The sequence below is a fragment of the Enterobacter cloacae complex sp. GYL001 genome, assembly GCF_049237125.1.
GTDB classification, from domain to species: Bacteria; Pseudomonadota; Gammaproteobacteria; order Enterobacterales; family Enterobacteriaceae; genus Enterobacter; species Enterobacter hormaechei_C.
This window is the reverse complement of the sequence record NZ_JBMKGW010000009.1, coordinates 1-55,667: the sequence shown is the minus strand read 5'-3', so window position 1 is coordinate 55,667 and position 55,667 is coordinate 1. Positions and strand designations below refer to the sequence as shown.

At 56.4% G+C, this 55,667-nt stretch carries 58 protein-coding genes (1 of these 58 running past the window's edge); 39 read left to right on the top strand and 19 right to left on the bottom strand.

Translation table 11 applies throughout. The annotated features are described in order from the left end of the window. The 5 genes from pckA to ACOTWU_RS16120 all read right to left on the bottom strand — a co-directional run. Positions 1–1,033, bottom strand: the 5' portion of a protein-coding gene (gene pckA / locus ACOTWU_RS16140; RefSeq protein WP_017693860.1) for a phosphoenolpyruvate carboxykinase (ATP). It extends 584 nt beyond the left edge of the window; the window shows 1,033 of its 1,617 coding nt (coding positions 1–1,033); its start codon is at positions 1,031–1,033; its stop codon lies beyond the left edge, outside the window. 379 nt (positions 1,034–1,412) lie between these two features. Next, the gene (gene hslO, locus ACOTWU_RS16135) at positions 1,413–2,291 is read right to left on the bottom strand and encodes an Hsp33 family molecular chaperone HslO (protein WP_023304550.1); all 879 of its coding nucleotides are present in this window, start codon (positions 2,289–2,291) and stop codon (positions 1,413–1,415) included. Positions 2,292–2,315: 24 nt separating this feature from the next. Next, a complete protein-coding gene (gene hslR / locus ACOTWU_RS16130; protein WP_003861618.1) occupies positions 2,316–2,717 on the bottom strand; it encodes a ribosome-associated heat shock protein Hsp15 in 402 nt (133 codons plus the stop codon). Beyond that, positions 2,714–3,397, bottom strand: a complete 684-nt coding sequence (yrfG, locus tag ACOTWU_RS16125) for a GMP/IMP nucleotidase (protein WP_000550486.1) — start codon at positions 3,395–3,397, stop codon at positions 2,714–2,716. The genes hslR and yrfG overlap by 4 nt, the downstream gene beginning before the upstream one ends. Positions 3,398–3,461: 64 nt before the next feature. Then, positions 3,462–5,600 (bottom strand): intracellular growth attenuator family protein, encoded by a 2,139-nt coding sequence (locus ACOTWU_RS16120; RefSeq protein WP_126499077.1) that lies wholly within the window; start codon positions 5,598–5,600, stop codon positions 3,462–3,464. 327 nt (positions 5,601–5,927) lie between these two features. On the opposite strand from ACOTWU_RS16120, the gene nudE reads away from it, so the two are divergent. Continuing rightward, positions 5,928–6,488, top strand: a complete 561-nt coding sequence (gene nudE / locus ACOTWU_RS16115) for an ADP compounds hydrolase NudE (RefSeq protein ID WP_126499078.1) — start codon at positions 5,928–5,930, stop codon at positions 6,486–6,488. A gap of 94 nt (positions 6,489–6,582) precedes the next feature. Here the strand turns inward: nudE and mrcA are convergent, their stop codons facing one another. After that, complete coding sequence (gene mrcA / locus ACOTWU_RS16110) at positions 6,583–9,135, bottom strand: peptidoglycan glycosyltransferase/peptidoglycan DD-transpeptidase MrcA (protein WP_126499079.1); 2,553 nt, start codon at positions 9,133–9,135, stop codon at positions 6,583–6,585. A 120-nt stretch (positions 9,136–9,255) separates the two neighbouring features. Between mrcA and pilM the strand changes: the two genes are divergently transcribed. From pilM to trpS, 12 genes are all read left to right on the top strand, one after another. Continuing rightward, on the top strand, positions 9,256–10,029 hold the full coding sequence (gene pilM / locus ACOTWU_RS16105) for a pilus assembly protein PilM (RefSeq protein WP_252049364.1): 774 nt from the start codon (positions 9,256–9,258) through the stop codon (positions 10,027–10,029). Beyond that, positions 10,029–10,520, top strand: a complete 492-nt coding sequence (locus tag ACOTWU_RS16100; RefSeq protein ID WP_252049363.1) for a PilN domain-containing protein — start codon at positions 10,029–10,031, stop codon at positions 10,518–10,520. The genes pilM and ACOTWU_RS16100 overlap by 1 nt, the downstream gene beginning before the upstream one ends. Before the next feature lie 3 nt (positions 10,521–10,523). Beyond that, positions 10,524–10,976, top strand: a complete 453-nt coding sequence (locus ACOTWU_RS16095) for a hypothetical protein (RefSeq protein WP_023295534.1) — start codon at positions 10,524–10,526, stop codon at positions 10,974–10,976. After that, positions 10,966–11,370, top strand: a complete 405-nt coding sequence (locus ACOTWU_RS16090) for a HofP DNA utilization family protein (RefSeq protein ID WP_032669044.1) — start codon at positions 10,966–10,968, stop codon at positions 11,368–11,370. Before ACOTWU_RS16095 ends, ACOTWU_RS16090 begins: the two co-directional genes overlap by 11 nt. After that, positions 11,282–12,520, top strand: a complete 1,239-nt coding sequence (hofQ, locus tag ACOTWU_RS16085) for a DNA uptake porin HofQ (RefSeq protein WP_126499080.1) — start codon at positions 11,282–11,284, stop codon at positions 12,518–12,520. The genes ACOTWU_RS16090 and hofQ overlap by 89 nt, the downstream gene beginning before the upstream one ends. A gap of 286 nt (positions 12,521–12,806) precedes the next feature. Then, positions 12,807–13,328: a shikimate kinase AroK gene (gene aroK / locus ACOTWU_RS16080; protein ID WP_003861630.1), complete on the top strand. Its 522-nt coding sequence runs from the start codon at positions 12,807–12,809 to the stop codon at positions 13,326–13,328. Positions 13,329–13,385: 57 nt separating this feature from the next. After that, the gene (gene aroB / locus ACOTWU_RS16075; RefSeq protein WP_047740760.1) at positions 13,386–14,474 is read left to right on the top strand and encodes a 3-dehydroquinate synthase; all 1,089 of its coding nucleotides are present in this window, start codon (positions 13,386–13,388) and stop codon (positions 14,472–14,474) included. A 92-nt stretch (positions 14,475–14,566) separates the two neighbouring features. After that, positions 14,567–15,871, top strand: coding sequence for a cell division protein DamX (gene damX / locus ACOTWU_RS16070; protein ID WP_150317623.1), 1,305 nt, complete (start codon positions 14,567–14,569; stop codon positions 15,869–15,871). Positions 15,872–15,938: 67 nt separating this feature from the next. Beyond that, the gene (gene dam, locus ACOTWU_RS16065) at positions 15,939–16,751 is read left to right on the top strand and encodes an adenine-specific DNA-methyltransferase (RefSeq protein WP_015571432.1); all 813 of its coding nucleotides are present in this window, start codon (positions 15,939–15,941) and stop codon (positions 16,749–16,751) included. A gap of 39 nt (positions 16,752–16,790) precedes the next feature. Continuing rightward, positions 16,791–17,468: a ribulose-phosphate 3-epimerase gene (rpe, locus tag ACOTWU_RS16060; protein ID WP_003861634.1), complete on the top strand. Its 678-nt coding sequence runs from the start codon at positions 16,791–16,793 to the stop codon at positions 17,466–17,468. Beyond that, positions 17,461–18,222, top strand: coding sequence for a phosphoglycolate phosphatase (gene gph / locus ACOTWU_RS16055; RefSeq protein ID WP_015571431.1), 762 nt, complete (start codon positions 17,461–17,463; stop codon positions 18,220–18,222). The genes rpe and gph overlap by 8 nt, the downstream gene beginning before the upstream one ends. After that, the gene (gene trpS, locus ACOTWU_RS16050; protein ID WP_015571430.1) at positions 18,215–19,219 is read left to right on the top strand and encodes a tryptophan--tRNA ligase; all 1,005 of its coding nucleotides are present in this window, start codon (positions 18,215–18,217) and stop codon (positions 19,217–19,219) included. Before gph ends, trpS begins: the two co-directional genes overlap by 8 nt. A gap of 137 nt (positions 19,220–19,356) precedes the next feature. On the opposite strand, the gene ACOTWU_RS16045 is transcribed toward trpS, so the two are convergent. The 5 genes from ACOTWU_RS16045 to tsgA form a co-directional block, all read right to left on the bottom strand. After that, on the bottom strand, positions 19,357–19,527 hold the full coding sequence (locus ACOTWU_RS16045) for a YhfL family protein (RefSeq protein ID WP_008503029.1): 171 nt from the start codon (positions 19,525–19,527) through the stop codon (positions 19,357–19,359). Between the two features lie 142 nt (positions 19,528–19,669). Next, positions 19,670–21,043, bottom strand: coding sequence for a siroheme synthase CysG (gene cysG / locus ACOTWU_RS16040; RefSeq protein WP_126499081.1), 1,374 nt, complete (start codon positions 21,041–21,043; stop codon positions 19,670–19,672). Positions 21,044–21,177: 134 nt separating this feature from the next. After that, positions 21,178–21,504: a nitrite reductase small subunit NirD gene (nirD, locus tag ACOTWU_RS16035; RefSeq protein WP_015571429.1), complete on the bottom strand. Its 327-nt coding sequence runs from the start codon at positions 21,502–21,504 to the stop codon at positions 21,178–21,180. After that, a complete protein-coding gene (gene nirB, locus ACOTWU_RS16030; RefSeq protein ID WP_017384160.1) occupies positions 21,501–24,044 on the bottom strand; it encodes a nitrite reductase large subunit NirB in 2,544 nt (847 codons plus the stop codon). Before nirB ends, nirD begins: the two co-directional genes overlap by 4 nt. Before the next feature lie 259 nt (positions 24,045–24,303). Beyond that, positions 24,304–25,488, bottom strand: a complete 1,185-nt coding sequence (gene tsgA / locus ACOTWU_RS16025) for an MFS transporter TsgA (RefSeq protein ID WP_015571426.1) — start codon at positions 25,486–25,488, stop codon at positions 24,304–24,306. Between the two features lie 278 nt (positions 25,489–25,766). Here tsgA and ppiA point away from each other — a divergent pair, with 278 nt between their 5' ends. From ppiA to argD, 4 genes are all read left to right on the top strand, one after another. Continuing rightward, positions 25,767–26,339: a peptidylprolyl isomerase A gene (gene ppiA / locus ACOTWU_RS16020; RefSeq protein WP_000920483.1), complete on the top strand. Its 573-nt coding sequence runs from the start codon at positions 25,767–25,769 to the stop codon at positions 26,337–26,339. 105 nt (positions 26,340–26,444) lie between these two features. Beyond that, complete coding sequence (locus ACOTWU_RS16015) at positions 26,445–27,029, top strand: putative adenosine monophosphate-protein transferase Fic (RefSeq protein WP_023295530.1); 585 nt, start codon at positions 26,445–26,447, stop codon at positions 27,027–27,029. 30 nt (positions 27,030–27,059) lie between these two features. Further along, positions 27,060–27,623 carry an aminodeoxychorismate synthase component 2 gene (gene pabA, locus ACOTWU_RS16010; RefSeq protein ID WP_048246775.1) on the top strand — a complete coding sequence of 188 codons (564 nt, stop codon included), beginning with the start codon at positions 27,060–27,062 and terminating at the stop codon, positions 27,621–27,623. A gap of 87 nt (positions 27,624–27,710) precedes the next feature. Next, positions 27,711–28,931, top strand: coding sequence for a bifunctional acetylornithine/succinyldiaminopimelate transaminase (gene argD, locus ACOTWU_RS16005; protein WP_023295528.1), 1,221 nt, complete (start codon positions 27,711–27,713; stop codon positions 28,929–28,931). Here the strand turns inward: argD and ACOTWU_RS16000 are convergent. Together ACOTWU_RS16000 and crp are read right to left on the bottom strand one after the other, a co-directional pair. Further along, a complete protein-coding gene (locus ACOTWU_RS16000; RefSeq protein ID WP_126499087.1) occupies positions 28,928–31,015 on the bottom strand; it encodes a YccS/YhfK family putative transporter in 2,088 nt (695 codons plus the stop codon). The genes argD and ACOTWU_RS16000 overlap by 4 nt on opposite strands. A gap of 57 nt (positions 31,016–31,072) precedes the next feature. Further along, complete coding sequence (crp, locus tag ACOTWU_RS15995; RefSeq protein WP_000242758.1) at positions 31,073–31,705, bottom strand: cAMP-activated global transcriptional regulator CRP; 633 nt, start codon at positions 31,703–31,705, stop codon at positions 31,073–31,075. A gap of 310 nt (positions 31,706–32,015) precedes the next feature. On the opposite strand from crp, the gene ACOTWU_RS15990 reads away from it, so the two are divergent. Then, positions 32,016–32,420 carry an OsmC family protein gene (locus ACOTWU_RS15990; RefSeq protein ID WP_015571423.1) on the top strand — a complete coding sequence of 135 codons (405 nt, stop codon included), beginning with the start codon at positions 32,016–32,018 and terminating at the stop codon, positions 32,418–32,420. Positions 32,421–32,514: 94 nt separating this feature from the next. On the opposite strand, the gene ACOTWU_RS15985 is transcribed toward ACOTWU_RS15990, so the two are convergent. The 3 genes from ACOTWU_RS15985 to ACOTWU_RS15975 are packed head-to-tail and all read right to left on the bottom strand — an operon-like array spanning position 32,515 to position 34,652. Continuing rightward, on the bottom strand, positions 32,515–33,384 hold the full coding sequence (locus ACOTWU_RS15985) for a phosphoribulokinase (protein ID WP_003861663.1): 870 nt from the start codon (positions 33,382–33,384) through the stop codon (positions 32,515–32,517). Between the two features lie 30 nt (positions 33,385–33,414). Beyond that, the gene (locus ACOTWU_RS15980; RefSeq protein ID WP_014171926.1) at positions 33,415–33,633 is read right to left on the bottom strand and encodes a YheU family protein; all 219 of its coding nucleotides are present in this window, start codon (positions 33,631–33,633) and stop codon (positions 33,415–33,417) included. Then, the gene (locus ACOTWU_RS15975; protein ID WP_045328523.1) at positions 33,633–34,652 is read right to left on the bottom strand and encodes a hydrolase; all 1,020 of its coding nucleotides are present in this window, start codon (positions 34,650–34,652) and stop codon (positions 33,633–33,635) included. Before ACOTWU_RS15975 ends, ACOTWU_RS15980 begins: the two co-directional genes overlap by 1 nt. A gap of 228 nt (positions 34,653–34,880) precedes the next feature. On the opposite strand from ACOTWU_RS15975, the gene mdcA reads away from it, so the two are divergent. The 8 genes from mdcA (at position 34,881) to mdcH (ending at position 41,927) form a co-directional block, all read left to right on the top strand. Continuing rightward, positions 34,881–36,536 (top strand): malonate decarboxylase subunit alpha, encoded by a 1,656-nt coding sequence (mdcA, locus tag ACOTWU_RS15970; RefSeq protein WP_015571421.1) that lies wholly within the window; start codon positions 34,881–34,883, stop codon positions 36,534–36,536. Next, entirely contained in the window at positions 36,536–37,393 is an 858-nt protein-coding gene (locus tag ACOTWU_RS15965) for a triphosphoribosyl-dephospho-CoA synthase (protein WP_032103998.1), read from the top strand. The genes mdcA and ACOTWU_RS15965 overlap by 1 nt, the downstream gene beginning before the upstream one ends. 9 nt (positions 37,394–37,402) lie before the next feature. Then, positions 37,403–37,702, top strand: coding sequence for a malonate decarboxylase acyl carrier protein (gene mdcC / locus ACOTWU_RS15960; RefSeq protein WP_000411786.1), 300 nt, complete (start codon positions 37,403–37,405; stop codon positions 37,700–37,702). Continuing rightward, positions 37,695–38,528, top strand: coding sequence for a biotin-independent malonate decarboxylase subunit beta (locus tag ACOTWU_RS15955; protein ID WP_017384167.1), 834 nt, complete (start codon positions 37,695–37,697; stop codon positions 38,526–38,528). Before mdcC ends, ACOTWU_RS15955 begins: the two co-directional genes overlap by 8 nt. After that, on the top strand, positions 38,528–39,328 hold the full coding sequence (mdcE, locus tag ACOTWU_RS15950) for a biotin-independent malonate decarboxylase subunit gamma (protein ID WP_032620995.1): 801 nt from the start codon (positions 38,528–38,530) through the stop codon (positions 39,326–39,328). Before ACOTWU_RS15955 ends, mdcE begins: the two co-directional genes overlap by 1 nt. 123 nt (positions 39,329–39,451) lie before the next feature. Further along, positions 39,452–40,411 carry an AEC family transporter gene (locus ACOTWU_RS15945; RefSeq protein ID WP_126499083.1) on the top strand — a complete coding sequence of 320 codons (960 nt, stop codon included), beginning with the start codon at positions 39,452–39,454 and terminating at the stop codon, positions 40,409–40,411. A 2-nt stretch (positions 40,412–40,413) separates the two neighbouring features. Continuing rightward, on the top strand, positions 40,414–41,031 hold the full coding sequence (locus tag ACOTWU_RS15940; protein WP_017384169.1) for a malonate decarboxylase holo-ACP synthase: 618 nt from the start codon (positions 40,414–40,416) through the stop codon (positions 41,029–41,031). After that, positions 41,031–41,927 (top strand): malonate decarboxylase subunit epsilon, encoded by an 897-nt coding sequence (gene mdcH / locus ACOTWU_RS15935; RefSeq protein ID WP_126499084.1) that lies wholly within the window; start codon positions 41,031–41,033, stop codon positions 41,925–41,927. Before ACOTWU_RS15940 ends, mdcH begins: the two co-directional genes overlap by 1 nt. Before the next feature lie 84 nt (positions 41,928–42,011). On the opposite strand, the gene ACOTWU_RS15930 is transcribed toward mdcH, so the two are convergent. Together ACOTWU_RS15930 and ACOTWU_RS15925 are read right to left on the bottom strand one after the other, a co-directional pair. Next, entirely contained in the window at positions 42,012–42,944 is a 933-nt protein-coding gene (locus ACOTWU_RS15930) for a LysR substrate-binding domain-containing protein (RefSeq protein WP_017384171.1), read from the bottom strand. A 15-nt stretch (positions 42,945–42,959) separates the two neighbouring features. Then, a complete protein-coding gene (locus tag ACOTWU_RS15925; RefSeq protein WP_126499085.1) occupies positions 42,960–44,864 on the bottom strand; it encodes an ABC transporter ATP-binding protein in 1,905 nt (634 codons plus the stop codon). Between the two features lie 132 nt (positions 44,865–44,996). Between ACOTWU_RS15925 and kefG the strand changes: the two genes are divergently transcribed. From kefG to slyD, 4 genes are all read left to right on the top strand, one after another. Further along, the gene (gene kefG, locus ACOTWU_RS15920; RefSeq protein ID WP_015571413.1) at positions 44,997–45,548 is read left to right on the top strand and encodes a glutathione-regulated potassium-efflux system ancillary protein KefG; all 552 of its coding nucleotides are present in this window, start codon (positions 44,997–44,999) and stop codon (positions 45,546–45,548) included. Beyond that, positions 45,548–47,353 (top strand): glutathione-regulated potassium-efflux system protein KefB, encoded by a 1,806-nt coding sequence (gene kefB / locus ACOTWU_RS15915; protein ID WP_017384173.1) that lies wholly within the window; start codon positions 45,548–45,550, stop codon positions 47,351–47,353. Before kefG ends, kefB begins: the two co-directional genes overlap by 1 nt. A 13-nt stretch (positions 47,354–47,366) precedes the next feature. After that, entirely contained in the window at positions 47,367–47,567 is a 201-nt protein-coding gene (locus ACOTWU_RS15910; RefSeq protein WP_003861689.1) for a YheV family putative zinc ribbon protein, read from the top strand. Between the two features lie 94 nt (positions 47,568–47,661). Further along, positions 47,662–48,252, top strand: a complete 591-nt coding sequence (gene slyD, locus ACOTWU_RS15905) for a peptidylprolyl isomerase (RefSeq protein WP_003861691.1) — start codon at positions 47,662–47,664, stop codon at positions 48,250–48,252. 51 nt (positions 48,253–48,303) lie between these two features. Here slyD and ACOTWU_RS15900 read toward each other — a convergent pair whose 3' ends face one another. Next, entirely contained in the window at positions 48,304–48,522 is a 219-nt protein-coding gene (locus ACOTWU_RS15900; RefSeq protein ID WP_003861693.1) for a protein SlyX, read from the bottom strand. A gap of 238 nt (positions 48,523–48,760) precedes the next feature. Between ACOTWU_RS15900 and fkpA the strand changes: the two genes are divergently transcribed. The 9 genes from fkpA to tuf form a co-directional block, all read left to right on the top strand. After that, positions 48,761–49,579 (top strand): FKBP-type peptidyl-prolyl cis-trans isomerase, encoded by an 819-nt coding sequence (gene fkpA, locus ACOTWU_RS15895; protein WP_003861695.1) that lies wholly within the window; start codon positions 48,761–48,763, stop codon positions 49,577–49,579. 167 nt (positions 49,580–49,746) lie between these two features. After that, complete coding sequence (locus tag ACOTWU_RS15890; RefSeq protein ID WP_003861697.1) at positions 49,747–50,469, top strand: helix-turn-helix transcriptional regulator; 723 nt, start codon at positions 49,747–49,749, stop codon at positions 50,467–50,469. Continuing rightward, complete coding sequence (tusD, locus tag ACOTWU_RS15885; RefSeq protein ID WP_003861699.1) at positions 50,469–50,855, top strand: sulfurtransferase complex subunit TusD; 387 nt, start codon at positions 50,469–50,471, stop codon at positions 50,853–50,855. Before ACOTWU_RS15890 ends, tusD begins: the two co-directional genes overlap by 1 nt. Beyond that, positions 50,855–51,214 carry a sulfurtransferase complex subunit TusC gene (gene tusC, locus ACOTWU_RS15880; protein WP_023295521.1) on the top strand — a complete coding sequence of 120 codons (360 nt, stop codon included), beginning with the start codon at positions 50,855–50,857 and terminating at the stop codon, positions 51,212–51,214. Before tusD ends, tusC begins: the two co-directional genes overlap by 1 nt. Positions 51,215–51,221: 7 nt before the next feature. Then, entirely contained in the window at positions 51,222–51,509 is a 288-nt protein-coding gene (gene tusB / locus ACOTWU_RS15875; RefSeq protein WP_015571409.1) for a sulfurtransferase complex subunit TusB, read from the top strand. Between the two features lie 124 nt (positions 51,510–51,633). Beyond that, positions 51,634–52,008 (top strand): 30S ribosomal protein S12, encoded by a 375-nt coding sequence (rpsL, locus tag ACOTWU_RS15870; protein ID WP_000246815.1) that lies wholly within the window; start codon positions 51,634–51,636, stop codon positions 52,006–52,008. Positions 52,009–52,104: 96 nt separating this feature from the next. Next, positions 52,105–52,575, top strand: a complete 471-nt coding sequence (gene rpsG, locus ACOTWU_RS15865; RefSeq protein ID WP_003861706.1) for a 30S ribosomal protein S7 — start codon at positions 52,105–52,107, stop codon at positions 52,573–52,575. 96 nt (positions 52,576–52,671) lie between these two features. Further along, the gene (gene fusA / locus ACOTWU_RS15860) at positions 52,672–54,786 is read left to right on the top strand and encodes an elongation factor G (protein ID WP_006812195.1); all 2,115 of its coding nucleotides are present in this window, start codon (positions 52,672–52,674) and stop codon (positions 54,784–54,786) included. 69 nt (positions 54,787–54,855) lie between these two features. Next, positions 54,856–55,667: elongation factor Tu (gene tuf, locus ACOTWU_RS15855; protein WP_232937376.1), on the top strand; the 812-nt coding region annotated here is incomplete at its 3' end.

Below are 55,667 nucleotides of genomic sequence, written 5' to 3'. Positions count from 1 at the left end.
TGACGATGTTCTCGATGTGGTAGATCGGGTAAGAGACGCGGGTGTTTTCCGTTTTCGAGGCATCGTCGAAGTCGATAGAACCATCGGCACGCACGGTGACGTTTTCCAGCAGCGCATCGCGGCGAATCGCGTGGTAGATATCCGGCTCTGCCTCTTCCGACAGGCGAATGGTCTTCGCGTAGCAGCCGCCTTCAAAGTTAAACACGCCGTCATCATCCCAGCCGTGTTCATCGTCGCCAATCAGACGACGTTTTGGATCGGTGGACAGCGTTGTTTTACCGGTGCCGGAAAGGCCGAAGAACACTGCTACATCGCCTTTTTCCCCGACGTTCGCCGAGCAGTGCATGGAGGCGATACCGCGCAGCGGCAGCAGGTAGTTCATGACTGAGAACATCCCTTTCTTCATTTCGCCGCCGTACCAGGTACCGCCGATCAGCTGGATACGCTCGGTCAGGTTGAAGGCGATAAAGTTTTCGGAATTAAGACCCTGCTCTTTCCACTGCGGGTTGGTGCATTTCGCGCCGTTCATCACGATAAAGTCAGGGGTGAAGTCTTGCAGTTCTTCATCGGTCGGACGAATGAACATGTTCTTCACGAAATGCGCCTGCCAGGCCACTTCAGTAATGAACCGTACGGAGAGACGGGTGTCGGCGTTAGCGCCGCAGAACGCATCAATAATAAACAGACGCTTGCCGGAAAGCTGATGGGTGACAAGTCCTTTCAGATGCTGCCAGGTTTCCGGGGAGAGCGGTTTGTTATCGTTCTTCCCTTTGCCCTTATCAGCCCACCACAGCGTATCGCGGGTGGTGTCGTCTCGGACGATATACTTATCTTTAGGCGAACGACCGGTAAAAATACCCGTATCGACGGCGATAGCACCCAGGTTCGTCAACACACCGCGCTCGTATCCTTCCAGTGCCGGATTGAGCTCTTCCTGATACAGCGTATCGTAATCGGGGTTGTAGACCACTTCCTGGACGTCGTGAATACCATAAGCCTTGAGATCTTGCGGGGTTAAACCATTAACACGCATATCACTGCTCCTTAGCCAATATGTACTGCCTGAAATTGTAGGGTTTTTCTGGGGATGTTAACCGCGACGGGGCTCATAGATTTACGTATCTGGTCAAAACCCTTACTAACGGAAAACGCTGCGACTCCAGTCACAGGGCGGGCAGATTATCGCAGGAATCGCTTTTTGGATGGGGAAAATGTTCTTAAAAGGTTAATCTCTGGTGAATTTATCCAGAAGAATGTGAATGTAATCGCATACATGTAAGAAAATTACGTAAGGGTTACATTGGGAAAACGATTCAGCTTGGGTGGCGTTTTTTACCCCTCACCCAAAGGGGTGAGGGTGTTCAAGCTCCCTCTCCCCGTTGGGGAGAGGGTTAGGGTGAGGGGAAAGAGGTTTAGTGAACCTGCGGGTCCGCTGGAGAGGCGTTATTGCGGATCTCCGCGATATCCATGGAATTGAACACGTAGTGCGTACCGCAGTAATCACAGTGCATATCGATCTCACCGTCTTCCGCCATGATGCTGTCGATCTCTTCATCCGGCAGCGTTTTCAGGGCGCCAGCACAACGCTCGCGAGAGCAGGTGCACTTAAATTCCACATCCTGCGGATCGTAAACCGTCACTTCTTCTTCGTGGTACAGACGCCACAGCACGTCGGTCGCTGACAGAGTGAACAGCTCTTCCGCTTTGATGGTTTCCGTCAGCGTTGCCAGATGCTCGAAATCATTGGTCTGCGCATCCTGCGCAGGCAGAACCTGAAGCAGCATACCACCGGCAGCAGGCTGACCATCCACTTCACCGGTGCGGATGAACAGGCGGGTTGGCAGCTGTTCGGAACGCATGAAGTAATCTTCCAGGCAGGCGGCAAGCGTGTCGCCTTCCAGACCGACAACGCCCTGATAGCGCTCACCCTCTTCAGGCGAGATCGTGATAACCAGATAGCCATTTCCGACCAGCGTTTTCAGATCCGCATTTTCAGGGATATCGCCCTGAACGCGCGCCACGCCGCGCATCTGCTGCTGGTTATTGCCGTTGATCACCGCCAGCGACATCGGGCCATCACCCTGCAACTGAACGGTAATATCGCCAGCGAACTTCAGCGTGGCGGTCAGCAGGCTGGTGGCAACCAGCAGTTCGCCCAACAGGGTTTTCACCGGCAGCGGGTAGTTGTGGTTTTCCAGAATCTGTTTCCAGGTTTCGGATACGGTGACCAGCTCGCCGCGCACGGCGAATTGTTCAAACAGATAGCGGTGTAATTGGTCGTGTTGGGCCATTTTCATCTCTCGTGCAGGTGAGGGTTACTCGCTCTCACCGTGTTTAAATTTCATCAGATCGCGGCGCTCTTTTTTATCCGGTCGCCGGTCCGGGTGAGGCATGGTCAGCGCATTCATCTTGCGCGCCAGCGCGGTTTTCTCGCGCTTCTCTATGCTTTCGGCCGTCTCTTCATACAGCAAAACGGCTTCGGTTGCGGGCCGCCGCTGCTCGGTAATGGCTTTCACCACCACCGTTTTCTCATCGTTGCCCTGGCGAAGCGTTAGCGTGGCATTCAGTTCAACCAGCTTGCTCGGTTTGCTGCGCTGACCGTTGTAATGCACCTTTCCGCCATCAACCATTTCACGGGCAAGGGCGCGCGTTTTGTAAAAACGGGCGGCCCACAGCCATTTATCCAGTCTTACCCCATCAGAGGGTTTTTCTTTCATGGCGTCTCCTTCACGGTGAGTGAGGGGATCATCCGGCGATAGTCGTTCAGCCCCGGATGTCGCAGATAGCTTTTTTCAGCCAGGCCGGAATCCGGATTAGTCACGCCCAGACAATAGCGAATGCCAAAAGCGGCCGCAGAATCCAGAATCGGCTCGCTGTCGTCAATAAACAGCGTGCGTTCAGGCTGTAAACCGGTCTCTTCCACCACGGCATGCCACAACCGCTGATCCTCTTTCGGATAACCAAATGTGTGGGTGGAAAGCAATAAATCAAGGTGTGAAGCAAGACCGGTATGTTCCAGCTTCACGGCCAGGTTATGGGGATGCGCATTCGTCAGCAAAATGCGGCGCTTACCGCAGGCTTTCAGCGCATCCAGGAACGGGACCGTATCGTCGCGCAGTACAGCGCGTGCGCCCTGGGCGGTGGTCATGGCACAAATATCCAAACCGAGTCGCTCGCTCCAGTAGTCAAGACAGTACCAGTTTAGCGTATGCTGCACCGCGCTATATTGCGAACGAATGAATTCCTGCGCTTCCGCCGGGGAGATCCCCTGCTGTTCACCGTATGTTTCCGGGACCAGCTTTTGCCAGAAATAGTTATCAAAGGCGAGATCAAGCAGCGTGCCGTCCATATCAAGCAGGACGGTATCGACCGCCTGCCAGTCGATATTAAGATGCATAAGGGGGAACTCCAGCCAGAAGAAACGTGCGCGACAGGGTAGCACAACTTGTCGCGCAGGGACGTTATCCGATCAGGCTCTCGGAAGAGGAGATCAGTTTCGGGTTCAGGCAATTTTCGTAGTAGGCCTGGATTTCTGCCAGCCGCGTGCGGGAACGCTGATAGCGGCGTACGGCCTGATAACCGTTCCAGACAATGCACGCCAGCATTGCAATCAGCAGCAGGGATGTCCCTATATAGCGCCACAGGCCAGCGCTATCCGGCATACGGTGCAGGCCAATATGACGCGTGCCGTTGGCGTCGGTAAAGAGGGTGGTGACGATCCCTTCCGCGCTGAATGGCGTCTGCATCAGCATCTGCGCCAGACGCTGGAATTCGCTCCACTGCTCCTGGGCAGGATAGTCATAGAGCGAAACCTGCGGATAAGGTTGATCCACCAGGTCGCTGCCTTCATCGCTGGCAATCACAAAACCGCCGGGCGCCGGGCTGTTAAGCGCCTGGGCGGCACGGGTGGTTTCACGCATCACGAAGGGGGCGGTAGAGGTCGCCACCAGGTTATCCAGCGACTCGGCGCTGACCGGACGCAGAAGCACGTTCACACCGTCCAGGCGTCCCGCTTCGGCGCGTTTCACCAGCGCGTCCCAGTCTTTGCTGTTGCCGAGGTTGACCAGCGCGTTCTTGAGCCGGATACAGTCATCCTGGGCGGAACAGAGATCCTCTGTTTTCAGGACGATTTCGCCAAAGTCATCCAGCAGTACCATGCCCGACTTCTGAATAGCCGAACGCAGGGCAGGGCTGACGCGAGAATCATCATCCGGTTTTGGATGGAGCTGGCGATTAATCGTCTGGGTGAGCGCAGTGGCCTTGTTGACCACATCCGATTCCGGCAGCGGCAGCGGAGAGGCGTCATTCCAGATGATCTGAGAGCAGTCGAACGGCGCGAACGGCGAGTTCTGGCGCGTGTTCCAGGCGCCCGGCGTGTGGATATTACACATCCCGGTGCCTTTGAGGCGCAACGTATCTCCCACGCGTACACCCGCTTCTTCGAGCTGCTGTACGCTGATGGCTTCCACAGTTTGCGCCCCTTTGATCCACGACAGGGTAAATTTAATCGGCATATCCAGCGGCACGAAGAGCAGCAGCATGACGAAGATTAACGCGGCACCACCGGCAATCACCGCGCTGCGGAGCCAGTGCTGAAGCGGGAAGTTTTTCACTTCGTCGTGCAGGGATAAGTAGCGCCCCTGGCGTACAACGTGGCGGTCGAGATAGATATCAATATCCGTTTTGTGGCCAAGGTCCTGCGCAATCCACGGCTGCCAGTGGCGCGGATAGATAAGATCGATGATCCCGAGCGAGATATTGTTGATATGTTCCTGATCGTTCTCACCGAACAGTCCCCAGCGTTTTGGGGTTCCGCGCAGGCAGTGAATTTCGCGTAATGACGTTTTTGCCGGCGGAGCAAATATGCCCCACAGCCCGGCGGCCAGAAGAAGTACTGCGCCACCCGCGAGCCACGGAACAAACACGTCCGGCGTCAGCAGGCAGATGAAAAAGAGCAGGAACGAGGCGACAATCAACACCGCTTCGCGAATGCCATCCGGGCGGCTCAGGACGTACTCTTCATGCGTCTCCTGGCGGATGTTCAGCAGTTCGATCTGCTCAGTCTCTTCACCGCGAATAGAGGCCTGCGTTCCGCTTGCGCGTTCCAGCGCAAAGCGTGGCGCTTCCTGAACATATTCGCTCAGAGTATGACCATTGAGGGAGATAACCAGCGGCAGCGTATCGGTATGGATGAGCTCGACGCTGTTTTCGTCGTTAATATACTGCTCCCAGAAGGGAGGCAGGTGCACTTCAACAGAGTCGAGATAGTAACGCCACTTGTTGGGATCGTCGGTTGTAATGCCGTAGCGGGTAATGGAGCGCGTTACGCACAGAACGGTGTCACTTTGGGCGTTCAGGTTGAGCGATACGGGGGCGGCGCTGGCGCCGGTAGGGCCAGGCGAAAGCCGGGATCGGTTCAGCGTGTCGAGATACTGCTCAACGGTGCTGCGTTCCTCTGGCGAAAGCTTGCGCGTGTTTGCCCCGGCAAACGCGTTCAAAAAGGGCAGCCGATAACGGCGATGTACGCGGCGCCTGAATACCCACACCGCAATCGACGCGCAGGCCAGCACAGCAGCGAGAAAAATCAAAATGGTGCTCATGCTTTCCCCATCTTACTTATCTTCTTACAGGTGTTGTCAGTCGCACCTTTTGTACAATGAATGAGATTCTGTGGTCGGCTATCGGCAAGTATGGAGTCTAACTTGAGCATGTTGACGCGCATCCCAGTGACCGGTAATGATAACAAAGCCTGTTCCGGCGCGATATCAGCAAATTCCTGGAAACATTTCAACCTCTTGACATTTGTTTTGAAATGAGAATCGCCTACAGTTACGTTGCATAAATGTAAATAAAGAGCAATTGACATTGCCGAAACCGTGCGGCGTATCGCACAATAAAGCCAGTTCACCCAGCAAAGACCCGTCAAGATGACCAAACCCTTACAAAAGCCCACCATTCTGAATGTTGAAACCGTCGCGAAATCGCGTCTGTTTAATGTCGAAAGCGTGGATCTGGAGTTCAGCAACGGTGTGCGTCGTGTTTATGAGCGTATGCGCCCCTCCTCGCGTGAAGCGGTGATGATTGTGCCCATCGTCGACGAGCACCTGATCCTCATTCGTGAATACGCCGTGGGCACAGAATCCTACGAGCTGGGCTTCTCCAAAGGACTGATCGACCCGGGTGAAACGGTGTTTGAAGCGGCAAACCGGGAGCTGAAAGAAGAGGTCGGTTTTGGCGCGAAAGAGCTGACGTTCCTGAGAAAGCTGAGCATGGCACCGTCCTATTTCTCCAGCAAAATGAACATCGTTGTCGCGGAAGATCTCTATCCTGAATCGCTGGAAGGAGACGAGCCGGAACCGCTACCGCAGGTTCGCTGGCCGCTGGCTCATCTGATGGATTTGCTGGAAGATCCTGACTTTAACGAGGCGCGCAACGTGAGCGCACTGTTCCTGGTGCGGGAGTGGCTGAAGGGACAGGGGCGTTTGTAGCGCCACCATTAAAAACGGCAACCGAAGGTTGCCGTTTTGCATTGACGTTGTAGGCCGGGTCAGGCGTAGTCGCCACCCGGCTTTTTTGTTGGCGTCAGAACAGCTCGTGCGTTTCGCCGTTATCAATCAATTCCGTACCCACCTCATGCACTGCCTGCGTGGTTGGCTGAGTGCCCTCGATGAAATACTCGGCACGGCTGTTACCGCCATTCGCGAGCTGTCCGGTACTGCGGTCGATATTCACCGTCACCACGCCCGGTGGAGGCGTTAGCGGCTGCTCTGGTACGCCCTCGAGAACGGCCTTCATGTATGCATCCCAGGCAGGTTGCGCACTCTTCGCGCCGCCTTCGTAACCGGAAATCTGATCTTTAATCGCGCCAGAGGCGGTCGTGCGCCCCAGATCGCGGCGGTGATCGTCAAAACCAATCCAGACGGAGGTGACAACCCCCGGGCCATAACCTGAGAACCAGGCATCTTTTGAACTGTTGGTTGTCCCGGTTTTTCCGCCGATGTCGTGGCGCTGCAAATCGCGGCCCGCTCGCCAGCCGGTGCCTTGCCAGCCCGGTTCACCAAAGATGTTGGTGTTCAGTGCGCTCTTAATCAGGAACGACAGCGGCGTGCTGATCACGTGCGGGGCATACTCCTGCGCGCCACTCTGGGCGACCAGCGCCTGATTGGCCTGTTCCAGCTGCGGCTGCGGCACCGCCAGATTCTGACGTTCCTGAGAGATCGCCACATCTTCCATATCCTTGTTTTCCAGGACATTGGATTTTGGCGTGTCGCCGTAAATCACCGGAATATCGCATTCAGGGCAGGCAATTTTCGGTTTCGCTTCAAACAGTACGCCGCCCTGATCGTTCTCTATTTTGCTGATGAAATACGGATCGACCAGGAAGCCGCCGTTCGCCATCACCGAGTAGCCTCGCGCAACCTGGAGCGGCGTAAAGGACGCGGAGCCGAGCGCCAGAGATTCAGTATGAACGATGTTTTGCGCCGGGAAGCCAAAGCGTTGCAGATACTCTGCCGCATAATCCACGCCCATCGCACGCATCGCGCGAACCATGACCACGTTCTTCGACTGGCCAAGGCCCTGGCGCAGACGGATAGGGCCAGCGTATTGCGCCGGAGAGTTCTTCGGCTGCCAGTCAGAGCCCGCACCGGCATCCCAGCGGGAAATTGGCACGTCGTTGAGAATGCTGGCGAGAGTCAGCCCCTTATCCATCGCCGCGGTATACAGGAACGGTTTGATGTTCGAACCAACCTGACGCAGCGCCTGGGTCGCGCGGTTAAATTTGCTCTGGTTGAAATCGAACCCGCCAACCAGCGCCATCACGGCGCCGTTCTGCGGATTGATGGAGACCAGCGCAGAGTTTACGTCCGGCACCTGCGCCAGCCACCAGGCATCACCGACCTGACGCACCCAGATTTGTTGTCCGGTTTGTACGACATCGGTCACTTTACGTGGCGTAGGCCCCTGAAGGGTGTCAGAACGGTATGGACGCGCCCAGCGGACACCCTCCATGCGCAGCGAAACGGATGTGCCATCGGCCATCATCGCCACTGCTTCCTGTGGATCGGCCTGGGTGACGACCGCCGGACGCAGCGGGCCATAGGTCGGCAGCGCTTTCAGGGAATCCGTGATTTTTTTACTGTCCCATGCGCCTTCCCCCACTTTCCACAGCACGTTGGACGGGCCGCGATAGCCATGACGCATATCGTAATCCATCACGTTATTACGCACCGCCTGCTGGGCAGCCTGCTGCACCTTGCGGGTCACGGTGGTATAGACGCGATAACCATCTTCATACGCTTTATCACCGTAGCGACTCACCATCTCCTGGCGAACCATTTCAGTGAGATACGGTGCAGAGAAAGCAATTTCCGGCGCATGGTAATTGGCGTCAATAACGTCGCTGCGCGCCTTATCGTACTCAGACTGGCTGATATAGCCTTCGCTCAACATACGCGACAGCACCACGTTACGGCGCGCGGTGGCGCGGTCCAGCGAGTAGAGCGGGTTAAACGTGGATGGCGCTTTTGGCAGGCCGGCAATAGTCGCCATTTCGCTCAGCGTGAGCTTATCGATCGGCTTACCAAAATAGACCTGAGCCGCAGCCCCTACGCCATAGGCGCGGTAGCCCAGATAGATCTTGTTGAGGTAAAGCTCAAGGATCTCGTCTTTGCTCAGCAGTTGCTCAATGCGGATCGCGAGGAACACCTCTTTGATCTTACGCATCAGCGTCTTTTCCGGGCTGAGGAAGAAGTTACGCGCCAGCTGCTGGGTAATGGTACTTGCGCCCTGAGAGGCATGACCGGAGAACAGCGCCACGCTTGCCGCACGGAAAATACCGACCGGATCGACACCGTGGTGCTCGTAAAAACGGCTGTCCTCGGTGGCGATAAAAGCCTTCACCATCACGGGTGGAATTTGATTTAAGGTCAGAGGGATACGACGTTTCTCGCCGTATTGCGCCATCAGTTCACCATCAGCGCTATAGACCTGCATAGGGATCTGAAGCCGCACATCACGAAGCGTGGCGACATCAGGGAGTTGCGGCTCGACATATTTGTACAAACCAATAATCGAGCCTGCTCCCAGCAGAATGCAACAGACTGCAAGGATCAATAAATACTTTACGAACTTCACCGGAGATTTCCCATTTGGTTTAGCCTGGGCAGTTTCTAAACAATCGCGCGGTAGTATAAAGGCAAGCCTGATTCATTGATATAGCCGTCACTCCGACGGGCGATAAGGAGATCGTGAAGCATGGCTTTTAAAACGTGGCAAATAGGCGTTCATATTCAACAGGATAAGGTGGTTGCGGTAGCGCTGACCAGAGAGCGGGCCGGATGGCGTTTACGGCGCTGGTGGGCGGTGCCGCTGTCGGACGGCGTTATCGGGGAAGGCAAAATACTTAAGCCAGAACAGCTGGTTAACGCATTACGTGGCTGGCGGAAAACATTGCCGCACTCGCATCGGGTATTTCTCTCATTTCCGGCGACGCGCGTTCTGCAACGCGCGTTGCCCCGTCCATCCGTTACCTTGCGTGACAGCGAACAGCTCACCTGGGTAGGCGCCGCATTAGCGCGTGAGCTGGAGATGCCCGCCGATACGCTCTGTTTTGACTACGCGCAGGATACGTTCAGCAACACTTTTCAGGTTACCGCAGCGCAAAACAGAGAGGTCGATACCCTGTTGACGCTGGCGAACGCGCTGCGTTTGCGTCTGGCAGCAATCGCCCCGGATGCCGGCGCGCTGGCTAATCTTCTCTCTGCTGTTGCCCCTGCCCGGTGCGTCGCCTGGAGAGATCAACACCAGTGGCTATGGGCGATGCGTCACCAGTGGGGGCGGCGCTATACCACAGAAGCGGCGACGGTGAATGAACTGGCGGCGCTGCTTGCGCTTTCTCCTTCTGATATCGCCGTGTTTGATGCTGCCCGCGATCCCTGGGAAGCGGTGACGCTGTGCCAGCCGCCGTTGCCGGAATGCGGTGCTGATTACACCGTCGCCCTGGCGCTGGCCATGAGCGAGGCGCCGTAATGAGCATGCCCAATCTTTTACCCTGGCGTCGGCAGCAACGTAATCAGCGCCTGCGTTTCTGGGGGCTGCTGTTTGCTGGCTCATGGCTGGTGATGCTGGCGGGGAGTATCAGCCTGCGGGCGACGCAGACTCTCGCGTTACAGGCGTTGCAGAGCGAACTGGCCGGGACACGTGCGGTACAGAAAGTATTGAGAGCCCGTCAGCCGCAGTCAGCGGGGCAGAAAACCCCTTCGCTGCCGTCTGATCCGGCCTGGCAACCTGCGCTGGAGTCCCTTGCCAGCGCAATGCCCCGGCAGGCGTGGCTGACGGCGCTGCGTTATCAGCCACCCTCGCTGACCCTGACCGGCTATACCACCTCACTGCCAGCGCTCTCCGCCATGACCGATGCCCTGAAAGGGGTGACGGGATTTAACCCCGGACCGGCAGGCGAAATGCAACAGGATAGCCAGGGGCGATGGATGTTCTCTTTTCAACTACTTAGCCGGAGGTAGCAGGTGGGTATCTGGTATCAACGCTGGACTGATGCACGTCCTTCCCGGCGCGTCCTTTGCTGGTTGATCGCGTCGGGGCTTGTTGCGTGGGCAATTTGGGGACTGCTGCTCAGGCCCGCTGCTCTGCGTTACGCCGATATTCAGGCGCAGGCCATCAGTGCGAAGCGAATCAACGCCTCGCTGTGGCCAGAGGCCGGACGGAGAGCAGTGGTTACGCAAGTGATGCCCTCGCGGCTCTTTTCTCCCCTGGCTTTTCAGCGTGAGGGCGCAAGGCTGGTGTACTGGAAGCCGCAGCAGAGTGGGGGAGAGCTGGCGCTGGATGCCTCCTGGGGCGCGGTCCCGGCGCTCTTTTCCCGGCTGGCGCTTGAGAACGCGCGGGTGAGTGCGTTTTCCATCACCCCACAGGGCAAACAGTTACGCCTCAGCCTGCAACTGGAGATCGGTCATGCGCAGTAAAGCCCGTTTGCTGATCCTGCTTTCTCCGCTTTTCCTGACCGGGATGCGGGATCCCTTCTCTGTGCCGGAAGAGCGTTGCGCAGCCGGGCAGCTCAGCCAGTGGCGGTATCAGGGGGTAGTTAGCGGCAGCAGGGATATCGGCCTTATGCAGGACGGGCAGAAACTCTGGCACCGGGTAAAAACGCAGATGCTGTTACCGACAGGCTGGCAGGTGAGCGCGATAGATAAACAACAACTGACCGTTGATGTCGGCGACATGTGCGAGCCGAAGCGATGGACATGGCAACGAGAAGGAACGAAAAAAAGTGAAGATAAGGATAGGGCTGTTACTGGCGGCACTCAGCCAGCCCCTGTGGGCCGCGACGCCAAAACCGGTCACCCTGCTGGTGGATGATGTCCCGGTGGTGCAGATATTACAGGCGCTGGTGGCGCAGGAGGATCGCAATCTGGTGGTGTCGCCGGATGTCAGCGGTTCGCTTTCGCTGAATTTAACGCGGGTGCCCTGGAGGCAGGCGCTTCAGACGGTAGTGAACAGCGCCGGGCTGGTATTGCGGGAAGAGGGCGGCATTTTTTATGTGCATACGGCGGCCTGGCAACGGGAGCAACAGACGCGTAAAGAGCAGGAGCGGGCCCAGCGTCTGCTTGACGCCCCGCTGCACTCTCACAGCATTCCGTTTGCTTATGCGGATGCGGCCGAATTGCAAAAAGCGGCAGAAAAGCTCTTAAGCCCGAAAGGCAGTCTCTCCGTCGACAAGCGCACCAACCGTTTTCTGGTCAGGGATAACCAGACGGTGGTGGATATGCTCCAGCGCTGGGCTGTGCAGATGGATCTGCCCGTCGAGCAGGTGGAACTGGCGGCGCAGATTGTGACCATCAGTGAAAAAAGCCTGCGTGAACTGGGGGTGAAATGGAACCTCGCTGACGCAACGGAGGCCGGTAAGGTGGGTCAGGTCACGACGCTGGGGGCGGACCTGTCGGTGGCCAGTGCAACCACCCACGCGGGGTTTAACATCGGGCGCATCAACGGCAGGATGCTGGATCTTGAGTTGTCGGCGCTTGAGCAAAAGCAGCAGGTGGATATCATCGCCAGCCCGCGGCTGCTGGCGTCGCACATGCAGCCGGCCAGCATCAAGCAGGGCAGCGAAATTCCGTATCAGGTTTCCAGCGGCGAGAGCGGGGCGACATCCGTTGAATTTAAAGAAGCGGTATTAGGCATGGAGGTCACGCCGGTGGTCCTGCCGGGCGGTCGCGTGCGCCTGAAACTGCATATCAGTGAAAATATGCCCGGCCAGGTGCTGCAACAGGCAGACGGCGAAACGCTGGCGATCGATAAGCAGGAGATCGAAACGCAGGTAGAGGTAAAAAGTGGGGAAACGCTCGCGCTGGGCGGGATCTTTTCGCAAAAGAATAAAACCGGACGCGACAGCGTGCCCGTGCTGGGCAACATTCCGTGGCTGGGTCAGCTGTACCGCCATGACGGAAAAGATAATGAACGGCGCGAGTTAGTGGTGTTTATCACGCCACGTCTGGTCAGTATTCATTAATGGGTAACGATCCCCGCAATGATTTTGCATTCAGTTTGTTGCAGATGTTTGACGTGGGGCATGAATTAGCATACAAGGAGTACCGATTTGAGTTGGACTTACGTCTTATTTCCTTATGCGCCGGGAACGGTGATTTAATCAGTTGCCAAACAAGCCGGAGTATTGAGATAATTTTTCGTCTGACTCTCGCTCTATTGCAAATGAGGTTTCAGTTCATGTCCTGCTACGCCGGGTGTCTGCGCAGCGGGGATTACCATTAACGAATAGTCTTAGTAGTACCGAAAAAATGGCAGAGAAACGCAATATCTTTCTGGTTGGGCCTATGGGTGCCGGCAAAAGCACTATTGGGCGTCAGTTAGCTCAACAACTCAATATGGAATTTTACGATTCTGATCAAGAGATTGAGAAACGAACCGGAGCGGATGTGGGCTGGGTCTTCGACGTAGAAGGCGAAGAAGGTTTCCGTGACCGAGAAGAAAAAGTGATCAACGAACTCACGGAAAAACAGGGCATTGTGCTGGCAACTGGCGGCGGCTCTGTAAAATCTCGCGAAACCCGCAACCGTCTCTCCGCCCGTGGCGTAGTGGTCTATCTTGAGACGACCATCGAAAAACAGCTGGCACGCACGCAGCGTGATAAAAAGCGCCCGTTGTTGCAGGTTGAAACACCGCCACGTGAAGTTCTGGAAGCTTTGGCCGATGAACGCAATCCTCTGTACGAAGAGATTGCTGATGTGACCATTCGTACTGACGATCAAAGCGCTAAAGTGGTTGCAAACCAGATTATTCATATGCTGGAAAGCAACTGATTCTGGCTTTATATACACTCGCCTGCGGGTAAAAGCATTTAAGGTGGATGTCGCGTCATGGAGAGGATTACAGTTACTCTCGGGGAACGTAGTTACCCTATCACCATCGCGGCTGGTTTGTTTAACGACCCAGCTTCCTTCTTACCACTGAAAGCGGGTGATCAGGCGATGCTGGTCACCAACGAGACGCTGGCTCCGCTTTATCTCAACCGTGTACGTCACCTGCTTGAGCAGGCGGGCGTGAAGGTCGACAGTGTGATTCTGCCCGATGGCGAGCAGTACAAAAGCCTGACGGTACTGGATACCGTCTTTACCGCACTTCTGCAAAAACCGCACGGTCGTGATACAACACTGCTTGCCCTGGGCGGCGGTGTTGTGGGCGATCTGACCGGTTTTGCAGCCGCCAGCTATCAGCGCGGCGTGCGCTTTATTCAAATTCCAACCACGTTGCTCTCACAGGTCGATTCTTCTGTGGGCGGTAAAACGGCGGTTAACCATCCGCTCGGCAAAAACATGATTGGCGCGTTCTACCAGCCTGCCTCGGTGGTGGTGGATCTCGACTGTCTGAAAACCTTGCCAGCGCGCGAACTGGCGTCCGGCCTTGCAGAAGTGATCAAATACGGCATTATTCTTGACGGGGAATTCTTCACCTGGCTGGAAGAGAATATGGATGCGCTGCTGCGCCTTGACGGGCAGGCAATGGCCTACTGTATTCGCCGTTGTTGTGAGCTGAAAGCAGAAGTCGTTGCCGCAGATGAGCGTGAAACCGGCTTACGTGCTTTACTGAATCTGGGGCATACGTTTGGTCATGCGATCGAAGCCGAAATGGGCTACGGTAACTGGCTTCACGGTGAAGCTGTCGCTGCCGGAATGGTTATGGCGGCGCGAGCCTCTGAACGTCTGGGGCAGTTCAGGCCGGTAGAGACAGCACGTATCATCGCGTTGCTTCAACGTGCTGGCTTGCCGGTGAGTGGTCCGCAGGAAATGTCTGCGCAGGCGTACCTTCCCCACATGATGCGCGATAAAAAAGTATTGGCAGGTGAGATGCGTCTGGTACTCCCGCTTGCAATAGGGAAAAGTGAAGTGCGCGGCGGAGTGCCGCACGAAGTCGTACTTGGCGCTATTGCTGATTGTCAGCAGGCGTAACAACTAGAAAGGTCAGACCGCTGTAACAGGTGGTCGTTTTAGCTTCAGGTAAATGCAGAGTCGTTGGCAGAAGCCTTTGAGTGGGGTGTTAAATGGATGAATTCAAACCAGAAGACGAGCTGAAACCCGATCCCAGCGATCGTCGTACTGGTCGTTCTCGTCAATCTTCAGAACGTGATAACGAGCCGCAGATCAATTTTGACGATGTCGAACTGGATGCAGACGATCGTCGCCCTTCGCGTAGCCGTAACGCGCGAAATGAGCGAGAAGACGAGGAGTATGAATCCGAAGAAGAGTTAATGGATGAACAGCCTGTTGAACGTCGTCCGCGCAAACGTAAAAAAGCGGTAGCGGCAAAACCGGCCTCCCGTCAGTACATTATGATGGGCCTTGGCGTTCTGGTGCTGGTCTTGCTGATTGTCGGCATTGGGTCCGCGCTAAAAGCACCTTCTACCAATTCTACCGAGCAGACGGCGTCTGCCGAGAAGAGCATTGACCTGTCTGGTAACGATGCGAGCAACCAGGCGAATGGCGCTCAGCCTGCGCCGGGCACCACTTCCGCAGAGCAGACCGCAGGTAACACCAGCGCTGGCCAGGATATCTCTCTGCCGCCTGTCTCTGCGACCCCGACTCAGGGCCAGGCGCCTGCGACGCCTGAAGGTCAGCAGCGTGTTGAAGTTCAGGGCGATCTGAACAATGCGCTGATGCAGCCGCAGAATCAGGAGCAGGTTAACGCTGCCGTGGTGAACTCCACGCTGCCAACTGAACCAGCCACCGTTGCGCCAGTTCATGGCAGCAATGCCCAGCAGCAAACGGCGACAACGGAAACCAAACCGCGCCAGACGCAGACTGCGCCACGCCAGGAGCGTAAGCAGGCTGTGATTGAGCCGAAGCGTGAGACGAAACCGCAAACCGTGGCAAAAGCGCCAGAAACGAAAGCGCCAGCGCAGACCAAACCTGCTGTGAGCCAGCCGGTTAAAGCGCCAACGCCTGCGGCAACCACTGCACCGAAAGCAACGGCGACCACAACCGCGCCTGCTGCAACAACACCTTCTGCAACAACACCTGCGGCTCCCGCAGCCAAAACGGGCGCTGCATCAGGTAAAACGACGGGCAACGTGGGTTCTTTGCAGTCGGCCTCTTCCAGCAACTACACCCTTCAGCTGAGCAGTTCGTCTAACTATGACAACCTCAACGCCTGGGCGAAGAAATCGAATCTGAAAAACTACGTGGTTTATCAGACGACCCGTAACGGTCAACCGTGGTATGTGCTGGTGAGTGGTATTTATGCTTCCAAAGATGAAGCAAAACGTGCCGTTTCCACGCTGCCAGCCGACGTGCAGGCGAAAAAACCGTGGGCGAAGCCGATTCATCAGGTGCAGGCCGATCTGAAGTAATGTTTAAAGCGCAGGATGCTGTCGGAGCTTTCTCCACAGCCGGAGAAGGTGTAATCAGTTAGTCAGCATGAAAAAAAATCGCGCTTTTCTGAAATGGGCAGGGGGGAAATACCCCCTGCTCGACGATATTAAAAAGCACCTGCCGAAAGGCGAGTGTCTTATCGAGCCCTTCGTGGGTGCTGGATCGGTGTTCCTGAATACCGATTTTTCTCGTTATATCCTGGCGGATATCAACAGCGACCTTATCAGCCTCTATAACATCGTCAAACTGCGTACCGATGAGTATGTGGAAGAGGCGCGGAAGCTGTTTACGCCAGAGAACAACAACCCGGACGTCTACTATCAGTTCCGCGCTGAGTTTAATCAGAGCCAGGATCCGTTCCGTCGCGCGCTGTTGTTTCTTTATCTCAATCGCCATGGCTACAACGGTCTGTGCCGGTATAATCTGCGTGGCGAGTTTAACGTGCCGTTTGGCCGCTATAAGCGTCCCTATTTCCCACAGGACGAACTGTATCACTTTGCTGAAAAAGCGCAGAATGCCGAGTTCTACTGTCTCTCCTATGAAGAGTGCATGGATCTGGCGGGCGTAAACTCGGTGGTCTACTGCGACCCGCCTTACGCCCCGCTCTCTGCGACGGCGAATTTTACCGCTTATCACACCAACAGCTTCAGCCCTGCCGAGCAGGCGCGTCTGGCTGAGATGGCGGAAAAGCTGGTCAGCAAAAGAATTCCGGTGTTAATTTCGAATCACGACACGCCTGATACGCGCGAATGGTACAAAGCCGCGAAGCATTTTCAGGTAAAAGTGCGGCGTAGCATTAGCAGCAACGGCGGCACACGTAAAAAGGTGGACGAACTTCTGGCGCTTTATCGACCCTGAGCCTTTGCCCGCCGGTAAACACATTTCAAGGAGATGCGGATGAAACAGTTTTTGATTGCCCCCTCAATTCTGTCGGCCGATTTTGCCCGCCTGGGTGAAGACACTGCCAAAGCTCTCGCGGCTGGCGCGGATGTCGTCCATTTCGACGTTATGGATAACCACTACGTTCCCAACCTGACCATCGGTCCGATGGTGCTTAAAGCGCTGCGTAACTACGGGATCACCGCGCCCATTGACGTGCATCTGATGGTGAAACCGGTTGACCGCATCGTGCCTGATTTCGCCGCGGCGGGTGCCAGTATCATCACTTTCCACCCGGAAGCCTCCGAACACGTTGACCGCACGCTACAGCTGATCAAAGAGAACGGCTGTAAGGCGGGACTGGTCTTTAACCCGGCGACCCCGCTGAGCTATCTCGACTACGTGATGGACAAGCTGGACGTGATCCTGCTGATGTCCGTCAACCCGGGCTTTGGTGGTCAGTCATTTATCCCTCAGACCCTCGACAAACTGCGTGAAGTGCGCCGCCGTATCGATGAGTCTGGCTATGATATTCGTCTGGAAGTGGACGGCGGCGTGAAGGTCAATAATATCGGTGAGATTGCGGCGGCAGGGGCGGATATGTTCGTTGCAGGCTCCGCCATCTTCGATCAACCGGATTACAAAAAAGTCATTGATGAAATGCGCCGTGAACTGGCGAAGGTAAGTCATGGATAAATTGCAGGCTATTCGGGGTGTAGCATTTGACCTCGACGGCACGCTGGTCGACAGCGCGCCAGGATTAACCCGCGCCGTCGATCAGGCGCTGTATGCCCTTGAACTCCCCGTTGCAGGCGAAGAGCGCGTGGTGACGTGGATTGGTAACGGTGCAGACGTGCTGATGGAGCGCGCGCTGTCCTGGGCTCGTCAGGAGCGTGCCTCTCAGCGTTCCGCGCAAGGTAAACCGAGTGTTGACCACGCGGATATTCCCCAGGATGAGCAGCAGCGTATTCTGCGCAAACTGTTCGACCGTTTCTACGAAGAGACCGTCGAAGAGGGTAGCTTCCTGTTCCCGGATGTCGCTGAAACGCTGAGCGCGCTACATGCCAAAGGCATCCCGCTGGGACTGGTGACTAACAAGCCGACACCGTTCGTTGCGCCTCTGCTGGAAGCGCTGGATATCGCGAAATACTTCTCCGTAATTGTGGGCGGCGATGACGTGCAGAATAAAAAGCCGCATCCGGAACCGCTATTGCTGGTGGCAGGAAAATTATCCTTAGCGCCTGCGGAGCTGCTCTTTGTCGGGGATTCCCGCAATGATATTCTGGCTGCCAGAGCGGCAGGTTGCCCGTCGGTTGGGTTGACCTACGGCTACAACTACGGTGAAGCCATTACGCTGAGTGAGCCGGACGTTGTGTTCGACCACTTCAAAGATTTGTTGCCCGCACTCGGGCTCTCGCACAGTGAACATCAGGAATTGAATAATGACTAAGCCCATCGTTTTTAGTGGCGCACAGCCTTCAGGTGAACTGACCATTGGTAACTACATGGGTGCGTTACGTCAGTGGGTGAGCATGCAGGATGACTACCACTGCATTTACTGCATCGTGGATTTGCATGCTATCACCGCGCGTCAGGATCCCGAGAAGCTGCGCAAAGCCACGCTGGACACCCTGGCGCTGTATCTGGCCTGCGGTATCGATCCAGAGAAGAGCACCATTTTCGTTCAGTCTCACGTGCCAGAGCACGCGCAGCTGGGCTGGGCGCTGAACTGCTACACCTATTTTGGCGAGCTGAGCCGCATGACCCAGTTCAAGGATAAGTCTGCCCGCTACTCTGAAAACATCAACGCCGGTCTGTTTGACTATCCGGTGCTGATGGCGGCCGACATTCTGCTGTACCAGACCAACCAGGTGCCGGTGGGTGAAGACCAGAAGCAGCACCTGGAGCTGAGCCGCGATATTGCCCAGCGCTTCAATGCGCTTTACGGTGACGTGTTCAAAGTGCCTGAGCCGTTTATTCCGAAATCCGGTGCGCGCGTGATGTCGCTGCTGGAGCCGACCAAAAAGATGTCCAAGTCTGACGATAACCGCAACAACGTTATCGGCCTGCTGGAAGATCCGAAATCAGTGGTGAAAAAGCTCAAGCGTGCGGTGACCGACTCCGACGAGCCGCCAGTGGTGCGCTACGACGTGCAGAACAAAGCGGGCGTGTCTAACCTGCTGGACATTCTCTCCGGTGTGACCGGACAGAGCATCCCTGAGCTGGAAAAACACTTTGAAGGTAAGATGTACGGCCACCTGAAAGGCGAAGTGGCAGACGCCGTTTCCGGCATGCTGACCGAGTTGCAGGAGCGCTATCACCGTTACCGTAACGACGAAGCTTTCCTGCAAAAAGTGATGAAAGAGGGCGCGGAAAAAGCCAGCGCGCGCGCCTCCGAAACCCTGAAAGCGGTGTACGACGCTATTGGGTTTGTGGCGAAACCTTAAGCCGCTTTGCCGGGTGGCGCTTACGCTTACCCGGCCTACGGGACCGTGCAGGTCGGGTAAGGCGGAGCCGCCACCCGACAAAACTGACGAAACAAAAAAACCGGGACATCCCCGGTTTTTTTACGCCTGAAAAACGCTTACTGCTGTGCCGCCGGGCCGCAACCGCCGATGATCTTCGAAATGGAGATCGCCGGGTGAAGCAGGTAATCGTAGCTGCAATTATTTTTAGTATTTTGAACGTGACCGGTGCAGGCCGTCAGAGTTGATAACAGGCCGACCAGAACGGCAGCTTTTGCCAGTTTGAACATACGCATTCCTTGTCAAAAAATCGAAAATTGGATGTAACACGAGGGAATAAATGGAAAAGTTCCATTATGCGGGCGGTATGTTATCGACTGAGGTAAGAAGGGAGTAGTCCGCTTAAAGACTACTCCCGGGAGAGATTATGCGTTAGTGGCTGGAGAACCAGTTCAGTTTTTCGCGCAGGGCTACCACGCGACCCACCACGATCAGCGCCGGGCTTTCAACCTGCTGCGCCAGCTCGCCCAGCTGCGTCAGCACGCCATCGACCACGCGCTGCGTAATGGCGGTGCCGTTTTCCACCAGCGCGACCGGCATATCTGCTTCCATGCCGTGCTCCAGCAGTTTCGCCTGGATCGTGGCTGCCTGATTTAGCCCCATATAGAACACCAGCGTCTGCTTTTCAGCGGCCAGATTATGCCAGTCCAGTTCGCTGCCGGTTTTCAGGTGGCCCGTCACCAGGCGCACGCTCTGGGCATAGTCGCGATGGGTTAACGGAATGCCGGAATAGGCAGAACAGCCGGACGCCGCCGTAATGCCCGGCACCACGGAGAACGGAATACCCGCGTTGCACAGGGTTTCCAGCTCCTCGCCGCCGCGACCAAAGATAAATGGATCGCCCCCTTTCAGGCGCACCACGCGCTTACCTTTTTGCGCTTCCCACAGCAGGGTCTGGTTGATCTCCTCCTGCGGTACGCAGTGATAACCTGCCCGTTTGCCGACGAACACGCGGTCAGCATCGCGGCGCACCAGATTCATGATGTCATCAGAGACCAGACGGTCATACACCACGATGTCCGCCTGCTGGATCTGCTGGAGACCCTTCAGCGTCAGCAGGCCCGCATCGCCGGGACCTGCGCCCACCAGCACCACTTCACCGCGATGGTCCAGCGGCTCGCTCAGGAGCTGTTCGGTCGTCTCTTCAACGGCTTTGGTGTCCTGATTGGCAAGGGACTGCGCCAGCCTGTCGTTGACAAAGAACTTCTCCCAGAAGCGACGGCGTTCGCCCACGGTTGCGAAGGTTTGCTTCACGCGGGAGCGCAGCTCTCCGGCGTATTGGGCAATCTGACCAAGATGCTGCGGCAGCACGGCTTCCAGTTTTTCCCGCAGCAGACGGGCAAGAACGGGCGAGCGCCCGCCGGACGACACCGCAATCATCAGCGGTGAACGGTCGATAATCGACGGCATGATAAAGCTCGCCTCTTTCGGCGCATCCACCACGTTACAGAAGATGCGGCGCGCTTCGCAGGCGTCGCTGACGCGCTGGTTAACATCATCGTTATCCGTTGCGGCGATGGTCAGCCAGCAGGTATCCAGCAGGGATTCATCAAACTCACCCTGCACCTGGGTGAGCATCCCTTCCTGCGCCCAGACGTCAAACTGAGGGGCGAAGGTGAGGGCGTTGACGGTCAGTCGGGCGCCCGCCTCTAACAGCAGGCGCGCCTTGCGTTCAGCCACATCGCCGCCGCCCACGAGCAGGCAGTCGCGGTTGCGTAATTGACAAAAAATCGGCAGGTGATCCACGACGTTACCTCACAGCATTCATGGCGGGGGAAGAATTGACGTCAGGATAACAGCAGGGATCGTACAGAACATACGGTTTTTCCTGCCGTTACCCATAAGGGGTCATAAGCCTTTCCTATTGAAAAGGCGAGGGGTTACGCTTTCAGCTGCACCTCGCCGTCCTTCACGCGGACGTCGTAGTGTTTGACCGAGAAGCTTTCATCTTCCATGCAGAGTCCGTCGGTTAAGCGGAAGCGCTGCTTTTTCAGCGGGCTGGCAACCCACAGCTCGCCCTGGTGCTCCGCAATCAGACCGCGGGAGAGCACGCTGGCCTCGAAGAACGGGTCGATATTGCTGATGGCATAGACCTGTTCATCGTGGCGAGGGCGGAAAATCGCCACCTGCTCGTTGCCCAGCAGGGCACAGACGCCGGTTGCTGGCAGAATGTCGTTAATGTTGCAGATGTTAACCCACTGGCTCATGCGTTTTCCTCCACCAGCATCACCGGAATACGTTCATACGGGGTCGCTGGACGATGCTGTTCGCGCTCCGGCACCACCTGCACGTTCGGGTCGCGCTGGGTGCTGTTGATAAAGTGTTTGAAGCGCGTCTGCGCCGCTGGCGTGTTCACGGTTTCGGTCCACTCGCAGATCACCGCCTCGCGCAGGCGAGTCATCTCGGATTCCAGCTGTTCATTCAGACCCAGCTTGTCGTCGATAATGACCGATTTCAGGTAGTCGATGCCGCCTTCGAGATTATCCAGCCAGGACGCGGTACGGGTCAGCTTATCGGCGGTACGAATGTAGAACATCATGAAGCGGTCGAGGTATTTGATCAGCGTATCGCGATCGAGATCGGCGGCCAGCAGATCCGCGTGGCGAGGTTTCATCCCGCCGTTACCGCACACGTACAGGTTCCAGCCTTTCTCCGTGGCAATGATACCCACGTCTTTCCCCTGTGCTTCCGCACATTCACGGGTACACCCTGAGACGCCGAACTTCATTTTGTGCGGCGTACGGATGCCTTTGTAGCGGTTTTCCAGCTCTACGCCGAAGCCCACGCTGTCGCCCACGCCGTAGCGGCACCAGGTGCTGCCCACGCAGGTTTTCGCCATGCGCAGCGCCTTGGCGTACGCGTGACCGGTTTCAAAGCCCGCTTCAATCAGCTGACGCCAGATTTCCGGCAGGTCATCTTTCTGCGCACCGAACAGGCCGATACGCTGGGAGCCGGTGATTTTGGTGTACAGGTTAAACTCACGGGCGATACGGCCCACGGCGACCAGCCCTTCCGGGGTAATCTCCCCTCCGGCAGAACGCGGGATCACCGAGTAAGTCCCGTCTTTCTGAATATTGGCCAGGAAGTTATCGTTGGTGTCCTGAAGCGGAGTGTGTTCTGGTTTGAGCACATATTCGTTCCAGCAGGACGCCAGCAGGGAACCGACGGTAGGCTTACATACTTCACAGCCATAGCCCTGGCCGTGTTTCTCCAGCAGTTCGTCGAAGGACTTAATGCCTTCCACGCGGATCAGGTGATACAGCTCCTGGCGAGAGTAAGCGAAGTGCTCGCACAGGTTGTTGTTCACTTCAATGCCCTGTTTTGCCAGCTCGGCGTTCAGCACCTGAGTGACCAGAGGAATACAGCCGCCGCAGCCGGTCCCGGCTTTGGTTTCCGCCTTCAGCGCCGCAACAGTGTGGCAGCCTTTGTTAATGGCGGAGATCAGCATGCCTTTGGTCACGTCGAAGCAGGAACAGATTTGCGCGCTGTCCGGCAATTTATCCACGCCGATGGACGGCTTACCGCTGGAGGCGTGCGCCGGGAGGATTAGCGCGTCCGGGTTCTCCGGCAGCTCAATGGCGTTCAGCACCAGCTGGAGCAGGTTACCGAAGTCGCTGGTATCACCCACCAGCACCGCCCCGAGCAGGGTTTTGTTGTCCTGGCTGACGATGAGACGTTTGTAGACTTCTTTGCTTTCGTCCAGATAAACATAGCTGCGGGAGTTCGGGGTGCGGCCATGCGCATCACCAATACCGCCCACGTCCACGCCCAGCAGTTTCAGCTTGGCGCTCATGTCTGCGCCGGTGAAGGCGTTTTCGCTGCCGAGGATATGGTCAACGGCGACCTGCGCCATTTTGTACCCTGGTGCAACCAGGCCGTATACGCGGTTATTCCAGCTGGCGCATTCGCCGATGGCGTAGATATCCGGATCGGAGGTCTGGCAGGTATCGTTGATCATGATCCCGCCGCGCTGCGCAACGGCCAGACCGCACTGGGTGGCCAGCTTGTCGCGCGGGCGAATACCGGTGGAGAAGACGATGAAATCCACTTCCAGCTCGCTGCCGTCGGCAAAGCGCATGGTTTTACGCGCTTCGGTGCCTTCCTGCACGATCTCTTTGGTGTTCTTGCTGGTGTGAACCTTCACGCCCATGCTTTCGATTTTACGGCGTAGCTGGTCGCCACCCATATGGTCCAGCTGTTCCGCCATCAGCATCGGGGCAAATTCGATGACGTGGGTTTCAACGCCGAGGTTTTTCAGTGCGCCTGCCGCTTCCAGACCCAGCAGACCACCGCCGACAACCGCGCCGCGTTTGCTTCGACGTGCGCAGGATTCAATGGCGTTGAGGTCTTCAATTGTACGGTAAACGAAGCAATCCTGGGTTTCCGACCCTTTAATAGGCGGGATCCACGGATACGAGCCCGTCGCCATGATCAGCTTATCGTAAAAAACCGTACGTCCGGCGCTGGAGTGGATCACTTTCTCCTGACGGTTGATGGTGATAGCGCGTTCGCCCACCAGCACTTTTACGCCATGCTTCTCGTAGAACCCTTCACGCACCAGAGATAGCTCTTCGGCGGTATGGTGAGAGAAGTAGGAAGACAAGTGCACACGGTCGTACGCCTTGCGGGGTTCTTCACAGAACACGGTAATATCGAACTGCTCAGCATCGGCTTTATCGAGAAGATCCTCAATAAAGCGGTGGCCGACCATGCCGTTACCGATGATAGCGAGTCTGACTTTGCTCATTTTTGCCTCGATTTCTTTTCTATTACTGCCTACCTTAACGATTCAGCAGGGGCACTTATTGATGCAAATCAAATACGCCTTCACCTACCTCTTAGGGGGTATATCTATGATTTGTCAGGATTTTTATAAGTGACGGATATTGTTTGATTTTTGTTCTTGCTTGTTTTTCGCACAAATGTAGTGGGGGTTTTTACCCATCGGCGGGCAGGGCGGGTGAGCAGGGAAAACCCCTTTGCAGTACGCAAAGGGGTTACGGCGATTAGTGGGTAGCTGTTGCCGGGTTGTGTTGACGGTGACGGGTCACAAAGCCCAGCACGAAGCACATGATGAACACCACGGCGTACAGACCGTTAGCGGTATGCAGCGCCGCCAGCGGGCCGCTGTGCGCAACAATCGGGCCCGTGACCACGAAGGTCAGCATGGTGCCGATGGTGCCGCAGGTCAGCACGAAGTTCACCAGCTTCGGTGAGGCCACTTTGGTCTGAAGAGAACCAAGGGTGATGATCGAGGTGTAAATCGCACTGGAGAAGAAGCCCAGGGTCAGGATGAACCACGGCATATGCTCCGGGGAACCGTTGATGAACAGATACATCAGCACGGTTGCCAGACCCGCCAGAACGGTCAGGATCCGTTGCAGGTCGAAGAAGCGCAGGATAAAGCTAAACGCCCACATGCCGAACATGTAAGACATCCAGAAATCGCTCACCAGTTTACCCGCATCGTTCAGGCTCATGCCCAGACCTTTCGCGTATTCAGGAACCCAGGAGATAAAGCCCAGCTGACCGAGGATGTAACACAGCGCGGCGATGGAGAGGAACAGTACGCCGATACCCCATTTTTCTTTCGCAACCGGCTCGGACGTAGTCTGCGCTTTTTTGCCCAGCACCGGGAACTCGCAGCCGAAGGTGAGAACAAAGATCGCGACATAAACCAGACCAATGCAGGCGTACACCCAGTACCACTCAATGCTGCGCGCCAGAAGATACGCGGCGACCATCGGGAAAATCATCCCGGCCATGCTGAAGAAGGAGTCGGTGAACAGCAGACGCGCGCCGCGCTGGCGGCCTTCATACATATGCGTAATCAGGAATGTACCGATCGACATGGTGATCCCGCTCACCAGACCCAGCACGAACATGGCGGCAGAGAAGAGGGCGATGCTGTGGCTCAGCATCAGGCCCGCCACGGCGGCAACCATCAGCACGAAGCCGAAACGCAGCTGCGTTTTCAGCGGCACGATTTCCATCAGCCAGGCATTAAGGAAAATAGAGATCAGGATCCCCGCGTTCAGGAAGGTGAAGGTATTACTCATGCTGGAAACGGGCAGCTGGAAGTAGTCTGCGATATTTCCCATCACCATCCCGGTGACGATCACCAACGCGCCGGTCAGGGCGTAAGAGAAGAAGCTGATCCATGTGAGCTTGATGCGATTGCTGTTAGTCATGTCTGGCCTGTTAAAAGTAAAGAAAAACGCAATGACTGCGTTTGAGCGGGCAGATTTTAGTCGCGAAAGTGATCTAATTAAATCTTTTCAGAAAATTTTGAGCACAATTGCAGGTTTTAACGTGATGCAGATCACATTACGTTGTGGGGTGAACAATCGTTTGCGCGGTAATAATTGTTTCAATTTGGTAAAATTAGGTAAAAGACTGGTCTGGGTTCATACTGCTCTTTAGAATCAAGCCATTCGCTTTTTATACTGCGCTTTGTTAAGGAATTCTCATGCTCAAATCAACACTGGCGGCTGTCGCAGCTGTGTTTGCTCTTTCTGCCGTTTCCCCTGCTGCGCTGGCAGCCAAAGGAGACCCCCACGTCCTGCTGACTACCTCTGCGGGGAATATTGAGCTGGAGCTGGATAGCCAGAAAGCCCCTGTTTCGGTGAAAAACTTCCTCGACTACGTGAACAGTGGTTTTTATAACAACACCACGTTCCACCGCGTGATCCCGGGCTTTATGATTCAGGGTGGCGGTTTTAACGAGCAGATGCAGCAGAAACAGCCCAACCCGCCCATCAAAAATGAAGCAGACAACGGCCTGCTGAACAAGCGCGGCACCATCTCCATGGCGCGTACGGCGGACAAAGACAGCGCCACCAGCCAGTTCTTCCTCAACGTGGCTGATAACGCCTTCCTGGACCACGGTCAGCGCGACTTTGGCTACGCGGTGTTTGGCAAAGTGGTGAAAGGCATGGACGTTGCGGATAAGATTTCTCAGGTTCAGACTCACGATGTCGGTCCATACCAGAATGTGCCGTCTAAGCCAGTCGTCATTCTCTCCGCGAAAGTGCTGCCGTAATCGTTCCCCCACACGGGCACATCTTGCCCGTGTCTTTCCACCCTCCCTGCGAAAGCGCGTTTTGCTGCTTATACTTGTGGCAAACGGACTATTCAGGGAGGCGTAGTGAAAAAACTCACCGACAAGCAAAAATCCCGTCTCTGGGAGCAACAACGTAAGGTCAATTTTCAGGCCAGCTGCCTCCTTGAAAAAGGTAAGGGTCCCGCTGAACCTGATATCGAGACGCTGGAACTGGGGCCTTCCGCACCGGGTTTACCCCATCTGTGTCTTATTCACCGCCATTTATTCCGCAACGAAATGAAAGGCGCGGGCGAGCTGCGCACCGCCGATATTTCTAAGGGCGACATTCCTTTTTGCCATTTCGAGTACATCGAGAAAGTGGGTAATGAGCTGATGGCTTCGCTGGAAAGTGATAAATATCTGGTGGGCCTTCAGAAAGCAGAGTTTACAGACAGAATCAGTCATTACTACTGTGAAATCAACATGCTACATCCGTTTATGAGCGGTAATGGCGTGGCCCAGCGGATCTTCTTTGAACAACTGGCTATTCATGCGGGCTATGTGCTGAACTGGCAGGGGATCGACCCGAACGACTGGGCAGCCGCCAATCAGAGCGGGGCAATGGGGGATTTGACCGCCCTGAACGCCATCTTTGCCAAAGTTGTGAGCGAAGCGCGGGAATCTGCGTAAAATAGGGCGGCCATTTTTTCAGGAGCCGCCATGATTCTGCTGATTGATAACTACGATTCCTTTACCTGGAACCTTTACCAGTATTTTTGTGAGCTGGGGGCAGAGGTGGTTGTCCGCCGTAACGATGAGATCGCGCTGGCTGACATTGACGCGCTGGCACCCCAGAAAATCGTGATTTCGCCGGGGCCGTGTACCCCTTCGGAGTCTGGTATCTCGCTGGAGGCGATCCGCCATTATGCGGGCAAACTGCCGATTCTGGGCGTCTGCCTGGGTCATCAGGCCATTGCGCAGGTCTTTGGCGCCACCATTGTCCGTGCCGCGAAAGTCATGCACGGCAAAACCTCTCCGGTCACGCACACCGGTACCGGCGTATTCCTGGGGCTAAACAATCCGTTAATCGTGACGCGCTACCATTCTCTGATCATTGATCCGCCGACCCTGCCGGCCTGCTTTGAGGTCACCGCCTGGAGCGAGACGCAGGAGATCATGGGCATTCGTCACCGTGAGTACGATCTGGAAGGCGTGCAGTTCCACCCGGAAAGCATTCTCAGCGAACAGGGGCACGCGCTGCTGGCCAATTTCCTTAATCGCTGAATATCTGTTGCCTTGTTGTGATTTTTTATGCATATTTTGTGATTATATTTTCACAATCAATGTGACATAAAAATGGATGGTCATGACATGGCAACTGAACAACCAGCAATTACCCGCGCGACATTCGATGAAGTGATCCTGCCGATTTATGCACCGGCTGAGTTTATCCCGGTGAAAGGGAGAGGCAGCCGCGTCTGGGATCAGCAGGGCAACGAGTATGTTGATTTCGCAGGCGGTATTGCGGTGACGGCGCTGGGCCATTGCCATCCTGCGCTGGTGGACGCGCTGAAAACGCAGGGCGAAACGCTGTGGCACACCAGCAACGTGTTCACCAACGAACCGGCGCTGCGTCTGGGGCGTAAGATCATCGATGCCACCTTCGCCGAACGCGTGCTGTTTATGAACTCCGGCACCGAAGCCAACGAAACCGCCTTTAAGCTGGCGCGCTACTACGCAACCACGCGTCATAGCCCGTACAAAACCAAAATCATCGCCTTCCATAACGCCTTCCACGGTCGCTCCTTCTTTACCGTTTCCGTTGGCGGCCAGCCGAAGTATTCCGACGGCTTTGGTCCGAAACCTGCGGATATCATCCACGTGCCGTTTAACGATCTGCACGCCGTTAAAGCGGTGATGGACGATCACACCTGTGCCGTGGTGGTCGAGCCCATTCAGGGGGAAGGCGGCGTCACGGCGGCCACCCCTGAATTTCTGCAAGGGCTGCGCGAGCTGTGCGACGAGCACCAGGCGCTGCTGGTGTTTGATGAAGTGCAGTGTGGGATGGGGCGTACCGGAGACCTGTTTGCTTATATGCACTACGGCGTAACGCCGGATATTCTGACCAGCGCGAAAGCGCTCGGCGGCGGTTTTCCGGTCAGTGCGGTGCTCACCACCCAGGATATCGCTTCCGCATTTCATGTGGGCTCACACGGCTCCACCTACGGCGGTAATCCGCTGGCGTGCGCCGTGGCGGGTGCGGCGTTCGACATCATTAATACGCCGGACGTCCTGAATGGCGTGAATGCGAAACGCGACCTGTTTGTGAAACATCTCCAGCAGATTGACCAACAGTTTGATGTCTTCAGCGACATCCGCGGGATGGGGCTGCTGATCGGCGCCGAACTGAAGCCGCAGTACAAAGGCCGCGCGCGCGATTTCCTGCACGCCGCCGCGCACGAAGGCGTCATGGTGCTCAACGCCGGGCCGGACGTGATGCGCTTTGCGCCATCGCTGGTGGTGGAAGACAAAGACATCGAAGACGGATTAACCCGTTTTGCCGCGGCGGTCGCGAAGATCGTCAGCGGCTAATACGCGGTTCGTTTTAACCGACGCGTTAACCAAATCCCGTGATGCGGGCGCTGACGCCATGCCACCGACGAAATGGTGTGCATGGTGTTCAGGTGCCCGAGAACGCGCTGTAAATGCTGCTCAAGGGTGCTCATCGGCCCGTGGGTCAGCGTCTCCGGCGCTTCCAGAATGTTCGAATCCCCTGACTCGCCCGGCGCGTCATACTCCAGACGCTGCTGACAGCGCTGCAACGCAATTTCACACGACTGCAAATAGCGCTGCGCCAGATCCGGCGTCAGCATCGTGTGCTCCCGCGCCAGCGTCGTCATGGCATTGATGTGCTCGACGATAAACTGGCTGTGCGTGACCCACAGCTTCATGTCAGCCAGATAGTGCGCGTTAAAGCCCGGCTCCTGCATGGCCTGGTTAAGGGAGTTGAACAGGGCGTTATGCGCCTGGTTGACCTTCATGCGCTCGTAGGCCAGCGGAGAGGGCTGCGGGTCATCGCTCAGAATAAGACGAATAGCCTGCTGATCGGCTTCGAGCGCGTCGTGGGCGTTCTGCCTCAGCAACCCGCTTTGCCACTGCGGCCACAACCAGACCATGCCGCCAAAGGCGATCAGGCAGCCAATTAGCGTATCGACCAGCCGGGCAATAATAAACTGTTCCCCGTTAAGCGTGAGCAGTTGCAGGGTATACACCGCCGTCACCGTAAAGCCCACCATCGCCCAGCCGTAGTTTTTGCGGATGATCAGGTAGCTCACCAGCGTGATCGCCAGCATACCGGCCAGGGTATAGCCTTCCGGCACGTGAAAGTGCAGCGTCACGCCCGCGATAATCAGCCCCGCCATCGTACCGCCCGCCCGATGCAGAATGCGCACCCGCGTGGCACCATAGCCGTTCTGGGTGACAAACAGCACGGTCATTAAGATCCAGTAGGGTTTCGGCAGATGCAGGGCCATTCCCATCAGGCTGGCGATGCTCAGCATCACACTGATCCGCGCGGCATTGCGCAGGGCGGAAGATTTCAGTGATAGATAGCTTTTGAGCGCGGGCAGCAGCGGCAGCCGTTTTTGCTTATCGGCCATCAGGTCCCGGGCATAAAGCGGGCGCTGGGTGCGTAACACCCGGGCGATGCGGCTGAAATGCCAGGCAGCAAATTGCCCGACCGGGTTATCCGCGTGCTGACGCGCAATCTTTTCCAGCGCGCCGAGCTGTTTGTCCATGTTAAAGCGCGTCGGGTAGCGGTGATAGAGGATATCGTCAGCCAGCACCCGCAGGCGGGCCGCGACGGTCTGCGCGTTCCAGCGGATCACCGCTTCCGCATGGCTGCGCTCCACCAGCTTTTGCACCTCTTCCGGATTATGAAGGCTGACGGAGATATGCTCCTGCAAATCCAGCCCGACCTGGAAGGTTCGCAGCAGCCGCTTGTATTCATGATTTTTGTTGGCGGCAAGCATGTGCAACTGCTGATAGCACTGGCTGATCAGATCCACCACTTTTTGCTGGCGCGCCAGCAGCGGCGGCAGGGATTTTTCCGGGTCGGTATGTTGAGTGAGCAGGGTGTATTTTGCTTCGCAGTATTCAGCAAGCTGCACGTAGAGCAGGCTCAGGGATTCGCGCAGCGGCTGTTCCCGCCACAGCCAGAACCAGAACCAGTTAAACAGCCCGTACCACAGCGTGCCGAGGGCGTAGATCAGCAATGGCTCCCACACCGGCATATTGCCCGCAAGGCTTAAGGTGAAGATGGCGGCAATCAGCGACGCGGGAAGCAGGCGGGCGTGCAGCGAGCTGATTTCGGCGGTGACGCCGAGCGTCATCGCCAGCACGGTCAGGATCAACGGCAGAGGAATGTCGCGGGCCAGTAAGAGTTGTACGGCAAGGCTACAGCCGGCAAACAGGCAGCCGCCAATAATCAGACGTTTAAAAAAGCGTTTATGCGGCGTATCCAGACCGGCAATGTTGCAGCAGGCGGGCACGAGGGAAAACAGCAGGCCTTGCTGAAGATGTCCGAGGATCAGGCCCACGACCACGGGAAGACACAACACCAGCGTTTGTCGTAGTGCGTAGTTAACTTCCGGGTGATAGATCAGCCTGCGCCACATGAGGAGTAGAGACAAAAACGGCGTGCCACCCTGCGGCGGCACGCCGTTTGACCGAAATTAACGGGTTCCGTAGACCACGATAGTTTTACCGTGGGCAGAGATCAGGTTCTGGTCTTCCAGCATCTTCAGGATACGGCCCACTGTTTCACGGGAGCAGCCGACGATCTGACCGATTTCCTGACGGGTAATTTTAATTTGCATACCGTCAGGGTGGGTCATGGCGTCTGGCTGTTTCGCCAGGTTCAACAGCGTCTGCGCGATACGACCGGTCACGTCCAGGAAGGCGAGGTTACCCACCTTCTCAGAGGTCACTTGCAGACGGCGTGCCATCTGGGAAGAAAGACGCATCAGGATGTCAGGGTTGACCTGAATCAGCTGACGGAATTTCTTGTAAGAAATTTCAGCCACTTCACATGCTGTTTTTGCACGAACCCAGGCGCTACGTTCCTGGCCTTCTTCAAACAGGCCCAGTTCACCGATAAAATCGCCCTGGTTCAGATAAGAAAGGATCATCTCTTTCCCTTCTTCATCTTTGATCAGCACGGCCACCGAGCCTTTAACGATGTAATACAACGTTTCCGCTTTTTCACCCTGGTGAATCAGCGTGCTCTTTGATGGGTACTTATGAATGTGGCAATGAGACAAGAACCATTCGAGAGTCGGGTCTGTTTGCGGTTTGCCAAGCACCATGCGCTGTTATCCTCTGTTATAAGCTGTCACCAGAGTCATAAGATGCATCCGGACTCTGGGGTTGCAATCGAATTCTTACCCATACCTGGGAAGTCGGCTGTCGTAACGTTTCGCAGCCAGTAAAGTTTGATGTCCTCTGCATACATGTGTAACGTCAATGTATTACTGTAGCATCCAGAGTGTTTTAGCATAGCTTTCGCCGCGTGTCTCCTGGTGTCTCGCTTCAGCATGACGCAGGTCGCCTTCCGTTGCGAGAAATGTAACGTACACGTAATCTGTCATAAAAAATGCAACGTTGGAGTGAGTGAATATGCAAGCGCGTGTGAAATGGGTTGAAGGGTTAACGTTCCTGGGCGAGTCTGCTTCCGGGCACCAGGTTTTGATGGATGGCAACTCCGGCGATAAAGCGCCAAGCCCAATGGAAATGGTGCTGATGGCGGCAGGCGGATGCAGTGCGATCGACGTGGTGTCGATCCTGCAAAAAGGCCGTCATGACGTGACCGATTGTGAAGTGAAGCTGACGTCGGAACGTCGTGAAGAGGCGCCCCGCCTGTTCACGCATATTAATTTGCACTTTATCGTCACCGGCAAAGAACTGAAGGATGCGGCGGTCTCGCGTGCGGTTGACCTGTCTGCGGAAAAATACTGCTCTGTGGCGTTAATGCTGGAGAAAGCGGTAAAAATCACCCATTCGTATGAAGTGATCGCGGCTTAATTTTTGGCGGGTGGCGCTTCGCTAACCCGCCCTACCAAAGCTACAACTGCACGAACGTAGGCCGGATAAGCGAAGCGCCATCCGGCAACAGGTGTCACGCGATCTGCTTTCCTTCCATCAGCCGCTGCACCAGCGGTGTCATGATCAGCTCCATTGCCAGCCCCATTTTTCCGCCGGGCACCACTAACGTATTCATGTGCGAAATAAACGAACCCTGTAGCATCGCCAGCAGCCAGGGGTAATCAATGCCTTCCAGGTTGCGGAAGTGGATCACCACAAAGCTCTCGTCAAGGGAAGGGATGCTTTTTGCAGCGAACGGGTTGGAGGTGTCCACTGTGGGGACGCGCTGGAAGTTAATGTGGGTTCGGGAGAACTGCGGCGTCAGGAAGTTGATGTAATCTTCCATGGAGCGCACCACCGAGTCCATGACCGCCTCTCGCGAATGGCCGCGCTCGCTCATGTCACGCGTCAGCTTCTGGATCCACTCAAGGTTAACAATCGGCACCACCCCCACCAGCAAATCCACGTGGCGCGCCACGTCGTGCTGAGGCGTCACCACGCCGCCGTGCAATCCTTCGTAAAACAGCACGTCAGTCGGTTCCGGCAGCGGCTGCCAGGGCGTGAACGTACCGGGGACCTGGTTCCAGGGCACGGCTTCATCGTAGGTGTGGAGATACTTGCGGGACTGCCCGGTACCGCTTTGCCCGTATTCACGGAAGGTTTGCTCCAGCAGGCCGAAGTCATTGGCCTCCGGGCCGAAGTAGCTGATGTGTTTACCCAGATCGCGCGCCTTGCGGATGGCCATATCCATCTCCGGGCGCGTGTAGCGGTGAAAGCTGTCGCCTTCTACCTCTGCCGCCCGTAAGTTAAGCTGGGCGAAGATCTTGCGGAAGGCGAGGCTGGTGGTAGTGGTTCCCGCCCCACTCGAACCCGTAACGGCAATAACCGGATGTCTGGCAGACATAGCAACTCCCTGACTGGAAAAGTGTAAAGATCAGCCGTGAAACGCGTTGCGGGGCATGATATTGACCGTCTCATGCAGTTCGGACCATACCAGCACCACGTCGCCGCTTTTAAGCTGGCGCTTAACATCGTTGACCTTTTGTTCAAGCGAACGTTCATGTTCACCATAATCGGTGCCTTCGCGCAAGACAAAGCTTTCAATCAGATTATCGAGCGTGTCGGGAGAGAGATCCTGCCAGGGAATAATCATTATTTACCGTCCAGATAAGCCGTTAACCAGTCGGGAATACGCGTCTCAAGCCACATTTTTGGCCGACGCAGCGTGCCGCCGACAAAGCCGACGTGTCCCCCGAATTGGGTGAGCTGATACTCCACGTTGGCCGGCAGATGATCGGGCGCCGGAATCGAGTGATGATCCATAAACGGATCATCTTTGGCGTGGATAATCAGCGTAGGTTTCGTGATTTGGTTCAGTAAAGGCATGGCGCTGCACTGACGGTAATAGTCAATCGCATCGGCAAAGCCGTGGATTTTCGAGGTGATCAAATCATCAAACTCGCGCAGGCGCTTCACGCGTTTGAGCTGTTGCAGCGTCACAGGCAGCGTATCCGGATAGGCCTTCAGCTTGCGCGCGGCGTTGGCTTTCAGCAGGTTGAGCAGGTAGCGCTGGTACACTCGCGAAAACCCCTTTTCCATATGATAGCTGCACTGCTCCAGCATAAAGGGCGCAGAGACGATCACCGCCGCATCCAGCGGTACGGCGTCGCTCTCCTTCGCCAGCAGGCAGGCCAGCATATTGCCGCCCAGCGAATACCCCACCGCTGCCGTTGGCGCCTCGCCGAAATGGTCTCTTAGCCAGCGCAGGAACCAGGTACCGTCCTCGGTTTCACCCGAGTGATAAATACGTTTCTGACGATTAGGCTCGCCGCTGCATCCGCGAAAATGCATCACTACCCCAAGCCAGCCGCGGGCTTTCGCCGCCTCAATGAGACCGTGTGCGTAAGGGCTGTGCAGGCTGCCTTCCAGACCGTGAAACACCACCAGACGGGGTTTATGTCTGGCCCGATCCGGATCTTCGCTCCAGGCGAGATCCAAAAAGTCGCCATCCGGCAAATCCAGCCGTTGCCAGTGCGGGGTGAACTGTACCTTGCGGCGGATCAGGCGCGGCAGCATGGTTTGCAGGTGAGGGTTAGCCACACCGCGCATGGGCACGAACTCTGCGCTCTCTTCGGCTGCAATGTCGAAGTCTGAGGGAATGATTTGGGTCATAAGGGCGATGCTGATTCTTGTCAGAAATTAACTATACCTTCCGAATTGTACCCCGTTTAGCCCGTTTTTCCGAAACATGAACTGATCCCGATCACAAACATTTACCTTGATTATTACTCTCAGGCTAATGATTTGGCTCTACGCTTAATTGATGCCTTTCTCACCAGAGCGCACACTTTACTCAACGTTAAGCAAATCAGAATGATGTGCTGAATCAGGAGGTTAATAATGTTATCTGGGCAAACACCCACCCGGCAATGGAACACCCGACGCAGTGAGAAAGCGCGTCGTCTGGCGTCCGTACCGGTGCAGGGCAAGGTACTGCCAACCGGCGATCTTGTCGCCATGCTGGAAAAACTGATCGCACCAGGCGACAAAGTCGTTCTGGAAGGCAACAACCAGAAGCAGGCGGATTTCCTTTCCCGTTCACTGGCGGAAGTGAACCCGCAAATCGTGCACGATCTGCATATGATCATGCCGAGCGTGGGCCGCAGCGAACATCTGGACATCTTTGAGAAAGGCATCGCCCGCAAGCTGGACTTCTCCTTCTCCGGTACGCAAAGCCTGCGAATCTCCCAACTGCTGGAGGATGGTCAGCTCGAAATCGGGGCGATTCACACCTACATCGAACTCTACTCACGTTTATACGTCGACCTATCGCCAAACGTGGCGCTGATTGCCGGTTTTAAAGCGGACCGCAAAGGCAACCTCTATACCGGGGCGAGTACCGAAGATACTCCGGCGCTGGTGGAAGCCGCCGCGTTCCATGACGGCATCGTCATCGCGCAGGTGAACGAGCTGGTGGACGACGAGTGCGACCTGCCGCGTGTGGATATTCCGGGCTCGTGGATTGATTTTGTGGTGGTTGCCGATAAGCCGTTCTTTATCGAACCGCTCTTCACCCGTGACCCGCGCCTGATCAAACAGGAACACATCCTGATGGCGATGATGGCGATTAAAGGCATCTACGCTGAACACCAGGTGCAGTCCCTGAACCACGGGATTGGCTTTAACACCGCAGCGATCGAGCTGCTGCTGCCAACCTACGGCGAACAGCTCGGACTCAAAGGCAAAATCTGTAAACACTGGACCCTGAACCCGCATCCAACGCTGATCCCGGCCATCGAAAGCGGCTGGGTGGAGAGCGTCCACTGCTTCGGCGGCGAGCTGGGAATGGAAGAGTACATCCGCGCCCGTCCTGACGTGTTCTTTACCGGTGCCGACGGCTCCATGCGCTCTAACCGCGCCTTCTGTCAGCTGGCAGGTCAGTACGCGGTCGATATGTTTATCGGCTCCACGCTACAGGTCGACGGTTACGCTAACTCCTCAACCGTGACTCGCGGCCGTCTTTCCGGCTTCGGCGGCGCGCCAAACATGGGCCACGATCCGCACGGTCGTCGCCACGCCACACCGGCCTGGCTGAACATGATCACCGAGCCTGACCCGATGCAGCGCGGTAAAAAGCTGGTTGTGCAGATGGTGGAAACCTTCCAGGCGGGCGTGAAGCCAACCTTCGTGGAAAAACTCGACGCCGTTGAGGTCGCGAAAGCCTCTGGTATGCCGCTGGCGCCGGTCATGATTTACGGCGATGACGTCACCCACGTGCTGACGGAAGAGGGGATTGCTTACCTCTACCGGGCGAAAGATCTTGAAGAGCGTCGCGCCATGGTCGCCGCCGTGGCGGGTATCACCGATATCGGTCTGGGCGTTGACGCCAAACGCGTGGCGGAACTGCGCCAGAGCGGCAAGGTTGTGTATCCGGAAGATATGGGCATTCGCCGCACCGATGCCACCCGTTCGCTGCTGGCGGCCGGTAGCGTCGCGGACCTGGTGGAATGGTCCGGCGGTCTTTACAACCCACCTGCGAAATTCCGGAGCTGGTAATGAAACTTCTGCCCCAGATCCAGGTTGAAGGCGGTGCCGAATGGCTGGCGCGAACCGCCACGCAGTGTCTGATTGACGAAGCACGTTTAAGCCCGAAGCCCGGTCTGGTGGACAGCCGGGGGAACGGCGCGCACCACGATTTATCGCTTGCGCTGATGGAGCGCTCCGCTCACAGCCTGACCCCCACGTTTCAGGCGCTGGCGCAGCAGAGCTGGCAGCGTCCGGCGGATATTGCCCTCAGGCAAACCGTTGGCCGCCTGGGTCGCGAAGGTGAACGGCAGATGATGGCCGCTACCGACGGCGTGAACACGCACCGTGGCGCGATCTGGGCGCTGGGATTGCTGGTGAGCGCGGTGGCGATGCTGGGCGGCGATGCCCGGGCGCAAACCGTCGCGAACACCGCCGCTCAGCTGGCGAAGCTGCCGGATGACGCGGCGCCGAAAGTGTTCAGCAAGGGGTTACGCGTCACGCACCGCTACCGCGTACCGGGCGCGCGTGAAGAGGCTCAGCAGGCGTTTCCGCACGTTATGCAGCGCGCGCTGCCGCAGCTTCGCCTCAGCCGTCTCAACGGCAGCAGCGAAACGCAGGCCAGACTCGACGCGCTGATGGCGATCATGACCTCGCTCACCGACACCTGCGTGCTGTCGCGCGCCGGCATGGAGGGGCTGGACGCCATGCAGAACGGCGCCCGTGCGGTGCTGAACGCCGGAGGATGCGCAACCCTCGCGGGGCAGCAGGCGCTGGCGCGGTTAGACCGTCAGATGCTGGCGCTTAACGCCTCGCCGGGCGGAGCCGCAGACCTGCTTGCCGCCACGCTGTTTCTTGACCGCGCCGAAACGCCCTATTCAAAGCATTAAGAGGATGTTATGGAAAAAATCACATTGACCGTGCCCGCCAGCCGCGAAGTAAGCGGCAGGGCGCTGGCAGGGGTCGTCGGTTCCGGGGATATGGAGGTGCTTTTCACCGCCGAACCGGGCCAGACCTTAACCATTGATATCACCACCTCCGTCGACAACAGCCGCGGGCGCTGGGAGGCATTGTTCAACCGCCTGCAAACCGTCAGCAGCCTGCCCGCAGGTAAGCTGACCATCCACGACTTCGGCGCGACGCCGGGCGTGGCACGCATTCGTATCGAACAGGTTTTTGAAGGGGTGAACCATGCGTGATGACAGCAGCTTTATCGAATTAAAAGCGCGCCAGCGTGCGCAGGCGCTGCTCGACGACGGCAGCTACCGCGAACTGCTGGATCCGTTTGAAGGCATTATCTCTCCGTGGCTTGGGCCACAGGGGATTGTTCCTCAGGCCGATGACGGCATGGTGGTCGCGAAAGGGACCATCAACGGCCAGCCTGCGGTGGTGGTGGCGATTGAAGGCACCTTCCAGGGCGGCAGCATGGGCGAAGTGTCCGGCGCCAAAATGGCGGCAGCGCTGGAGCTGGCGGCGGAAGATAACCGCAACGGCATTCCGACTCAGGCGGTGCTGTGCCTCGAAACCGGCGGCGTACGTTTGCAGGAAGCCAACCTCGGCCTGGCGGCGATTGCCGATATCCACGCCGCGATCGTTGACCTGCGTCGCTATACCCCGGTCGTCGGGATTGTCGCCGGGACCGTGGGCTGCTTCGGTGGGATGTCTATCGCCGCGGCGCTGTGCAGCTACCTGATTGTGACCCGCGAAGCGCGGCTCGGCCTCAACGGTCCGCAGGTTATCGAGCAGGAAGCGGGCATTGAAGAGTATGACTCCCGCGACCGTCCGTTTATCTGGAGCATGACCGGCGGCGAAGTACGCTTTGAAAGCGGGCTGGTGGACGCGCTGGTGGGCGACGGCGTGAACGCGGTGAAAGCCGCGATGAACGAAGCCATCGCCAAAGGCGTACCGGCGAAACATCGCACCGATAACTACGACGATTACCTGAACCGTCTGACGAATTTCGACACCCGCAAACAGGCCGATGCCGAACAGATTAAAGCGCTTTTTGCCCGGGAGGTGAAATGATGACTAACTCAATTAGCCGTGGCGAACTCTGGCTGGAAACTCTGGCCCCGAACGCGAAACGTCTGGAGGGGTTATGCCCGTCCGTGCAGGCCGCAGACGGCGAGCTAAACGGTGAAACGGTGCGTTTTGTCACCGTGGTGCCGGACGCCAACAACCACTTCCCGCGCGCGGCGCAGGGTGAAGTCGGCCTGCTGGAAGGATGGACGCTGGCAAAAGTGGTCAGCGAAACCGTCGCCGCCGACGCAGATAAAGCCGTGAAGCGCCCGATTGTGGCGGTAATCGACGTCCCAAGCCAGGCCTATGGCCGTCGCGAAGAGGCGTTTGGTATCCACCAGGCGCTGGCCGGCGCCGCTGCCGCCTACGCTAATGCGCGGCTGGCGGGTCATCCGGTGATTGGTCTTATCGTCGGTAAGGCCATGTCCGGCGCGTTTCTGGCGCACGGCTACCAGGCTAACCGTCTGATTGCCTTCAACGATAAAGGCGTGCTGATCCATGCCATGGGCAAAGAGTCTGCGGCGCGCATTACGCTGCGTACCGTTGAGGCGCTGGAAAAACTGGCTGCAACCATTCCGCCAATGGCGTATGACATCAGCAACTACGCCACGCTGGGGCTGCTTTCCGACCTGCTGGATATCAGCAATCCGGATGCCCCTACCGAAAGCGATCTGACGCGGGTGAAAACCACCCTGCAACAGGCCATCAGCGACGCTCGTCAGGACACCACGTTGAAAAACCGTCTGGGTGCTGACAACCGCCGCAGCTCGGCGCTCGTACGTGAACGTATGCGAGCCAGCTGGTAAGTAAAAAGAGACCTGCCAGATGCATCACCCCGTGGGCGCGCCCGTTGCGTCCACGCGGGAACCTGCATCCTGAAAATAATAAACATCGCGCCAGTGCTTAAACTTTTTTACTACAGGTGATTTATGACTTACGTAATTGTTCATGCTCTTGCACCGATTTTCGTCATCATGCTGCTGGGATTCTGGGCCGGTAAGGCAAAGATGGTCGATAACAAAAATGTTTCCCTCCTGAATATCTTCGTGATGGATTTTGCACTCCCGGCTGCGCTGTTCAGCGCCACCGTGCAAACCCCGTGGACCGGCATCGTGGCGCAGTCGCCGCTGATCCTGGTGCTCACCCTGGCGATGTGGATCACCTATGCGGTCATCTACTTCCTCGCGACGAAAGTGTTTAAAAAATCCCCGCAGGATGCGGCCGTGCTGACGCTTACCGTCGCCCTGCCAAACTACGCGGCGCTTGGCCTGCCGATTCTGGGCAGCGTGCTGGGCGAAGGCCCTTCAACCTCACTGTCCGTGGCGGTCTCCATCGCCTGTGGTTCAGTGTTGATGACCCCGTTCTGCCTGCTGATTCTGGAGCGTGAGAAAGCCCGCGCCGAAGGCAATAACTCGGGTTCAACGCTTTCCATGCTGCCGGTGCTGATGTGGCGTTCCATTAAAAAACCGATCGTGATGGGCCCGCTGCTGGGTGTGATCCTGTCCGCTATCGGCATCAAAATGCCGGAGCTGGTACTGGCGGCGATTAAACCGCTGGGACTGTCTGCGACCGCTGCGGCGCTGTTCCTGACCGGGGTGATCCTCTCCGCGCGTAAACTTCAGATCAACACCATGGTGATCACTTCCACTATCGCCGAGCTGCTGATCCAGCCAGCGATCGCCTGGGGTATCGTTTTAATCTTCGGTCTGCACGGCTCCGTGGCGATCACCGCCATCCTGATGATTGCGCTGTCCGCGGGCTTCTTTGGCGTGGTGTTCGGTAACCGCTTTGGCGTGCAGTCGCCGGATGCTGAAGCCGTGCTGTTGTTGAGCTCCGTACTGTGTATCCTGTCGCTGCCGCTGTTTATCTCGCTGACTTCAGGAATGTAATCATGACCACAACATTACGCCCACACGACCTCATCTGGCTTACCGCGCGCGACGCCCTGGAAGGGATTACCGAATCCTGGGTGGACGCGGCCTGGCATGCCGGACTACCGGTAGTGGTGCGGCGTGATGTTGATAATGAAGGCCGTATTCCCGTTGGCGTGCGCGGATTGCGCCGCGACCAGCGGGCGGCCGGATGGGTGAAGCCTGAGAACGTGTTGCGCGTGGTGTCGCCCGAAGATTTGAGCGTTGCCGCCGACCTGCTGCGTTCGCCGTTTATCACTCAGCCGCCGGTTCAGGTGGCGCTTCAGCTTGCGCAGCAGTCGTGGACGTGGACGTGGGGGATAACCGGCAGTACGGGTTACGCGCTGGCGACCGGCATTCCGGTGATCCACGCCGACAGCGATCTCGATCTGCTCATCCGCGCCCCGCGTGCCGTTTCCCCTGAGGCGTTTACTGGCTGGCAGGCTCAGCTCAGCCGTGCGTTGTGCCGGGCGGATACGCAGGTGGACACGCCCGAGGGCGGATTCGCGCTGGCGGAATGGTTACGCGACGGCAAAACGCTGCTAAAAACGCAATGTGGACCGCGCCTGGTGGCGGATCCATGGCACAGGGAGGAGTAATGAAAATACTGTTTACCTTTCCAGGGCAGGGCACACAGCATGAAGGTATGCTGCAAAACCTGCCGGGAACGGAGCTGGAGCAGGCCCGTGCTGTGCTGGGGGCGGAAGTTGATACCCTGGACAGCGCATCCTCGTTAACCCACACCCGCGCGGTTCAGCTTTCGCTGTTGATTGCCGGCGTGGCGTGGGCGCGCGAGCTGGAACGTCGCGGCGTGTCGCCGGATATCGTCAGCGGGCTGTCCATTGGCGCTTATCCTGCGGCGGTTATCGCCGGCGCGCTGGACTTTACGGACGCGCTGAAGCTGGTGGCGTTGCGCGGCGATCTGATGGAGCAGGCATACCCGCACGGCTACGGCCTGACGGCGATAATGGGGTTGACCCTGCCCCAGGTGGAAAACCTGCTTCAGGGGACAGGAACCTATATTGCTAACCTGAACGCCGAAACGCAGATCGTGATTGCCGGAGCCGATGACGGCATGGCGCAGGTGGCGGAGCGCGCCCTGGCAAAAGGCGCGAGCAAGGCTAAGCGGCTGGCGGTGAGCGTACCGTCGCACTGTGAACTGCTGGCGGAACCGGCGCAGAAGCTGGTGGCAGCATTTAATTCGGTCACGCTTTCACGTCCGCGCTGTGCGTACCTGAGCGGCAGTACCGGACGCGTGCTCTGGCAGCCGGAGAAAATTGCCGACGATCTGGCGATGAATATGGCGCGAACCGTGCGCTGGCAGGAGGCGGTGATTTCCGCTAACGAGCGTGAAGCGCGGCTGGCGATTGAGATGCCGCCAGGGGGCATCCTGACCTGTCTGACGCGGCAGGCGGCGTGGGAAGGTGAATCCATTTCGCTGGAGCGCAGCGGGGTGGACGTGGCGGTGCATCTGGCGGGTCGGCTTCAGCGGTAAGTTTTAGCCCGGTGGCGGCTGCGCCTTACCGGGCCTACTCCCGGATTGTAGGCCCGGTAAGCGTAGCGCCACCGGGCAATAACATCAGGCACTATCCTGCAAACTTCTCGCATACATCCGCCCTTCCGCGGCCAATGCCCGCAGGCTCGGATCCTGCTCGCGGTTGCGGGCAAAGACAATCGCGATCAGCTGCTGCATCTGGTACGGCTGCGCCAGCTTCAGTAGCTGCACCGAATTTTCATACACTTTCTTCATCCTGCCCGGCATCAGCGTAAACCCGACCCCCGCCTGCACCAGACTCAGCATCGAGAAGATATCGTTCACGCGCGTCACAATCTCCGGCTCGAAACCGGCGATATGAAACGCTTCCTGAAACCCGGCGTAAGTGGCGAACCCTTCCGCGAGGGCGACAAACTTCTGATCTTTGTAATCACGCAGATCGGCGGGGCCGCTGGTATTCAGCGTGGCAGAGGCCGGTGCGGCAAGGAAAATATCGTCATGGAACAGAGGAAGCACTTCGAGGCTGTTACGGTCGATATCGCTTTCGGAAATAGAGATTAAAATCGCATCCAGCGATCCCTCATCCAGCATATGGAGCAGGGTTTCGTTCGAGCCCATCGTCAGATCCATCTCCAGATCCGGACGGCGCAGCTTCATGCCCATTATCAGGCGCGGCACGGTTTCCAGCGTCAGCGAGTAGAGCGTGCCGACGCGCAACCGTCCCTGGCCGATACCGGCGATCTTGCGCGACTCTTCCAGCCCGCGCTCCATCACCTGCATCACCTCCTGACAATACTCCAGCAGCGTCCACGCGGAGGGGAGGGCAATCAGGTTACGCCCTTTGTGAGCAAAGAGCGGGCAGCGGACGTTCTCTTCGAGGGTATGCAGCGCGCGGTGCACGCTGACACCGCTCAGGCCGAGCGTTTCGGCGGTACGTGCGATATTGCCCTTCTCCATGAACGTCATGAAGATGCTGAGCTTACGGAATGTAATCTCGCTCGTGGTATCGAAGCCCATAACCCTCCCGGCGTGTTAGTCGGCTTGCAGCATCGCTTCCAGCTGTTCCTGCGCGTCCAGCCATGCCATTTCGCACTCTTCGAGGCTGGATTTGGCTTTCGCCTGAGTTTGCAGACAGTCCGTCAGCTCCGCTTTGCGGCTCTGATCGTACAGTTCGCTGTCGCCCAGCTTCTCTTCGACGGCAGCAAGCGTGGCGTTGAGCTTTTCCATCTCTTTTTCGAGACGGGCAATCTCTTTACGCAGCGGCTGCGTCTGGGTGCGCAGTTCCGCTTCACGGCGCTTCTGGTCTTTACGCGCCTGGGCGCTGTTGGCGTTGTCTTTCGCTGACTCTTCCGGCTGGTTTTCCTGCTTCTGCACGTCCGTCAGCCACTGCTGGTAATCTTCCAGATCGCCGTCGAACGGCTCCACTTTGCCGCCGTGCACCAGGTAGAGATCGTCGGTGGTGGAGCGGATCAGGTGGCGGTCGTGCGATACGACAACCAGCGCCCCTTCGAACTCTATCAGCGCTTCGGTCAGCGCCTGGCGCATGTCGAGATCGAGGTGGTTGGTCGGTTCATCAAGCAGCAGCAGGTTCGGGCGCTGCCAGACGATCAGCGCCAGCACCAGACGGGCTTTTTCGCCGCCGGAGAAGCGCTCGGTGTTTTCAGTCACCTTATCGCCCTGGAAGCCAAAGCCGCCGAGGTAGTCGCGCAGCTTCTGCTCCATCTCCTGCGGCGCCAGGCGCGCCAGGTGCTGGATCGGCGATTCATCCGCGCGTAAAAATTCCAGCTGATGCTGGGCGAAGTAGCCAAGCTTGATGCCTTTCGCCAGGCCGATTTCGCCGCTGACCGGGTTAAGCTCGCCCGCCAGCAGCTTGATCAGCGTCGATTTACCGGCGCCGTTACGTCCCAGCAGACCAATGCGTGAACCTGGCACCAGGTTGAGCTTGATAGAGTCGAGGATAATGAGATCGCCATAGCCCGCGCTCACTTTTTCCATTTTCAGCAGCGGGTTCGGCAGGCTCTCCGGCTCGCGGAAGCTGAAGTGGAACGGGTTATCCACGTGCGCCGGGGCGATCATCTCCATGCGTTCCAGCATCTTGATGCGGCTCTGCGCCTGCTTGGCTTTTGACGCCTTGGCCTTGAAGCGATCCACAAAGCTTTGCAGGTGCGCCACGCGCTGCTGCTGGCTTTCATACATCGCCTGCTGCTGGGCAAGGCGCGTCGCGCGCTGGCGCTCGAAAGAGCTGTAGTTGCCGGTGTATTCGAACATGCTTTGCTGTTCGATATGAATGATTTTATCCACTACCGGATCGAGGAAGTCGCGGTCGTGGGAGATCAGAATCAGAGTGCCCTGATAGCTCTTGAGCCACTTCTCCAGCCAAATAACCGCATCAAGATCGAGGTGGTTGGTTGGTTCATCGAGCAGCAAAAGGTCGGAGCGGCAGATCAGCGCCTGGGCCAGGTTAAGGCGCATGCGCCAGCCGCCCGAGAAATCGCTCACCGGGCGTTCAAGCTGTTCGTTGCTGAAACCCAGACCGTGCAGCAGGCTGGAGGCACGGGAGCGAATGGTCCAGGCATCGATGGCGTCCAGCTTGCCGTGGACGGTGGCGATGGCGTGGCCGTCGTTACGTTCGTTGGCGGCGTTGAGCTCCGCTTCGAGCTTGCGGTATTCACGATCGCCGTCGATAACATAGTCGAGCGCGGGTTCGCTCAGCGCGGGCGTCTCCTGGTTCACCCAGGCGAGCTGCCAGTTGCCCGGGAAGGTAAAGTTACCGCCATCCGCGCTTATCTCGTTTTTCAGCAGCGCCAGCAGGGTGGATTTACCGCAGCCGTTTTTGCCGACCAGCCCCACTTTCTGGCCCGGGTTGATGGTAGCAGTCGCGTTATCCAGCAGGACGCGCACGCCGCGACGAATTTGTAACGAGGAGAAAACAATCATAGAAGCGCCGTATGTTCCGACTATGTTAATTTGTCATTATGATAATGTAAGGTGTGGGCCATTTTCCCCACCGGGCCGCCATGGTAGCCCAAAACGACAACAATACACAAAAACAGAACCGGGAGGGGAGTGATGTCTCAGACAGCGAAAGTGCTGCTGCTGTATGCCCATCCGGAATCACAGGACTCGGTGGCGAACCGGGTGCTGCTTAAGCCGGCCACACAGCTCAGTAACGTAACGGTGCACGATCTCTACGCGCACTATCCTGATTTTTTTATCGATATTCCTTACGAGCAGGAACTGCTCCGTCAGCACGACGTGATTGTGTTCCAGCATCCGCTTTATACCTACAGCTGTCCGGCGCTGCTCAAAGAGTGGCTGGACCGCGTGCTGAGCCGGGGCTTCTCCAGCGGGGTGGGGGGCAACCAGCTGGCGGGAAAGTACTGGCGGAGTGTCATTACCACCGGTGAGCCGGAAAGCGCTTACCGTCACGACGGGCTGAACCGTTACCCCATGAGCGACATTCTGCGGCCGTTTGAGCTGACGGCGGCGATGTGCCGTATGCACTGGATGAGCCCGATTATTATCTACTGGGCACGGCGGCAGGATCCGAAATCACTGGCGAGCCATGCCAGGGCCTATGGCGAATGGCTGGCGTCACCGATTCCGGCGGGAGGACGCTAATGGACGGTTCGAATTTACTCCTTGCCGGGGTGCTGTTTTTGTTTGCCGCCGTCGTCGCGGTCCCGCTTGCCGCGCGTCTCGGCATTGGCGCGGTGCTGGGCTATTTGCTGGCGGGGATCGCCATTGGCCCCTGGGGGCTTGGGTTTATCAGCGATGTGGATGAAATTCTCCACTTCTCCGAGCTGGGCGTGGTCTTCCTGATGTTTATCATCGGGCTGGAGCTGAACCCCGCCAAGCTGTGGCAACTGCGGCAATCTATTTTTGGCGTCGGGGCGGCGCAGGTGTTACTCAGCGCGGCCATTCTCGCGGGACTGCTGATGTTGACGCAGTTTTCCTGGCAGGCCGCGGTGATTGGCGGGATCGGTCTTGCGATGTCGTCGACGGCGATGGCGCTTCAGCTGATGCGCGACAAAGGGATGAACCGCAACGAGGCGGGGCAGCTGGGTTTTTCGGTGCTGCTGTTCCAGGATTTAGCGGTGATCCCGGCGCTGGCGCTGGTGCCGCTGCTGGCGGGCTCCGGAGACGATCATTTCGACTGGATGAAGATCTCCATGAAGGTGCTGGCCTTCGCGGGGATGCTGATCGGCGGACGGTTTTTACTGCGTCCGGTATTCCGGTTTATTGCCGCATCCGGCGTGCGCGAGGTATTCACCGCCGCAACGCTGCTGCTGGTGCTTGGCTCAGCGCTGTTTATGGATGCGCTGGGGCTGTCGATGGCGCTTGGGACGTTTATCGCCGGGGTGCTGCTTGCGGAAAGTGAGTACCGCCACGAGCTGGAGACCGCCATCGATCCGTTTAAGGGGCTGCTGTTAGGGCTGTTCTTTATCTCGGTGGGTATGGCGCTTAATCTTGGCGTGCTCTATACCCATCTGCTGTGGGTTATTGCGAGTGTCGCCGTGCTGGTGGCGGTCAAAACGCTGGTGCTGTATGTCCTCGCGAGGATTTACGGGCTGCGCAGCTCGGAAAGAATGCAGTTTTCCAGCGTGTTAAGCCAGGGTGGAGAATTTGCGTTTGTGCTGTTTTCCACGGCGTCGTCTCAGAAGCTGTTCAAAGATGACCAGATGGCGCTGCTGCTGGTGACGGTTACGCTGTCGATGATGACCACCCCGCTGCTGATGAAGCTGGTGGACAAACTGCTGTCGCGCCGCCTGAATCCCGCAGACGATGAAGACGAAGCGCCGTGGGTGGAAGATGATAAACCGCAGGTGATCGTCGTGGGCTTTGGTCGCTTCGGACAGGTGATTGGTCGCCTGTTGATGGCGAATAAAATGCGCATTACGGTGCTGGAGCGCGATATCAGCGCCGTCAACCTGATGCGCAAATATGGTTATAAGGTGTACTACGGCGATGCGACGCAGCTTGAGCTGTTGCGCTCGGCGGGGGCAGAGGCTGCGGAGTCCATCGTCATCACCTGCAACGATCCGGAAGATACGATGAAGCTGGTGGAGCTGTGCCAGCAGCATTTCCCGCATCTGCATATTCTGGCGCGTGCGCGTGGACGTGTGGAGGCTCACGAACTTTTGCAGGCGGGTGTGAAACACTTCTCCCGCGAAACCTTCTCCAGCGCGCTGGAGCTGGGACGCAAGGCGCTGGTTTCGCTGGGTATGCATCCTCACCAGGCGCAACGCGCCCAGATGCATTTCCGCCGGCTGGATATGCGAATGCTGCGTGAACTGATGCCCGTGCACAGCGACACGGCGCAGATCTCCCGCGTTCGGGAAGCGCGTCGCGAACTGGAGGAGATCTTCCAGCGTGAGATGCAACAGGAACGACGCCAGCTCGACGGCTGGGATGAATTTGAATAAAGGGTAACGAAAGATGGCTGTACGTAAACGCTTTATCGCGGGCGCAAAATGCCCATCCTGCCAGGCGCAAGATACGCTGGCCATGTGGCGTGAAAATAATATCGATATCGTTGAATGTGTTAAGTGCGGTCACCAGATGCGTGAGGCCGATAAAGAAGCCCGCGATCACGTTCGCAAAGAAGAGCAAGTGATCGGCATTTTTCATCCAGACTAGCGATATGCTCTGAGTTTTTTTAAGCTTAAGGGTACACGGGTGCAGATTTCCGCTACAATCTGCGCCAGCAATTTTCCCACGCTCAGGAGATATCATGAAAGTAGCAAAAGACCTGGTGGTCAGCCTGGCCTATCAGGTACGTACAGAAGACGGTGTGTTGGTTGATGAGTCTCCGGTGAGTGCGCCGCTGGACTACCTGCATGGTCACGGTTCCCTGATTTCCGGCCTGGAAACGGCGCTGGAAGGCCATGAAGTTGGCGACAAATTCGACGTTGCTGTAGGCGCGAACGACGCTTACGGTCAGTATGATGACAACCTGGTTCAGCGCGTTCCTAAAGACGTATTCATGGGCGTTGACGAGTTGCAGGTTGGCATGCGCTTCCTGGCGGAAACTGACCAGGGTCCGGTTCCGGTTGAAATCACTGAAGTTGAAGACGACCACGTTGTGGTTGACGGCAACCACATGCTGGCGGGTCAGAACCTGAAGTTCAACGTAGAAGTTGTTGCGATCCGTGAAGCGACCGAAGAAGAGCTGGCTCATGGCCACGTTCACGGTGCGCACGGTCACGACCATGACCACGATCACGGCCATGACGGCTGCTGCGGTGGTCACGGCCACGACCATGGTCATGACCACGGCCACGGTAAAGGTGGTTGCGGTAACGGCGGCTGCGGTTGCCACTGATTCCGTACTCCGGAAAATAAAAAAGCGGGATAATCCCGCTTTTTTTACGCCTCAATAATGAGGTGGTGGTGTCTCTTCTGACTGAGAGGCAATGTTTGACGGCTGCGTGGCCTTCAGCTTTTCCGTCAGCAGGCGCATGTGATCGCGCAGTTTTGCCATTTCAAGCTCATGGGCCGTCACGGTCTGGTTCAGTTCTTCGATGGTGATGTCCTGAAAAGCCAGGCGGCTTTCCAGCTCAGCCAGTCTCGCTTCGATCGTTGTATCCTTCATCATTCACCTCGTTTATCTCTCATTCGCCATAATGGACCAGCGGCGGCGAAGTTTAGCTGACTTTTTCCTTAAGTACAGTATCCATCTCCCTGACAAGAAACTTATTTAAACAAAAATAGTCTGAAAAGAAGCGACATTCGGGGGAGTCTGTCTGTAGATTTCTTCCACAACGTTTTATAGTACGTCACTCATTTACGTTTAACACTGGGGTGAGAGACCTCAGGTCCTGGAGATATGGATGAAATCACTGTTTAAAGTTACGCTGCTGGCGACCACTATGGCTGTAGCGCTCAATGCGCCGCTGTCTTTCGCTGCTGATACTGCTGCGAAGCCTGCTGCGACTACAGACAGCAAAGCGGCATTCAAAAATGACGACCAGAAATCCGCCTACGCACTTGGCGCGTCTCTGGGTCGTTACATGGAAAACTCTCTGAAAGAACAAGAGAAACTGGGCATCAAACTGGACAAAAACCAGCTGATCGCAGGGGTTCAGGATGCGTTCGCAGACAAGAGCAAACTGTCTGACCAGGAAATCGAGCAGACTCTGCAAGCGTTTGAAGCGCGCGTGAAAGGCGCCGCTCAGACTAAGATGGAAGCAGACGCTAAAGATAACGAAGCGAAAGGCAAAGCCTACCGCGACAAGTTCGCTAAAGAGAAAGGCGTTAAAACCTCTTCTACTGGCCTGATCTATAAAGTTGAGAAAGAAGGTACCGGCGACGCGCCTAAAGACAGCGACACCGTTGTGGTGAACTACAAAGGTACGCTGATCGACGGTAAAGAGTTCGATAACTCTTATACCCGCGGTGAGCCTCTCTCCTTCCGTCTGGATGGTGTGATCCCGGGCTGGACCGAAGGCCTGAAGAACATCAAGAAAGGCGGTAAAATCAAGCTGGTCATCCCACCGGATCTGGCTTACGGCAAAACCGGCGTTCCGGGTATCCCGGCTAACTCCACGCTGGTATTTGATGTAGAACTGCTGGACATCAAACCGGCGCCGAAAGCGGATGCGAAAACAGACGCACCGGCTGACGACAAAGCCGCAGCAGCTAAGAAGTAATGCTGAAAAAAACCGCCGCCTTTACAGGCGGCGGTTTTTTTATTGTGGGGCAGATATAATTAACACTGGAAAGCGTTATACACGCTGTATTAATTTAGTTGTCCGTGTAGATAATGAGCCTGCCCTGAAAACCTAACGACAGGCTCCTGAAAAGGAGTGTTTTTTTCATGTCCAGGTCGCTTTTAACCAACGAAACCAGTGAACTTGATTTGCTGGATCAACGTCCATTTGACCAGACCGACTTCGATATTCTGAAATCCTACGAAGCGGTAGTGGACGGGTTAGCGATGCTCATTGGTTCCCACTGCGAAATCGTATTGCATTCCCTGCAAGATCTTAAGTGTTCCGCTATCCGCATTGCGAATGGTGAGCACACTGGCCGTAAAATTGGTTCGCCAATCACCGACCTTGCATTGCGTATGTTGCATGACATGACCGGCGCGGACAGCAGCGTCTCAAAATGCTATTTCACCCGCGCCAAAAGTGGCGTGCTGATGAAATCAGAAACGATCGCGATTCGAAATCGCGAACACCGGGTAATCGGTTTGCTGTGCATCAACATGAACCTTGATGTGCCATTCTCGCAAATCATGAGCACCTTCATCCCGCCCGAAACGCCGGACGTGGGCTCATCGGTGAACTTTGCTTCTTCGGTTGAGGATCTCGTGACCCAGACGCTGGAGTTCACCATTGAAGAGGTGAATGCCGATCGCAACGTATCCAACAACGCCAAGAATCGTCAGATCGTCCTGAACCTCTATGAGAAAGGGATTTTTGATATCAAAGATGCCATCAACCAGGTGGCCGATCGCCTGAATATCTCCAAACACACGGTTTACCTCTATATTCGCCAGTTCAAAAGCGGCGACTTCCTGGGACAAGACAAGTAATGCGTTTTGCGTTAATGGTGACGGGCCCGGCGTACGGTACCCAGCAGGCCAGCAGCGCGCTACAGTTTGCCCATGCGCTGCTTGATGCCGGTCATGAACTGGCAAGCGTCTTCTTTTATCGCGAAGGCGTATATAACGCGAACCAGTTTACGTCTCCGGCGAGCGATGAGTTTGACCTCGTGCGCGCCTGGCAAAAATTAAACGAAACGCAGGGCGTCGACCTGCATATCTGCGTCGCGGCGGCACTGCGTCGCGGCGTGACGGATGCGACCGAAGCCGAGCGCCTTGGTCTGGCGGGGGCTAACCTGCAACCGGGCTTTTCGCTCAGCGGACTGGGTGCCCTGGCACAGGCGGCGTTGACCTGCGACAGAGTGGTGCAATTTTGATGAAGCGCGTAGCGTTTGTTTTTACTTCTGCGCCGCATGGCAGCGCTTCAGGCCGGGAAGGGCTGGATGCATTGCTCGCGACATCGGCTTTAACCGAAGATATCGGCGTCTTCTTTTTAGGCGATGGCGTATTCCAGCTTCTGGCAGGCCAACAACCGCAGGCCATTCTTGCGCGCGACTACATTGCGACCTTTAAAGTTCTGCCGCTCTATGACATTGGAACCTTCTATGTGTGCGCCGACTCGCTGGCCGCGCGTGGGTTAAACGAGAAAACACCGTTCGTGCTGGACGTGACGATCCTGACATCTGCTGCGCTGCGCGAACAACTCTCTCACTACGATACCGTTCTGACTTTCTGAGGCTGTCATGCTCCATACCCTGAGCCGTTCACCGTGGCAATGCGATATCGACACGTTACTGAGCATGCTGCGCGAAGGTGATGATCTGCTGCTGATTCAGGATGGCGTGCTTGCGGCGCTTGAAGGCAGCCGTTTTGTTGAAATCCTCGCTAATGCCCCCATAACAGTCTCTGCGCTGAAAGAGGATCTGGATGCGCGGGGTCTTTCTGGTCAAATTTCAGCCAAAATTGACGTGGTTGGCTATACTGATTTCGTCAATCTTACTGTGACGCACGCCAGTCAAATGAACTGGTGATTTGAGATCGCTGTATATTTCTTGACACCTTTTCGACGTAGCCCTAAAATTTCGCGTCCTCATATTGTATGAGGTCGTTTTATTACGTGTTTACGAAGCAAAAGCTAAAACCAGGAGCTATTTAATGGCAACAGTTAACCAGCTGGTACGCAAACCACGTGCACGCAAAGTTGCAAAAAGCAACGTGCCTGCGCTGGAAGCCTGCCCGCAGAAACGTGGCGTATGTACTCGTGTATATACCACCACTCCTAAAAAACCAAACTCCGCACTGCGTAAAGTATGCCGTGTGCGTTTGACTAACGGTTTCGAAGTGACTTCCTACATCGGTGGTGAAGGTCACAACCTTCAGGAGCACTCCGTGATCCTGATCCGTGGCGGTCGTGTTAAAGACCTTCCGGGTGTTCGTTACCACACCGTTCGTGGTGCGCTGGACTGCTCAGGTGTTAAAGACCGTAAGCAGGCTCGCTCCAAGTACGGCGTGAAGCGTCCTAAGGCTTAATGGTTCTCCGTTAAGTAAGGCCAAACTGATTTATCTTAATGTCAAACTAAACTCGTAGAGTTTTGGACAATCCTGAATTAACAACGGAGTAATCCCATGCCACGTCGTCGCGTCATTGGTCAGCGTAAAATTCTTCCAGATCCGAAATTCGGATCAGAACTGCTGGCAAAATTTGTAAATATCCTGATGGTAGATGGTAAAAAATCTACCGCAGAAGCAATCGTATACAGCGCGCTGGAGACCCTGGCTCAGCGTTCTGGTAAAAATGAACTGGAAGCCTTCGAAGTCGCTCTCGACAACGTGCGCCCGACTGTAGAAGTTAAGTCTCGCCGCGTTGGTGGTTCTACTTATCAGGTTCCAGTTGAAGTTCGTCCGGTTCGTCGTAATGCTCTGGCAATGCGTTGGATCGTTGAAGCTGCTCGTAAACGCGGTGATAAATCCATGGCTCTGCGTCTGGCGAACGAACTTTCTGATGCTGCGGAAAACAAAGGTACCGCAGTTAAGAAACGTGAAGACGTTCACCGTATGGCAGAAGCCAACAAGGCGTTCGCACACTACCGTTGGTAATCCCTTCGGAGTCGTAGTCACCAGGCGGGCGCTTCAGAGAAGCCGCCCGCTCTGGGTAACTTAACTGAACGCCTAAAGATATAAACGAGGAATCAAATGGCTCGTACAACACCCATCGCACGCTACCGTAACATCGGTATCAGTGCGCACATCGACGCCGGTAAAACCACTACTACCGAACGTATTCTGTTCTACACCGGTGTAAACCATAAAATCGGTGAAGTTCATGACGGCGCAGCCACCATGGACTGGATGGAACAGGAGCAGGAGCGTGGTATTACTATCACCTCCGCAGCGACTACTGCATTCTGGTCAGGTATGGCTAAGCAGTACGAACCGCATCGCGTAAACATCATCGACACCCCAGGGCACGTTGACTTCACCATCGAAGTAGAACGTTCCATGCGTGTTCTTGACGGCGCGGTAATGGTTTATTGCGCAGTTGGTGGTGTTCAGCCACAGTCTGAAACCGTATGGCGTCAGGCAAACAAATATAAAGTTCCACGCATCGCGTTCGTTAACAAAATGGACCGTATGGGTGCTAACTTCCTGAAAGTTGTTGGCCAGATCAAAACCCGTCTGGGCGCGAACCCTGTTCCGCTTCAGCTGGCAATTGGTGCTGAAGAAGGTTTCACCGGCGTTATCGACCTGGTGAAAATGAAAGCCATCAACTGGAACGAAGCAGATGCGGGCGTTACCTTCGAATACGAAGATATCCCGGCAGAGATGCAGGACCTGGCTGACGAATGGCACCAGAACCTGATCGAATCCGCAGCAGAAGCTTCTGAAGAGCTGATGGAGAAATACCTGGGTGGTGAAGAACTGTCTGAGCAAGAGATCAAATCTGCTCTGCGTCAGCGCGTTCTGAACAACGAAATCATCCTGGTAACCTGTGGTTCTGCGTTCAAGAACAAAGGTGTTCAGGCGATGCTGGATGCGGTAGTTGACTACCTGCCATCCCCGGTTGACGTTCCTGCGATCAACGGCATCCTGGACGACGGTAAAGATACTCCGGCTGAGCGTCACGCAAGTGATGACGAGCCGTTCTCTGCACTGGCGTTCAAAATTGCTACCGACCCATTCGTGGGTAACCTGACCTTCTTCCGCGTTTACTCTGGTGTGGTTAACTCCGGTGACACCATCCTGAACTCCGTGAAAGCGGCGCGTGAACGTTTTGGCCGTATCGTACAGATGCACGCTAACAAACGTGAAGAGATCAAAGAAGTTCGTGCGGGCGACATCGCTGCTGCTATCGGTCTGAAAGACGTGACCACTGGTGACACCCTGTGTGACCCGGATCACCCGATCATTCTGGAGCGTATGGAATTCCCTGAGCCGGTAATCTCCATCGCAGTTGAACCAAAAACCAAAGCTGACCAGGAAAAAATGGGTCTGGCTCTGGGCCGTCTGGCGAAAGAAGACCCATCATTCCGCGTATGGACTGATGAAGAATCTAACCAGACCATCATCGCTGGTATGGGTGAACTGCACCTGGACATCATCGTTGACCGTATGAAGCGTGAATTCAACGTTGAAGCGAACGTGGGTAAACCTCAGGTTGCTTACCGCGAAGCGATTCGCGCGAAAGTTACCGATGTTGAAGGTAAACACGCTAAGCAGTCTGGTGGTCGCGGTCAGTATGGTCACGTTGTGATCGACATGTACCCACTGGAGCCGGGCTCTAACCCTAAAGGTTACGAGTTCATCAACGACATCAAAGGTGGTGTAATTCCTGGCGAATACATCCCTGCCGTTGATAAAGGCATCCAGGAGCAGCTGAAAGCTGGTCCTCTGGCTGGTTACCCGGTTGTAGACATGGGTGTTCGTCTGCACTTCGGTTCTTACCACGACGTTGACTCCTCTGAACTGGCGTTTAAACTGGCTGCGTCTATTGCCTTTAAAGAAGGCTTTAAGAAAGCAAAACCAGTTCTGCTTGAGCCGATCATGAAGGTTGAAGTAGAAACTCCTGAAGAGAACACCGGTGACGTTATCGGTGACTTGAGCCGTCGTCGCGGTATGCTGCGTGGTCAGGAATCCGAAGTAACTGGCGTTAAGATCCACGCTGAAGTTCCGCTGTCTGAAATGTTCGGATATGCAACTCAGCTGCGTTCTCTGACCAAAGGTCGTGCATCATACACTATGGAATTCCTGAAGTATGATGATGCGCCGAACAACGTTGCTCAGGCCGTTATCGAAGCCCGTGGTAAGTAATCCACAGGATTAAAACCTAAGTCCCGTGCTCTCTCCGAAGGGGAGAGCACTATAGTAAGGAATATAGCCGTGTCTAAAGAAAAATTTGAACGTACAAAACCGCACGTCAACGTTGGTACTATCGGCCACGTTGACCATGGTAAAACTACCCTGACTGCTGCAATCACCACTGTACTGGCTAAAACCTACGGCGGTGCTGCTCGTGCTTTCGACCAGATCGATAACGCACCAGAAGAAAAAGCTCGTGGTATCACCATCAACACCTCTCACGTTGAGTATGACACCCCGACTCGCCACTACGCACACGTAGACTGCCCAGGCCACGCCGACTATGTTAAAAACATGATCACCGGTGCTGCGCAGATGGACGGCGCGATCCTGGTTGTTGCTGCGACTGACGGCCCTATGCCTCAGACTCGTGAGCACATCCTGCTGGGTCGTCAGGTAGGCGTTCCTTTCATCATCGTGTTCCTGAACAAATGTGACATGGTTGATGACGAAGAGCTGCTGGAACTGGTAGAGATGGAAGTTCGTGAACTGCTGTCTCAGTACGATTTCCCAGGCGACGACACTCCAATCGTTCGTGGTTCCGCGCTGAAAGCGCTGGAAGGCGAAGCAGAGTGGGAAGAGAAAATCATCGAACTGGCTGGCTACCTGGATTCTTACATCCCAGAACCAGAGCGTGCGATTGACAAGCCATTCCTGCTGCCAATCGAAGACGTATTCTCCATCTCCGGTCGTGGTACCGTTGTTACCGGTCGTGTAGAGCGCGGTATCATCAAAGTTGGTGAAGAAGTTGAAATCGTTGGTATCAAAGAGACTGCGAAGTCTACCTGTACTGGCGTTGAAATGTTCCGCAAACTGCTGGACGAAGGCCGTGC

What these genes read in the sequence shown, in the direction of transcription:
- kefB (WP_017384173.1), top strand. Translation starts at nt 45,548, where the DNA reads ATGGACGGTTCGAATTTACTCCTTGCCGGGGTGCTGTTTTTGTTTGCC.
- hslO (WP_023304550.1), bottom strand. Translation starts at nt 2,291, where the DNA reads ATGGCCCAACACGACCAATTACACCGCTATCTGTTTGAACAATTCGCC.
- ACOTWU_RS15890 (WP_003861697.1), top strand. Translation starts at nt 49,747, where the DNA reads ATGTCCAGGTCGCTTTTAACCAACGAAACCAGTGAACTTGATTTGCTG.
- fkpA (WP_003861695.1), top strand. Translation starts at nt 48,761, where the DNA reads ATGAAATCACTGTTTAAAGTTACGCTGCTGGCGACCACTATGGCTGTA.
- gph (WP_015571431.1), top strand. Translation starts at nt 17,461, where the DNA reads ATGGATAAATTGCAGGCTATTCGGGGTGTAGCATTTGACCTCGACGGC.
- ACOTWU_RS15990 (WP_015571423.1), top strand. Translation starts at nt 32,016, where the DNA reads ATGCAAGCGCGTGTGAAATGGGTTGAAGGGTTAACGTTCCTGGGCGAG.
- tusD (WP_003861699.1), top strand. Translation starts at nt 50,469, where the DNA reads ATGCGTTTTGCGTTAATGGTGACGGGCCCGGCGTACGGTACCCAGCAG.
- ACOTWU_RS16045 (WP_008503029.1), bottom strand. Translation starts at nt 19,527, where the DNA reads ATGTTCAAACTGGCAAAAGCTGCCGTTCTGGTCGGCCTGTTATCAACT.
- damX (WP_150317623.1), top strand. Translation starts at nt 14,567, where the DNA reads ATGGATGAATTCAAACCAGAAGACGAGCTGAAACCCGATCCCAGCGAT.
- tsgA (WP_015571426.1), bottom strand. Translation starts at nt 25,488, where the DNA reads ATGACTAACAGCAATCGCATCAAGCTCACATGGATCAGCTTCTTCTCT.
- rpsL (WP_000246815.1), top strand. Translation starts at nt 51,634, where the DNA reads ATGGCAACAGTTAACCAGCTGGTACGCAAACCACGTGCACGCAAAGTT.
- fusA (WP_006812195.1), top strand. Translation starts at nt 52,672, where the DNA reads ATGGCTCGTACAACACCCATCGCACGCTACCGTAACATCGGTATCAGT.
- ACOTWU_RS15925 (WP_126499085.1), bottom strand. Translation starts at nt 44,864, where the DNA reads ATGATTGTTTTCTCCTCGTTACAAATTCGTCGCGGCGTGCGCGTCCTG.
- rpsG (WP_003861706.1), top strand. Translation starts at nt 52,105, where the DNA reads ATGCCACGTCGTCGCGTCATTGGTCAGCGTAAAATTCTTCCAGATCCG.
- argD (WP_023295528.1), top strand. Translation starts at nt 27,711, where the DNA reads ATGGCAACTGAACAACCAGCAATTACCCGCGCGACATTCGATGAAGTG.
- ACOTWU_RS15985 (WP_003861663.1), bottom strand. Translation starts at nt 33,384, where the DNA reads ATGTCTGCCAGACATCCGGTTATTGCCGTTACGGGTTCGAGTGGGGCG.
- mdcE (WP_032620995.1), top strand. Translation starts at nt 38,528, where the DNA reads ATGACTAACTCAATTAGCCGTGGCGAACTCTGGCTGGAAACTCTGGCC.
- mdcA (WP_015571421.1), top strand. Translation starts at nt 34,881, where the DNA reads ATGTTATCTGGGCAAACACCCACCCGGCAATGGAACACCCGACGCAGT.
- nirD (WP_015571429.1), bottom strand. Translation starts at nt 21,504, where the DNA reads ATGAGCCAGTGGGTTAACATCTGCAACATTAACGACATTCTGCCAGCA.
- ACOTWU_RS15975 (WP_045328523.1), bottom strand. Translation starts at nt 34,652, where the DNA reads ATGACCCAAATCATTCCCTCAGACTTCGACATTGCAGCCGAAGAGAGC.
- slyD (WP_003861691.1), top strand. Translation starts at nt 47,662, where the DNA reads ATGAAAGTAGCAAAAGACCTGGTGGTCAGCCTGGCCTATCAGGTACGT.
- ACOTWU_RS15980 (WP_014171926.1), bottom strand. Translation starts at nt 33,633, where the DNA reads ATGATTATTCCCTGGCAGGATCTCTCTCCCGACACGCTCGATAATCTG.
- yrfG (WP_000550486.1), bottom strand. Translation starts at nt 3,397, where the DNA reads ATGCATCTTAATATCGACTGGCAGGCGGTCGATACCGTCCTGCTTGAT.
- pabA (WP_048246775.1), top strand. Translation starts at nt 27,060, where the DNA reads ATGATTCTGCTGATTGATAACTACGATTCCTTTACCTGGAACCTTTAC.
- ACOTWU_RS16000 (WP_126499087.1), bottom strand. Translation starts at nt 31,015, where the DNA reads ATGTGGCGCAGGCTGATCTATCACCCGGAAGTTAACTACGCACTACGA.
- ACOTWU_RS16100 (WP_252049363.1), top strand. Translation starts at nt 10,029, where the DNA reads ATGAGCATGCCCAATCTTTTACCCTGGCGTCGGCAGCAACGTAATCAG.
- mdcH (WP_126499084.1), top strand. Translation starts at nt 41,031, where the DNA reads ATGAAAATACTGTTTACCTTTCCAGGGCAGGGCACACAGCATGAAGGT.
- kefG (WP_015571413.1), top strand. Translation starts at nt 44,997, where the DNA reads ATGTCTCAGACAGCGAAAGTGCTGCTGCTGTATGCCCATCCGGAATCA.
- ACOTWU_RS15900 (WP_003861693.1), bottom strand. Translation starts at nt 48,522, where the DNA reads ATGAAGGATACAACGATCGAAGCGAGACTGGCTGAGCTGGAAAGCCGC.
- crp (WP_000242758.1), bottom strand. Translation starts at nt 31,705, where the DNA reads ATGGTGCTTGGCAAACCGCAAACAGACCCGACTCTCGAATGGTTCTTG.
- nirB (WP_017384160.1), bottom strand. Translation starts at nt 24,044, where the DNA reads ATGAGCAAAGTCAGACTCGCTATCATCGGTAACGGCATGGTCGGCCAC.
- dam (WP_015571432.1), top strand. Translation starts at nt 15,939, where the DNA reads ATGAAAAAAAATCGCGCTTTTCTGAAATGGGCAGGGGGGAAATACCCC.
- tusB (WP_015571409.1), top strand. Translation starts at nt 51,222, where the DNA reads ATGCTCCATACCCTGAGCCGTTCACCGTGGCAATGCGATATCGACACG.
- rpe (WP_003861634.1), top strand. Translation starts at nt 16,791, where the DNA reads ATGAAACAGTTTTTGATTGCCCCCTCAATTCTGTCGGCCGATTTTGCC.
- aroB (WP_047740760.1), top strand. Translation starts at nt 13,386, where the DNA reads ATGGAGAGGATTACAGTTACTCTCGGGGAACGTAGTTACCCTATCACC.
- aroK (WP_003861630.1), top strand. Translation starts at nt 12,807, where the DNA reads ATGGCAGAGAAACGCAATATCTTTCTGGTTGGGCCTATGGGTGCCGGC.
- tusC (WP_023295521.1), top strand. Translation starts at nt 50,855, where the DNA reads ATGAAGCGCGTAGCGTTTGTTTTTACTTCTGCGCCGCATGGCAGCGCT.
- mdcC (WP_000411786.1), top strand. Translation starts at nt 37,403, where the DNA reads ATGGAAAAAATCACATTGACCGTGCCCGCCAGCCGCGAAGTAAGCGGC.
- ACOTWU_RS15955 (WP_017384167.1), top strand. Translation starts at nt 37,695, where the DNA reads ATGCGTGATGACAGCAGCTTTATCGAATTAAAAGCGCGCCAGCGTGCG.
- trpS (WP_015571430.1), top strand. Translation starts at nt 18,215, where the DNA reads ATGACTAAGCCCATCGTTTTTAGTGGCGCACAGCCTTCAGGTGAACTG.
- ACOTWU_RS16090 (WP_032669044.1), top strand. Translation starts at nt 10,966, where the DNA reads ATGCGCAGTAAAGCCCGTTTGCTGATCCTGCTTTCTCCGCTTTTCCTG.
- ppiA (WP_000920483.1), top strand. Translation starts at nt 25,767, where the DNA reads ATGCTCAAATCAACACTGGCGGCTGTCGCAGCTGTGTTTGCTCTTTCT.
- ACOTWU_RS15945 (WP_126499083.1), top strand. Translation starts at nt 39,452, where the DNA reads ATGACTTACGTAATTGTTCATGCTCTTGCACCGATTTTCGTCATCATG.
- ACOTWU_RS15930 (WP_017384171.1), bottom strand. Translation starts at nt 42,944, where the DNA reads ATGGGCTTCGATACCACGAGCGAGATTACATTCCGTAAGCTCAGCATC.
- hslR (WP_003861618.1), bottom strand. Translation starts at nt 2,717, where the DNA reads ATGAAAGAAAAACCCTCTGATGGGGTAAGACTGGATAAATGGCTGTGG.
- pilM (WP_252049364.1), top strand. Translation starts at nt 9,256, where the DNA reads ATGGCTTTTAAAACGTGGCAAATAGGCGTTCATATTCAACAGGATAAG.
- ACOTWU_RS15910 (WP_003861689.1), top strand. Translation starts at nt 47,367, where the DNA reads ATGGCTGTACGTAAACGCTTTATCGCGGGCGCAAAATGCCCATCCTGC.
- nudE (WP_126499078.1), top strand. Translation starts at nt 5,928, where the DNA reads ATGACCAAACCCTTACAAAAGCCCACCATTCTGAATGTTGAAACCGTC.
- ACOTWU_RS15965 (WP_032103998.1), top strand. Translation starts at nt 36,536, where the DNA reads ATGAAACTTCTGCCCCAGATCCAGGTTGAAGGCGGTGCCGAATGGCTG.
- ACOTWU_RS16120 (WP_126499077.1), bottom strand. Translation starts at nt 5,600, where the DNA reads ATGAGCACCATTTTGATTTTTCTCGCTGCTGTGCTGGCCTGCGCGTCG.
- ACOTWU_RS15940 (WP_017384169.1), top strand. Translation starts at nt 40,414, where the DNA reads ATGACCACAACATTACGCCCACACGACCTCATCTGGCTTACCGCGCGC.